Source organism: Microbacterium sp. KU4F, from assembly GCF_056868075.1.
In genome coordinates this window covers 1,851,560-1,908,085 of sequence record NZ_CP200324.1, presented here as the reverse complement: position 1 = coordinate 1,908,085, position 56,526 = coordinate 1,851,560, and the positions used below count along the sequence as shown (strand labels likewise).

Sequence of the window (56,526 nt, the reverse complement as noted above, 5' to 3'; positions counted from 1 at the left end):
CGCAGAGAATGCGTGCGTCGCGTGACGAGCACGACCCGCCCGACGCCGCCGGAGTCGGGCAGACTCGAGGGATGACCGCGTCCCTCACCGAGCTCGCCCGCGCCGCCGGGGACGATGCGGATGCGCTGTACGACGCATTCGGAGACTGGACCGTCGGTCGGGGCATCGAGCTGTACCCCGCGCAGGACGAGGCGGTCATCGAGCTCGTTTCCGGCCAGAACGTGATCCTGTCGACACCGACCGGCACGGGCAAGTCGCTCGTCGCCGTCGCCGCGCACGCCGTGAGCATCGCACGGGGAGGCCGGAGCTACTACACCGCGCCCATCAAAGCCCTCGTCAGCGAGAAGTTCTTCGCCCTCGTGGATATCTTCGGGGCGGAGAACGTCGGAATGGTCACGGGCGACTCCTCGGTCAACCCGGATGCGCCGATCGTCTGCTGCACGGCCGAGATCCTGGCGAACCTGGCACTGCGGCACGGAGCGGATGCGTCGGTCGACCAGGTCGTGATGGACGAGTTCCACTTCTACGGCGAGCCCGACCGGGGCTGGGCGTGGCAGGTTCCGCTCCTGCTCCTGCCGCGGGCGCAGTTCCTGCTCATGTCGGCGACCCTCGGCGACGTGACCGGGATCGCCGCCGACCTCACCCGTCGCACGCAGCGCCCGACCGTCGAGGTGACGGGTGTTGAGCGCCCCGTGCCGCTGCACTTCTCCTACGCCCGCATCCCGATCCAGGAGCAGGTCGAGAAGCTGCTGGAGGAGAACGAGGCGCCGGTGTACATCGTGCACTTCTCGCAGGCTCAGGCCATGGAGCGCGCGCAGGCGCTCGCGAGCGTGAAGGTGGCCACGCGCGCCCAGCGCGACGAGATCGCGGAGGCCATCGGCGGCTTCCGCTTCACGACGGCGTTCGGCAAGACCCTCTCGCGTCTCGTGCGCGCAGGGATCGGTGTGCACCACGCCGGCATGCTGCCGCGTTACCGGCGTCTCGTCGAGACGCTCGCGCAGCGGGGCCTCCTGCGCGTGATCTGCGGCACCGACACCCTCGGTGTGGGCATCAACGTGCCGATCCGCACCGTGCTGCTGACGGCGCTCACCAAGTTCGACGGCATCCGGATGCGGCAGATCACCGCGCGCGAGTTCCATCAGATCGCGGGCCGCGCCGGCCGTGCGGGCTACGACACGGCCGGAACGGTCGTCGTCATGGCCCCCGAGTGGGAGATCGAGAACGAGCAGGCGCTGCGCAAAGCGGCGGGCGACGCCGCCAAGCGCAAGAAGATCGTGCGCAAGAAGGCGCCGGCAGGTGCCGTGAACTGGGGCGAAGGCTCGTTCGAGCGGCTCGTCCAGGCGGTGCCCGAACCCCTGGTGCCGCAGATGCAGCTGACGGCGGCCATGCTCATCAACGTCATCGCCCGCGGCGGCGACGTCTTCGCGCACGTGCGCTCACTCGTCTTCGACAACCACGAGCCCCGCGCGCGCCGCTACGAGCTCGCGCGCCGCGCGCTCGCGATCTTCCGCACGCTCGTCGCCGCCGACGTCGTCGAGGTGGCGGACGGCCGCATCCGGCTGACGGTCGATCTGCAGCCGAACTTCGCGCTCAACCAGCCGCTCTCGCCCTTCGCGCTCGCCGCCATCGAGCTGCTCGATCCGGATGCGGGGCCGCCCGCATCCGCCGCCGCTCCCGTCGGAGAAAGCGACGAAGGTCGGAGGATCGACGGTGAAACCTCCGACATCGGGCCGGATCTCCGACCGGCGCGCACCGCGGGATCGGGTCACTACGCGCTGGATGTGGTCAGCGTGATCGAGGCGACCCTCGACGACCCGCGTCCGGTGCTCGCGCAGCAGGAGTTCAAGGCGCGCGGCGAGGCGGTCGCGGCGATGAAGCGCGACGGGCTCGACTACGACGAGCGGATGGCGGCGCTCGAGGAGATCACCTACCCGAAGCCCCTCGCCACGCTGCTCGGCGAGGCGTTCGAGGTGTTCGCGTCGAGTCAGCCGTGGGTGCGCGACTTCGAGCTGCGACCCAAATCCGTCGTCCGCGACATGTTCGAGCAGGCGTTCTCCTTCGCGGAGTTCGTCTCCTGGTACCAGCTCGGCCGCAGCGAGGGCCTCGTGCTGCGCTACCTGAGCGACGCGTACCGCGCGATCCGGCAGACCGTGCCCGCCGAAGCGCGAACCGAGGAACTGCTGGACGTGATCGCCTGGCTCGGCGAACTCGTGCGGCAGGTGGACTCGAGCCTCGTCGACGAGTGGGAGCGGCTCGTGAACCCGGCGGAGGAGGCGGGCGAGCCCGTCGTTCCCCCCGCACCTCCCTCGGTCGTGGCGAACCGTCGCGCCTTCGTGGTGCTCGTGCGCAACGAGATGTTCCGGCGCGTGCAGCTCGCGGCTCTCCAGCGCGACGACGACCTCGTCGCGTTGGACCCGGATGCGGGCTGGCCCGACGCCCTCGACGCCTACTACGACGAGCACGACGCCGTCCTCACCGACGCCGGTGCGCGCTCGCCCGCGCTCTGCACGATCGACGAGTCGGACGCGGCCGGCGGGCTCTGGCGCGTCGAGCAGGTCATCCACGATCCGGAGGGCGACCACGACTGGCGCATCCGCGCGGTCGTCGACCTCGCCGCATCCGCGGACGAGGGTGCCGCGCACGTCAGCGTGACGGAGGTCGTGCGCCTGTAACCGGACGCAACCCCGGACTCATCCAGGCGGTTTCGGCCACACTGGAATGATGCGCAAGACGATCACGGTTCGCGCGCTTGCCGTTCTCGCCGCGGTGGCGGCGCTCGCGGGATGCTCCACCACGCAGGCCACTCCGACGCCCGCGCCCTCGACCCAAAGCCCCACGCCCACACCGACTCCGACGCCCGACCCGGTCGATGGGCTCACGCTGGAGCAGCGCGTCGGGCAGTTGTTCATGGTCGGAACCCCCGCCGACGCCCCCGACCCCACGGCGCTCGCCGCGATGGCCGACCCGGGCGTGGGCGGGCTCTTCCTGCGCGGACGTTCCTCCGCGGGCGCGGCGGCCACGGCATCGCTCGTCGCGCAGTTCACGGCGGCCGAGCCGGCGACCGGCCCCCGCACCTGGATCGCGACGGACCAGGAGGGCGGGGACGTGCAGGTGCTCTCGGGAGACGGCTTCGAGCCCATGCCGACGGCGCTCACGAGTGCGCAACGCGACGACGCGACGCTGCGCGCGGATGCCGAGCGATGGGGCGCCCAGCTGCGCGCGGCGGGCGTCGACATGAATCTCGCGCCCGTGGCCGACATCGTCACGAGCGCCGACACCGCGCGGCTGAACCAGCCGATCGGCATCTACAACCGCCACTACGGCTACGACGAGGCGACCGTCGCCGACAAGGCGGGCGTCTTCGCCCAGGGGATGCGGGAAGCTGGCGTCCTGCCGACGATCAAGCACTTCCCGGGGCTCGGCCGGGTGACCGGCAATACCGACTACGCGGCCGATGTCGTCGACACCGTGGTCGGCGCGGATTCGCCGGACGTGAACGTCTACCGCACCCTTCTCGACGAGGGGCCGGCCGCGGTCATGATGGCCACCGCCGTCTATCAGCGCATCGACCCCTCGATGCCCGCGGCGTTCTCCGAACCCGTCGTGACGGGCTTGTTGCGCGACGAGCTCGGATTCGACGGCGTCGTGATGACCGACGACATCTCGGCCACGGCGCAGGTGGAGCGCTGGGCGCCCGCGGACCGGGCGGTGCTCGCCGTCGACGCCGGTGTCGATCTGCTGCTGCTGTCCGCCGACACGTCGGTGTTCCCCGAGATGTACCAGGCCGTGCTGCAGCGGGCCAAGACCGACCCCGCGTTCGCCGAGAAGGTGGATGCGGCGGCCGGCCGCATCCTGGAGCTGAAGGAGACGTTCCCCGGCGAGTGACGGGGGATGCGGGATCGGGCGCGGCGGGCCACAATGGGCCGGGTGCCGACGTATCTCGGGTTTCTCCGCGCCATCAACCTCGGAGCGAAGCGGGTCTTTCCGAAGGGCGACATCTGCCGGGTGGTGTCTGAACTCGGCTTCGAGGACGTCACCACGCACCTCAACACCGGCAACGTGAGGTTCTCGACGCGGATGCGTTCGCGCGCCCGGATCGAGGAGGCGCTGGAGCGCGCGTTCCACGCCGACCGTGGCTTCGACGTGCCCACGATCGTCTTCTCGACCGACGAGTTCGCGCGGATCGCCGGCGACGCGCCGGCGCTGAGCGATGCCCGGCCGAACCTCGCGCGTCACTACGTGTACCTGCTCAAGGACGAACTCGCCCCCGAGCAGGCGGCCCTCGTGGAGGCGACCAGCGGCGACAAGGGCGAGATGATCGTGTCCGGCCGGGCCGCGCACGCCCTGCTGGGCCCCGGGTACAACGACGGCACGGTCGACCCGCTCTCCGCCGCGAAGATGCTCGGCTCGGCATCGCCACGAACCGCAACCTCAACGTCGTCGGTTCCCTCGCCGATCGCTGGTGCTGACCGCGGCGAGTCTCCGGTGTGCCGGGCGCGACGCCTGGGCACCCGCGCCCGCCCGCTCGCCTTTGGGCGCTGCCCGCCTTGCCCGCCTGCCCCGCCCGCCTGCCCGCCCGCCTTGGGGTGTTGCGTGTCTCAGTTGTGCACGTCTCGGGGGTTTCGGGCGTGAACGTTTGCGACACGGATGCGCGAGGGGTGTGTGCGGGGCGTTGCGTGTCTCACTTGTGCACGTTGTTGGGGCATTGCGGGTGAACGTTTGGGACACGCATAGGTGTGCGCGGTGTCGGGGTGCTGCGTGTCTCAGTTGTGCACGTTTCGGGGGCTTCGGGCGTGAACGTTTGAGACACGGATGCGCGAGGGGGCTGGGCGGGGTGTTGCGTGTCTCAGTTGTGCACGTTTCGGGGGTCTCGGGCGTGAACGTTTGGGACACGCAGGGCAGGGGAGAGGCGGAGACCGAGGGCGGCGGGAGCCGGCGGGGTGAGGGCGGCGGGAGCCAGCGGGGTGAGCGCGGGGTAAGCGCGCGGGGAGGATGCGGGGCGGCGAGTCTGTCGGCGGGGCTGGTTACCCTGGAAGGGTGAGTTCGCCGCATCCGTCCTCGTGGGACGCCCCACCGGACGACTGGGCGCCTCCGGAGGACGAGCCGCCGTACGATCCGTACGGCGAGAGCGGGTGGGTGCCGCCCGACGACGGCTGGGTTCCACCCGAGGATGCGCCCGCGGCAGCGCCGCGCCGCGACTTCACCGGGCAGGACCCCCGTGCCGTGCTGCACGAGGTCTACGGCTACGACGCCTTCCGGGGCGACCAGGCCGACATCGTCGATCACGTCGTCGGCGGCGGGGACGCGATCGTGCTCATGCCGACCGGCGGTGGCAAGAGCGTCACCTACCAGGTGCCCGCGCTCGTGCGGCCGGGGACCGGGCTGGTCGTGAGCCCCCTCATCGCCCTCATGCACGACCAGGTCGAAGCGCTGCTGGCCAACGGCGTGCGCGCCGCCTACCTCAACTCCACGCAGCTGCCCGGCGAGCGGCAGAGCGTCGAACGCGCGTACGTGGCTGGCGAGATCGACCTGCTCTACGTCGCCCCCGAGCGACTCAACCTCCCCGCCACCACGGCGCTGCTGAAGCGCGGCAGACTGAGCGTGATCGCGATCGACGAAGCGCACTGCGTGTCGCAGTGGGGTCACGACTTCCGCCCCGACTATCTCGCCCTCGGCGAGCTGGGCGTCCTCTTCCCGGGCGTGCCGCGGATGGCGCTGACCGCCACGGCGACGCGCGCGACCCATCAGGAGATCACTCAGCGGCTGGCGCTCGGTGACGCCCGTCACTTCGTCGCGAGCTTCGACCGGCCCAACATCCAGTACCGCATCGAGCCCAAGGTCGATCCGCGCCGCCAGCTCGTCGCCTTCATCCGGTCACAGCCGGAGGGCTCCGCCGGCATCGTGTACGCGCTGAGCCGCAAGAGCGTCGAGCAGACGGCCGACTATCTGCGTGCGCAGGGGATCGATGCCCTGCCGTACCACGCGGGCCTTCCGGCGGAGACCCGCGCGGCGAACCAGTCGCGGTTCCTGCGCGACGACGGCGTCGTGATGGTGGCCACGATCGCCTTCGGCATGGGCATCGACAAGCCGGATGTGCGCTTCGTCGCCCATATCGATCTGCCGAAGTCCGTCGAGGGCTACTACCAGGAGACCGGCCGCGCCGGCCGCGACGGCGACCCTTCCGTCGTCTGGATGGCGTACGGGCTCGGCGACGTCGTGCAGCAGCGGCGACTCATCGACCAGAGCCCCGGCGACCGCACGTTCAAGATCCGGATGGGGCAGCATCTCGACGCCATGCTGGCTCTCTGCGAGACCGTCGAGTGCCGCCGGCAGAACCTGCTCAACTACTTCGGCGAGCAGGCCGAGCCTTGCGGCAACTGCGACACGTGTCTCACCCCGCCCGAGATCTTCGACGGCCTCGTGCCGGCGCAGAAGCTCCTGTCGACGGTCGTGCGCCTGCAACGCGAGCGCAACCAGTCCTTCGGTGCCGGCCAGATCATCGACATCCTGCGCGGTGCCGACACCGACCGCATCCGTCAGCAACGGCACAACGAGCTGGCGACGTACGGCATCGGCGCCGACCTCAGCGATCAGGACTGGCGCAGCGTCATTCGCCAGCTCCTCGCGCGGGGCGTGCTCGTCGCACGAGGCGAGTACGGCACCCTCGCGCTCGGCGACGAGGCCGGCGGAGTCCTGCGCGGCGAGACCGCCGTGCGCCTGCGGCGTGACGTCATCGGCCGCCCCGCGGCGGCCCCCCGAGCGCGGCGGGCCGCCGCATCCGACGCCGTGGCCGAGGGTGATCGCGCACTGTTCGAGGCCCTGCGCGAATGGCGCGCCCAAACCGCGCGCGAGCAGGGCGTCCCCGCATACATCGTGTTCGGCGACGCGACGTTGCGCGCGCTCGCCGAGCATCGTCCCGGCTCGCTCGCCGACCTCGACGGCATCACCGGCATCGGCGCCAAGAAGCGCGACGCGTACGGCGAGGCCGTGCTCGAGGTCATCGCCGGCACCTGATACGTCCTGCCGGCCGGGTCCGCATCCCTTCCACGGGAGAAATCCCCCCATCAGGACGATTCGCCGAGAATCGTCCTGCACAGCGGAGATCTCCTGCGGAGCGTGCGCGTCGCGCGGTGCGGTGCCGGAAGGCCGGCTCAGACCGTCGGGAAGCTGCGCACCCGCTCCACCCGCATCCGGAACGGGTAGCTCGACTCCTCACGCGGTGCGAGCGGCAGGTCGTAGACGTCGAGCATGAGCTGCACGGGGTAGTCGATCGACTGGTTGACGGTCTTGACCCAGCGTCCGTCGATGAAGAATCGGATGCGGTCGGGCGACCACTCCACGGCATAGTCGTGGGGCTGGGTGAGATCTCCCTCGACGCGGATCTTCTCGACATCGTCGCGGAGCCCCGGGTCGTGCTGCGCCTTGACGCCGACTCCCACCCATCCACCGGCGTCGTCGAGATCGTGGCCGAAGATCTCGCACACGCAGATCTCCCCCGAGCGATCGGGACTGTCTTCGACGCCGATCGGCCAGAACGCCACCATCGCGCGCGCGTCGCGCACCGCCGTCAGCCGCGCCTCGATCACGCCGCACCGCACGAGCCAGAGCCCGGCATCGGGCTGTTCCTCGCGCACGACGAGCCCGTCGCGGAAGCGATGCTGCCCGATCGATGAGCCCACTGGGCCCGAGTGCTGCCCTGTCTGCAGATGCGACACCCGCACCTCGCCGTCGATGTCGGGCGCCCACGGTGCCGTGTCATCGTCGATGCGCAGTTCGAGCCCCTCGGGCCCGGTGCGCCACCTGGCGCTCGTCGTCGCACGCGACGCCCAATGCGGCAGGTAGTACGGCCACCACCGCTCCCGGTCGAGGGCGCCGGAGAACCGCTCGTCGAGATCGGCGACACGATCGCCGATCTCGAGCGGCGACATGTCGAGGGTCCACGTCGTGACCATTAGCGAGCCGCCTCGCCAGGGTTCGGTGAACGTGGCGCCACGGGTGAAGCCCACGGCGCGGCACACCGCTTGCGATGCGGGGTTGTCGACGCCGGGGTAGGCGACGAGAAGTGCGCGGTCGCCGCGTTCGCGCACCCGCGCGATGAGCCGGCGCAACGCCGTGGAGGCGATGCCTCGCCCCTGCCACGCGGGTTCCACACTCCAGCCGGCCTCGTACGCCGGGACGCCGTCATGCTCCATCTGCCAGAAGCCGATCGCCCCCACGGCTTCCCCGTCGACGTCGATACGGTACATCTCCGCTTCGCCGCTCTCATTCAGACGCAGGTAGCGCTCATGTCGGGCGGCCACCTCAGCATCGGTCTCCGGGCCGCCGAGGAACCGCGTCATCTCGGGGCTGTTCGCGCGCTGGAGCACGGGAAGGTCCGCGGTGGACCAGGGCTTCAGGGTCAGCGTCATGGGCGAACCTCCCGCATCCAGTGTGTCCGAGGCGGCCGACATCGTGTCTCAGGGGGTGTGGATCGCGTGGAGGATGTCGAGCTGCCCGGTGTTCCACGCGAGCTCGCTCAGCACGTGCGTGAACAGGCTCATGACTGTGCGGCGACCACGTCCCGACACCACGTCATCGAGGCCGAGCGCGGCCAGGTTGTCGCGAGAATGCTGGTGGATACGGCGACAGTCGGCAGAGACAGACTCGATTGTGTCGAGCTTCCGGGTCTTCCACGAGTTCGCCGTGGAGACGGGGAGGCCGAGCTCCGATCGGGGACGGCCCGTGACCGCTTCGCCGAACCACACACCCTCCACGAAGGCGGTATGGCGTACGACGCCGAGCACCGATGGCCTGCCGGCGACGGTGGTCGCGCGGGCCTGTTCGTCGGTCAGCCCGTCGAGGCTCTGCAGGATGAGCCGGCGATACTGCTCGATCCGTGCGTCGAGGTCGCCGCGCGTCGTCCACCCGGAATCCACGTCGTGGTGCGGCATGCGATCTCCCTCGTTCGGCGTGCTCGGCTCCGGCCCGAGCATCGATCGGCGGCGTTCTCACGATCGTCGCGAGGAGGTCCGTCACCACGCAAACTTCGTGCCGAATCGGCAAGCGCCTCGCGCTCCCGATGTCGCCAGCACACAACCGGATGCGGCGACGTGCCCGCATCCGGTTGTAGAGGATCTGCAACCGACTTGGGGTGTGGTTGTGGTGCTCCTACCGTCGACATCGTCTTCCTCTGTCCCACCGAAGGGTGATGCCATGACCGACGCCGTCGTCCGTCCCGCCAAGCCTGCGACCAGCCGTCGCACTCCCGCCGGGGGTGCGCCTGCCGCGGCGCGCTCCGCGGCAGAGGCCGCCGAGCCGCGCATCGACCTGCCCGCCGTGACCGACATGCTGCTCGGCACGTGGGGCAAGACGCGCCGGGAGGCGCGCGAGATGATCAAGGATCCGGCCTTCTGGCGGATCGACGGGCAGACCGTCGCCGAGCACCGCGACCGCGTCTTCGGCCAGCTCGGTCTCATCGTCGAGCAGGGCGTGTCCGCGCGCGCGTACCCCGTCGAGTACGGCGGCCTCGGTGACAACGGCGCGAACATCGCCGGCTTCGAGGAGCTCGTGCTCGCCGACCCCAGCCTGCAGATCAAGGCCGGCGTGCAATGGGGGCTCTTCGGCGCCGCCATCCAGCAGCTGGGCACCAAGAAGCACCACGACAAGTGGCTCGCCGACGTCGTCACGCTGAAGCTGCCCGGCGCCTTCGCGATGACCGAGACCGGCCACGGCTCGGATGTGGCCGCGATCGGCACGACCGCGACGTACGACGCCGACACGGAGGAGTTCGTCATCCACACGCCGTTCCGCGGTGCGTGGAAGGACTACCTCGGCAACGCGGCGGTGCACGGGCGTGCGGCCACCGTCTTCGCCCAGCTGATCACGGGCGGCGTCAACTACGGCGTGCACTGCTTCTTCGTTCCGATCCGCGACGAGGCCGGCGATTTCCTGCCGGGTGTCGGCGGTGAGGACGACGGCGTCAAGGGCGGTCTCAACGGCATCGACAACGGCCGCCTGCACTTCGACCACGTCCGCGTCCCCCGCGAGAACCTGCTCAACCGCTACGGCGACGTCGCCGCCGACGGCACGTACTCGAGCGAGATCGCGAGCCCCGGCCGCCGTTTCTTCACGATGCTCGGCGCGCTCGTGCAGGGCCGCGTCTCGCTCGACGGCGCGGCCACCACGGCTGCCGCCCTCGGACTGAAGATCGCCGTCACCTACGCCAACCAGCGCCGGCAGTTCGACTCCGGATCGGGGACGCCCGAGGTGACTCTGCTCGACTACGGCAAGCACCAGCGCCGCCTCCTGCCGCGGCTGGCCACGGTGTACGCGCAGGCGTTCGCGCACGACGAGTTCTTGAAGAAGTTCGACGGCGTGTTCTCCGGTCGCACCGACACCTCCGAAGAGCGCGAGGATCTCGAGACGCTCGCGGCGGCTCTCAAGCCCCTGTCGACGTGGAACGCGCTCGACATCCTGCAGGAGTGCCGCGAGGCGAGCGGCGGCGCCGGCTTCCTCGCCGAGAACCGGCTCGTCGGTCTGCGCAGCGACCTCGACGTGTACGTGACGTTCGAGGGCGACAACAACGTGCTCCTCCAGCTCGTCGGCAAGCGTCTGCTCTCGGACTACGCCTCGCAGTTCAAGGGCAAGGACGCGGCCGCGCTCGCGCGCTTCGCCGTCGGCAGCACCGCGGGCAAGGTGTTCCACGGTGCGGGCCTTCGTCAGCTCGGACAGTCGCTCGCCGACTTCGGCTCGACCGCTCGCTCGGTGGAGCTCGGGCTGCGCGAGGACCAGCAGTTCGAGCTGCTGGCGGGACGCGTCCAGCAGATGGTCGCCGACGTCGCGGGGCGACTGCGTCCCGCGGCGAAGCTGCCCGCCGCCGAGGCCGCCGCACTGTTCAACGAGTGCCAGTTCGACCTCATCGAGGCGGCGCGTGCGCACGGCGAGCTGCTGCAGTGGGAAGCCTTCACCGATGCCGTCCACCGCGTCGGCGACGACGGCACGCTGCGGGTGCTGACCTGGCTGCGCGATCTCTTCGGGATGAGCCTCATCGAGAAGCACCTGTCGTGGTACCTCATCAACGGGCGCCTTTCTGCCCAGCGCGCCGGTTCCGTGTCGCGCTACATCGGTCGCCTCTCGGCCCGGCTCCGCCCGCACGCGCAGGACCTCGTCGACGCGTGGGGCTTCGAGCCCGAGCACATCCGTGCACACATCGCGTCGGGCGCGGAGCAGCAGCGACAGGATGAGGCGCACTCGTACTACGCCCAGCTCGCCGCATCCGGTGAGGCGCCGGTCTCGGAGAAGTCGCTGCAGAAGAAGCGCTGAGCGGTGTCGGCGCCCGCCGATAGCGTGGGCGGATGACCGACATCATCGTGGGAGAGGACGGCCGTGCGCGTTGCGCGTGGGCCGGAGTCGATACCGAGTACCTGCGCTACCACGACGAGGAGTGGGGCACCCCGCTTCACGGTGATCGGCCGCTGTTCGAGAAGATGAGCCTCGAGGGGTTCCAGGCCGGGCTCAGCTGGATCACCATCCTGCGCAAGCGCCCGCGCTTCCGCGAGGTGTTCGCCGGGTTCGAGCCGGATGCGGTCGCCGCCTTCGACGAGGTCGACATCGAGCTGCTGATGGGCGACGCGGGCATCGTGCGCAACCGGGCCAAGATCGAGGCCGTCATCGGCAACGCGCGTCTGGTCACGGCCATGTCGCCGGGCGAGCTCGACACGCTGATCTGGTCGTTCTCGCCGGAAGGGCACGTGCCGCCCGCGTCCTTCGCTGCGGTCCCGGCCACGACGGCCGAATCGACCGCGCTCAGCAAGGAGCTGCGCCGGCGGGGCTTCCGTTTCGTCGGCCCCACGACGATGTACGCGCTGATGCAGTCCGCCGGACTCGTCGACGACCACGTCGTCGGATGCTGGCGCGCTGCTCGCTGAGCGAGCCGCGATCACTGGTCGTTGAGCAAGCCACGGGCATCGGTCGTTGCGCGAGCCGCGGGCGAGACGAAACGCGCGCGGCGTCAGCGGCCGGTGTCGAACAGGTGGCGGCCCGAGTGGCCCAGCACCTTCACCATCACGCCGCGTCGGCGAAGCTCCGCGACCGTGCGGGTCTCCTCGTCGATGTTGCGACCCAGCGCATGAACGCTCGCCACCACGAGGACGTCGCCGCGGGTGAGGCGCCCGAAGAGGCGACCCAGGCGCTCCTCCCACGACTCGAGGATGTCGGGGGCCGGGTGTCGGAAGCCGTCGATGGGCACCCCGAAGCGCGTCAGCTCGGCGCGCTGTTCGACCACCGAGGGCATGTCGTCGCGGTTCACCACGAGGCCCACCAGGCGCGCACCGGTCGGCCGCGCACGCCACCAGTTGCGGTCGGACTGCAGCTCCGTGAAGCACTTGGGGCAGTCGGCCGCGGTGTGGGGCAGGTGCAGCGGCGCGGTCGCGGGATCGGCACCCGCACCAGCGTCGTCGCCCGTCCCCTCGCTGATCATGCGTCCATTCTCTCCCGGATCGAGTGACGTGTCACTCGTCGCCCGTCTCGTCCGCCAGGCGCAGTTCGAGGCTGATCTGGTCGGCGTCGAGCTCCGCGAGGGCGTGGCGCAGCGCGGCCGTGCTGAACGACCCCGACGACCCCGCCTCGAGCAGGCGCTCGCGCATGGCGTCGATCATCTCGAGGCGCAGTTCCAGCACCTCGCGCGCGGCTGCCGTCATCTCGTCGTCCGGCGGGTCCACGAGTCGCGCTCCCACCCGGGTGAGGATGCGTTCGCTGAACGCCGTCCCGTCGCGCCGGCGCAGATCCTCATCCTGCAGTCGCTCGGATGCGGCCTCGCGCAGCACGTCGTCCAGGCGCCGCTGCTCCTCCCGCGTCGGTCCCGCGGACTCCGACGGGATCCGGAGCAGGCGCACCAGCGCAGGCAGGGTGAAACCCTGCAGGAGCAGGCTGATGATCGCGACCATGAACGCGACGAAGATGAGCAGAGGTCGGTGGTCGGTGTCCCGCGGGAGGGTCTGCGCCGCGGCGAGGGTCACGACGCCCCGCATCCCGGCCCAGACGATGATCGTGCCGTGCTTCCACCCGAGCGGTGAGGAGCGGTAGTAGTCCAGGTCGGCGCCGAGGCGCGCGAGTCGCTTCCGGATCGACGGGATGCGGCGCATCGCCCGCTCCGGGTTCGATCTCTCGATCGGCACCGTGCCGTCGGCCATCCCCTGCAGTCTGTTGTCGACGCGCTCGATGTCGAAGCCGGCGAACCGCCGCGCTCGTCGTCCCTGCTGCCAGATGAGGAAGGCCACGTACACGCCGCGCACGGCGACGATGATGCCGATGGCGGACAGGGCGAGCCACGTGCCGTGCCAGAGGCCGTCGTGCTCGGTCAGGTTCTTGTTGACGACGTCGGTGAGCTCCAGCCCCATGACGAGGAAGACGCCGCCTTCGAGCACGAGCTCGATCGTGCGCCAGTTGGCCTCTTCCGACAGTCGTTGCTCGGGGAGAAGCGTCTGGCCGCGCCCTGCCCGGTGACGATGCCCGCGACCACGGCGGCCACGAGTCCCGAGCCGTTGAGCTCTTCCGTGGGCAGGTACGCGATGAAGGGGATTGCGAAGCTGATGGCGGTGTTCGCCGCCGAGTGGCCGACCCATGTGCGCACGCGCAGGTTGACCCAGCCGACGAGTCCGCCGATCACGAGGGCGATCAGCACCGCCCACAGGAACGACAGGATGGCATCGCCGAACGAGAACCCGGCGGCGATCGCGGCGGTCGAGGTGCGCAGCAGCACCAGGGCGGTTGCATCGTTGAGCAGACTCTCGCCCTCGAGCATCGTCGTGACGCGTGTGGAGATGCCCATCCGTTTCACGATCGAGGTGGCGACCGCATCCGTCGGCGAGAGGATCGCGCCCAGGGCGATGCCGAGGCCGAGGTCGAGGCCCGGGATCACCCAGGTGAAGAAGAATCCGAGCAGGACGGCGCTTCCCACCACCAGCACGACCGACAACCCGGCGATCGGGGTGAAGTCGCGGCGGAACTCGATCGCCGGAAGCTGCACGGCCGACGAGTACAGCAGGGGCGGGAGCACGCCCACGAGGATCCATTCGGGATCGACCTCGGGGATGTCGGGGACGAACGGCAGGGCGGCCAGCACAAGGCCGATGGCGACGAGGACGAGGGGGCCGGCGATGTTGAGCCGTCGGCCCAGGGCCGTCACGATGGCGACGACGATGATGCCGCCGACGATGACGGCCAGATGCTCCACGTCAGATCACCCCCAGCGCACGTACGGCCTCGCGCTCGTCGGCGAGCTCGGCGACCGAGGCGTCCAGACGGCGGCGGATGCGAGCGGAAACCTCCAGCCCCTCGACGATGCGGTAGCCGCTGCCGTCCGAGCGCACCGGGAAGGAGCTGAAGAGACCCTCCGGCACGCCGTACTCGCCGTGCGAGACGACCGCGGCAGAGGTCCACCCCATTCGGGTGCCCTCGACGTCGTCGCGGATGTGGGAGATCGCTGCGTTCGCCGCAGAGGCGACGGAGGAGGAGCCGCGCACCTCGATGATCTCCGCCCCGCGCTTCGCCACCCGCGGGGTGAACTCGTCGTCGAGCCAGCGGATCGCCGCATCCTCGTCGCCGAAGCGCGCGGTGAGCACGTCGAGGGCGGGTGCGCCGTCGATCGTCGCGTGGGTGACGTCGGGAACCTGGGTGGCGGAGTGGTTGCCCCAGATCGTCACGTCGCGCACGGCGCTCACGCCGACGCCGACCGCCTCCGCGAGCAGACCGACGGCACGGTTGTGGTCGAGGCGCGTGAGTGCGGCGAAGCGTTCGGCGGGCACGTCGGGTGCCGCAGCCGAGGCGATCAGCGCATTCGTGTTCGCGGGGTTGCCCACCACGACGGCGCGGACGTCGGATGCGGCGTGCGCCGCGATCGCGGCGCCCTGCGGGCCGAAGATTCCCGCGTTCGCGGCGAGGAGGTCGGCGCGCTCCATGCCGGGACCGCGCGGGCGCGCGCCGACGAGCAGGGCGATGTTGCAGCCGTCGAACGCCACGGCCGGATCCTCCGTGACCTCGACGTCGCGCAGCAGCTCGAACGCGCCGTCCTGCAGCTCCAGGGCCGCGCCCTCTGCGGCACGCAGCCCTTGGCGGATCTCCAGCAGACGCAGCCTGACCGGCCGGTCGGGGCCCAACATGTCGCCTGCCGCGATGCGGAACAGCAGCGCGTAGCCGATCTGTCCCCCGGCGCCGGTGATGGTGATCGTGGTGGGCGCAGCTGTGCTCATGCGATGAGCATACGAGCAGGCTCACAACGGACACATCCCGATGAGCCCTATAGCGCATCCGCGGGCACGATGGGGTGGCAAGGTACCGTGAGGACATGACGGTCTCCGAGCTCGACGACATCCTGTACCCGCCGATCGAGCCCTACGAGAGCGGAGAACTGCTGGTCGGCGACGGGCAGCGGATCTACTGGGAGCAGTCCGGCAACCCGGAGGGCAAGCCGGTCGTCTTCCTGCACGGCGGGCCCGGCGGAGGCACCTCGCCCTGGCATCGGCGTTTCTTCGATCCGGAGCGCTACCGGATCGTCCTGCTGGATCAGCGCGGATGCGGCAAGTCGACCCCGCACGCGAGCGACCCCGCAGCCGATCTGCGGTTCAACACGACCTGGCACCTGGTCGCCGACCTCGAACTCCTGCGTCGCAATCTCGGAATCGAGCGCTGGCAGGTGTTCGGCGGCTCCTGGGGGTCCACCCTCGCGCTCTCCTACGCGCAGGCGCACCCCGAGGCCGTCACCGAGCTCGTGCTGCGCGGCATCTTCACGCTCCGCCGGCACGAGCTGGAGTGGTTCTACGAGGGCGGCGCCTCCGCGATCTTCCCCGACCTGTGGGAGGGCTACGTCGCCGAGATCCCGGTGCTCGAGCGCAGTCGGATGATCGAGGCCTACCACCGCCGCCTGTTCGACGCGGACCCGGCCGTGCACCGGCCCGCCGCGCTCGCGTGGACCCGGTGGGAGGCATCGACGCTCACGCTGCGTCCCGACCCGGAGCTGGTGGCATCGATGACGGATCCGGACGCGGCCACCGCGTTCGCGCGCATCGAGAACCACTATTTCGTGAACCACGGATGGCTGCGCGAGGGCCAGTTGATCGAGGAGGTGGACCGCATCCGCCACATCCCCGCGGTCATCGTCCAGGGACGTTACGACGTCTGCACGCCGATCATGACGGCGTGGGACCTGCACCGTGCGTGGCCCGAGTCGGAGCTGGTGGTCGTGGACGACGCCTCGCACTCCGCATCCGAGCCCGGGATCGCGGCGGCCCTGCGGGCGGCTACCGACCGGTTCGCGTGAGGGTCAGGCTCCCATCGCCCGGATGAGGGTGAGGGCGAGACCGAGCGGATTGCGGTCGACCCGGTAGCGGGTGAGGCCCTCGCTCACGGCCGCCGCCGTGCGTGCGGAGACGAACCACGGTGGAGTGGGCAGCACCGAGAAGCGTCCCGGGCCGAGCGAGCGCGGGAACGGGCGGAAGGGGCCTCGCAGCACCGAGCGTTCGACGTCGGCCAGCAGCGAGGTGTTGTGGACCACGCCGATCCCCGATCCGACCTCCCGCACGTCCGAGCCCGGAAAGGCACCCCAACTGAGCACGGGCGTCGCGAACAGCACGCCGGTCCACGCGTTGATCGCGATGCCGCCGTAGCGGAGCTCGGCGATCGCCCGCTCGAAGCCGGCGCCCATCGCGTCCTCCGTGTCGGGGTCGACGATGACGTTGGCGCCGAGCGTGCCCGCGAGCGACTCGTTCGCGTGCGCGACGGCGGCGTCGAGGAACTCCTGACCCGTGCCGGCGAGCTCCACGACACCCAGCACGGGGGCGAAGTACTCCGTGGTCTCCAGTTCGATGGGATCCTCGCCCGACGCCACCTGAACGAGCGCACGGCTGTGCCCGGCCGACCACTCGGCACTCGGATACGTCACCGTGAGCGCGTGCAGGCGCTCGTCGGCGCGCGGGTACCAGACCGGCCGAGCCGGAGCATCGCGGTAGGCCTCGTGCAGCGCCCGCAGGAACTGCTCCCGCTGCGGCCAGTCCGCGCTCATCAGCACGACCTGACCGGCGATGCAGTTGTGACCGCTGTTGTGCAGCCGCATCGTCGCGATGTGGGCCGCCTGGAAGCGGAGGTCGGCGTCGGTCCACTCGCCCGGCACCACGATGATCGGAGACACGCCCCCGAGCTCGGCCGAGATGGGGGCCTTCAGCTGCGGTTCGTCGGTCGAGCGATCGCGGTCGCCCCAGACGATCGCGTCGAAGGTCGCGGCGGAGCCCGTGATGTGCACGTGCTCGATCCCCTCGTGCGCGGTGAGGTAGGCACCGACATCGCCGCCGCCGCGCACGATCCGCACGAGGCCCCGACCGATCAGCGGCGCGAGCGCACGCTCGAAGACCGGCACGAGGGAGTCCTGGGTGGGGTTGACCTTGAGCAGGCTCACGCGGTCGAAGGCGAGCAGTTCGTACAGCACGTCCAGGACCGGGATCGCGGAGATGTTGCCCGCGCCGAGGACGAGTCCCACGCCCGCAGCGCCGGGGGTGACCTGCGCGAGCCCGGCGCGGCGGATGGCTGTGGAGGCGTCGGTACCGGGGCGCAGCCAGATCTCGCCCGTGAATCCCGACAGCAGGAGGTTGTCGATGGGTTCGCGAGGGAAGACGTGCGCGCGGATGCGGTCGCCCGGCGCCCGGTCGAGCCGCACCCCGTCGAGCGGGCTGCCGCCGGCAGCGATCCGGCGCAGCGTCGCGAGGTAGCCGTCGAGTGCGCCGAGCACGGCGTAAGGGCCGGAGAGCCACTCCTCGCCGCGGAGCGGGTGGTCGGGCGCGAGCCCCTTCGCGCGCGCGGCGATGCCCGCCCAGTCCGCGGCCGCGGTGCCGACCGCATCCCTCGTGGCCGAGAGTGCGCGGATGCGCTCGACGATGCTCGAGCGCGACCAGAGCGCGGCGCCCTGGCGGAGCGCGACGAGGTCGTCGTCGATCGCGGCGCGCAGCCGCGGATCGAGCTCGGGCGTGGACACAGGCGCGGGCGTTGCAGAGGACTCGGACGCGGGCACGGCGGTCTCCTTCGGGTGGGCCACCAGGCCAGTGTGCCGCCCGCGGCGTTCCGGATGCTGTGAACCGGGCCTGGAGCACAACGCGCCGGTCCTCGGGGGTCGCCCGTTTTGTTCGCCTGTCACAGATCGAGCCCGCCGGCTCGATCTGTGACAGGCGAACCGGGTGCGGAGGGCGGCCGGGGCGGCGGTCGGGCGCGGCGAAGGGGCAGTTGTCACGGCGGCGGCCGGTGGGCGCCGACGGGGGCGCACCTAGACTTGGGCGCGACACCAGGGGAGGGGACCGTGGCCGACATCGAGGCGCGACTGCGCAGCCTGCTCTCGCTCAACCAGGCGATCGTCGGCCACATCCATCTGCACTCCGTTCTGCGCGAGATCGTCGAGTCGGCCGTCGACCTCGTCGGCGCGCGATACGGCGCGATCGGCGTGCTGGGTGCCGACGGCGCGATCGTCGATTTCGTGCACGTCGGGATCGATGAGAAGACCGCGGCGCGGATGGGGCACCCGCCGCGTGGGCGCGGCCTGCTGGGAGCCATCGTGTCCGAGAGCGTGCGGGTCGACCATGTCGCCGCCGATCCGCGATTCACCGGATTCCCCGCGCACCATCCCCACATGGACAGCTTCGTCGGCGTCCCGATCCGCGTCCGCGAGGAGATGTTCGGCAACCTCTACCTGGCCGAGCATCCGGACGGCCATTTCACCGAGGAAGACACGGAGCTCCTGCGCTCGCTCGCCGTGACGGCGGGTATCGCGATCGAGAAGGCGCGGCTGTACGAGGCCGCCCGGCTGCGGGAGCGCTGGGCCGCGGCGACCGCTGAGGTGCGCGCGGCCTTCCTCGAAGTCGACGACGAGCGGCCCTACCGACTGCTCGCGGAGCAGCTGCCGATGCTGACGGGCGCGGCGCTCGTGGCGATCATCACGTCCACCGAACGTGGCACCGTGCGGCTGCAGATCGTTCGCGGCGACGCCATGGCGCGCCAGCTGGAGAGTGTGGAGCTGCCCGGTCACGATCGGGTCGCCCGCGCCCTGCTCGCGACGGGGGCCACGGTGCTCCCCGAGGTGGCGCTGCCGACATTCGAGGGCGAGACCGTGCGGTTCGGCGATGCGTTCGTGGTGAGCCTCGGCGGCCAGGACGGCGCGGATGTGGGAGTGCTGCTGGCGCGGCACCTGCGTGAACGGCCGTTCAGCGACGACGACATCCGTCGCACGACCGCGCTGGCATCCGTCGCGGATCTCGCCGGGGAACTCAGCCGCGCGCGTGCCGACCGTCACCGGCTCGCCCTGCTGGAGGATCGCGGCCGCATCGCCCGCGACCTGCATGACAACGTGATCCAGCGCCTTTTCGCCGCTGGGATGCAGCTGCAGGTCGTCTCGGCCGGTGTCGACGACCCGCGCCTGGGCGACCGCCTCTCGGCGCAGATCGACGCCCTCGACGAGGCGATCGCCGAGATCCGCACCGCGATCTTCGCGCTGCAGCACGACGACGTGGGCGGCGTCACGCTGCGCGATCGCATCGTCGACGTCGTCGGAGAGTATCGCGCCCTTCTCGCGGAGCCGCCGCGGCTCGTCTTCCGCGGTCCCGTCGACCACGACGTCCCCGCCGAACTCGCACCGGAGGCCGCCGCGGTCGTGCGCGAGGCGCTCTCGAACGTCGTCCGGCACGCACGCGCCTCGCACGCCGAGGTGCGGGTGGAGGTGCGCGACGGCCGCATCGTCATCGAGGTCGGCGACGACGGTCGTGGGCTCGATCCTGCCCGGGAACGGCGCAGCGGCCTCAGCAACCTGCAGGCGCGGGCCGAGGCCCGCGGCGGCACCTTCGCACTCGCGCCGCGCCCCGGCAGCGGCACCCTCGCCGCGTGGAGCGTGCCGCTGGCCGCTCCGGCGGCCGCATCCGATGACGAGAGCTCACGGCAGGAGGCCGACCTATGATCCGCGTCTTCGTTCTCGATGACCACGAACTCGTGCGCCGCGGGGTCGTCGACCTCATCGACGCCGCCCCCGACATGGAGGTCGTCGGCGAAGCGTCGACGGCGGCCCAGACGCTGCCGCGTGTGGATGCGGTGCGCCCGGACGTCGCGGTGCTCGACATGCGCCTGCCTGACGGCGACGGCATCGATGTCTGCCGTGACGTGCGCTCCGCGCATCCGGAGATCGCGTGCCTGATCCTCACCGCGTTCGACGACGACCGCGCGAGTGAGGCCGCGGTGCTCGCCGGCGCTGCGGGCTACGTTCTCAAGGACATCCGCGCGAACGGGCTGCTCGACAGCATCCGCCAGGTCGCCGCGGGTAAGACTCTCACCGGAACGCGCGCCGCCGAGCTCGTCCGCTCGCGCGCGGATGCGGATGCCGCCCCCGAGGTCGACCTGACCCTGCGCGAGCGGCAGATCCTGGACCTGATCGCCGATGGGCTGACCAATCGCCAGATCGGCGAGAAGCTGAACCTGGTCGAGAAGACGGTCAAGAACTACGTGTCGGGGCTGCTGCGCAAGCTCGGCATGGAGCGGCGCACCCAGGCCGCCGTCTATCGCGCCGAGCAGCGCCGCTCCTGATCCCCGCCCGCGCCCTCGCTCGCTCCCTCCCCTCGCTCGCTCCCTCTTGTTCGAGGGACGCGCGTTTTGTTCGAGGGACGCGCGTTGTCGTCACGGGGCCGCGGACGCGACGTCTCGGGTCCCTTGAACGCCGCTCGCACGTGTTCGAGGGACGCATGATGCGGTCCCGGGGCCGTAAGAGCGACGTTTCGGGTCCCTCGAACATGCAGAGGCCCCGGGTCCGAGAGCGGACCGCGGGGCTCGCGGGCTCGGAGGCGGAGAGGCGTGGACGTGCAGACGTGACGATGCGGCGCTCCCCGGGCGAGGAAGCGCCGCACCGTCACGCGGCCAGCAGGTCGGCTAGATGAGCCAGTGGTTCTTCTGCACGATGGGCAGCTTGCGCCACTGGGCGCCGAGGCCCCACGTTTCGCCGGCCGCAAGTGCGACGAAAACGATGAGCATGAGGGCGTAGATGATGTGGTAGTCGACGACCGGGTTGGTGGAACCGCTGCCCCAGATCATCGGGAACTCCGCCATCCACATGAAGAGCATGATCGCGCTGCCGGCGACGGCGGCGACCCGCATCCCGATGCCGAGCATGACGGCCAGTCCCACGCCGAGCATGCCGGCCATGAACAGGACATCGGTCAGCGGCGTCGCGATCGCCTGGAAGATCCCCTTGAACGGGCCGCTCACGGCCTCGCTGTTGAGGAAGCCCTGGGCGGGGGTGCCACCGTTGATCCAGGCCCGCTCGACCGGAGTGGAGAAGCCCAGGCCGAAGGTCTTGTCGAGGAAGGCCCACAGGAAGATGAAGCCGGTCGCGAAGCGTGCGATGGCGACGGTGCGTCGGGCCGCGAGGCTCGTGACGACGCTCGCCTCTGCCGTGATCGGCTTGGCAGCGACCTGCGTCCGGACATTTGCGGTGATGGTGGCCATGAGAGGTGTGCTCCTTTCGATCCCTCGGAGCGGCGGTGTGGGGCCGGAACCTGGGGGCTGTGTGTGTTTGGTGGTTCCACCCTCCTCCGCTCACGCAGGTGCCGATAGGGACCTAGGTCCCGCCGTCACCGTCGTCTTCAGACAAGCCCCGCGGTCGCGAGCATCGACCGCAGGATCGGGGCGATGTGCTCCGCGAACGGCACGGTGAGGTGGGTCTGGTCGTACTTCACCGGCAGCGTCCCCGCGAACGCGGGGCACACGCCCTCCCAGCAGCCGAACGGCAGGGAGTTGATCGCGTGATCACCGGATGCGGCGGCCGCACGCTCGGCCAACGCCTCCATCTGCTGCCAGGTCGGCGACACGGCGCTCGCGCAGTCGTAGGGCGATGTCAGCGGCGAGTAGCAGCGAGCGAGGTCGGCGCCCTCCGGCGGAGGCGCGAGATGGACGATCCGCCCCGGCACGTCGTAGCCGGCGGCCTCCGCCTGCTGCGACGCGATGAGCGTCTCGGCGCTGAGGTCCTGCCCGTCCGGGGTGTGGCCCAGCGTGTAGGCGTTGCTCATCACGACGACATTCGGGGCATCGGCGAGAACCATGGCGCGCACGTCGGCCTTGCGCTGCTCGCAGGCCGCCATGACGCCGGCGCCGTCGTTCTGCACGGCCACCTCGGTGAACCGGCAGCCGTAGAGCCCGACGGTCGTCACACGGATGGCGCCGCCGCTGTCCTCCGCCATCTTCTTGAATGCGGGGGCGTAGGCCATGGCGGTCGAGTCGCCGACGAGGTAGATGCGGGTGGCGGCCTGCTCGGATCCCCAGCTGCACCGGCCCGCATCCGGGGCCACGTCGGGCGCGAAGCAGTCCCGTGCCGGGTTGTCCGCCGAGCCGCGGGCGATCACGGCGTCCAGGGACGGCGACAGTGCCGGCCATGCGGTGGCGGATGCGGCGGCCGCCAGCTCGTTCTGCACGGCGGCGATCGGATCGTCGCCGCCATCCGCCTGCGCCTCGGCGGGCGGCGTGAGCGGTCCGATCACCGGTGCGCCGAAGATGCTCTGCGCCACGAGCACGGCGGCCAGGACGGCGATGCCGAGGCCCGATGAGGCGAGGGCGATCTGCGCTCCGAAGCGGGCCCGCCAGGCCTTCCAGGGGGACCGTTCGTCGTTCTCCTGTTCGTCGGGCGAGACGTCGGCTGCGACGATCGGCACGATCACGGGTTCGGGATCGGGATCGGCGAGTGCCGGCTCGAGAACAGGGCCGGCGGCGAGCGGGAGCGGCCGAGGCGAGCCGGGGTAGTACCGGGTGCCGGGCGTCCATCCCGCGGGGCGTGTGGCCACGACGCGCGGTCGCGGCGCGGCGGGGGTCGCCGGGATGGGCGCGGGCTGAGGGGTGAGCGGCTCCGGCGCGGCGGGCTCGGCCGCATCCGCTCGCGGCACGAGCGGCGCGTACCGCAGCGGCTGCTCGACGATCAGGTAGGTCGCCAGCGACAGGACGGTGATCGCTCCCAGCGTGAGCCAGAGCGCCCCGTCGCGTCCGGCGAGCACGACCGAGGCGAGCACGATCACCGGGAAGTGCCACAGGTACAGCGAGTACGACATATCGCCGACGAAGACGCTGACGGGATTCGTCAGAGGGAACAGGTGTCGGTGGCGCGGGTCACCGCCCACGCCACCCGCCAGCACGAGGGCCGTGGCCGCGACGGGGAGCGCGGCCCAGGGGGCAGAAAAGCCGCCTGCGGCCGGATCGATCACCGCGAAGGCGGTGACGATGCCTGCGAGGCCGACCCAGCCCATGACCCCGCCTGCGGCTCTCGGGATGCGGGAGAGGAGCGGTGCCGCGGCGGCCAGCACCGCTCCCGCTCCGAGCTCCCATGCGCGAGTGAGCGTGGAGAAATAGGCGACGGTCGGCTCGGACGCCGTCTGGGATGCGGCCCACGCGGCCGAGGCGAGCACGATCACCGTCGCGATCGCCCCGACGGTGAGACGTCCGCGCCGTCCACGCCGCGCCGCGGCGGGCAGCGCCAGGAGGCTCAGCGCGACGACCCCCGGCCACACGAGGTAGAACTGCTCCTCGACCGAGAGCGACCAGAAGTGCTGCAGCGCGGATGCCGCATCCGTCGCGTGGAAGTAGTCGGTGCCGTCCGCCGCGAAGTGCCAGTTCGCCGCGAAGAGCGCGGACCACACCGCGTCGTGAAGTGTGCGCTCTGCGACGACGGCGTTGAACACGACGAAGCCGGCGCCGACCGTGAGGGCGAGGACGACGGCGGCGGCCGGCAGCAGTCGCCGCGCTCGCCGTCCGTAGAAGCGGGCGAGGCGCACGCGCCCCGTCGTCTCGACCTCGCGCAGCAGCAGGCCGGTGATCAGGAAGCCGGAGATGACGAAGAACACGTCGACGCCCACGAACCCGCCGCGGGGCCAACCCGCGGCGTGGGCGCCGACGACGCCGAGCACAGCGAGGGCGCGCAGGCCCTGGATGTCTCGGCGGGATGCGGGGGATGGAGTGCGGTTCACGTGCTGATTCCGGCGGAAGCCGGAATCAGTGTACGGGGAGCGGTCCCACGCTCCGACGGGTCGGCATCCGGCTCAGATGATCGACAGCTCGCGCAGCTTCGCATCGACGTCCGCGTTGGACGGCTCGACGTGGTGGGTCGCGTCGGGATAGACCACAACGGGGATGTTGGTGCGGCCGGAGATCTCGCGGGCGACCTCCGCTGCGGCGGGGTCGGCCTCGAGGTCGACGTAGGTGTACTCCACGCCCAGCTCATCGAGCTGAGCCTTCGTGCGGCGGCAGTCGCGGCACCACTCGGCGCCGAACATCGTGATGCCGGATCCCGTTTCGCTCATGGATTCCAGCGTACGGGTAAACAGCCCGTGATCGGGTGGTTACGAGTTGGCTAGCGGATTCCTATGCGGATGCTCAACCCCAGGGAATTGACATCACGAGCGTGCCAGGATGAGCAGTGTCGTCCGCATTCGGGCGTTCACAGCTTCCATCAGGCGGTGCACATGCAGGTCACGGTCATCGTCCCCACGTTCAACGAGGCGCCCAATGTGGCAGAACTCGTGCGTCGGGTCGCCGCAACCGCGAAGGGCTTCAGCGTCGACATCCTCTTCGTCGACGACAGCACGGACGAGACGCCCGACGTCATCCGGCGCGTGGCGGCGACCGCCAGCATCCCCGTCCGGCTCATCCATCGCGACGACCCGGCGGGCGGTCTGAGCGGAGCCGTCGTCGCGGGACTGGATGCGGCGCCCAGTGACGTCTGCATCGTCATGGACGGCGACCTGCAGCATCCGCCGGAGGATATCGCGCGCCTGGTCGCGCGCTACCTCCACGGCGACGTGGACGTCGTGGTGGCCTCGCGCTACACCGCCGACGGCACCGCGGGTGGTCTCGCCGACCGGTCGCGTGTCATCGTGTCGCGCGGATCGACCGTGGTGACGAAGGCCATGTTCCCGATCCGCCTGCGCGAGGTCACCGACCCGATGACGGGGTTCTTCCTCGTCGACCGGCGCGCCATCGATCTCGATCAGCTGCGCCCCCGCGGGTTCAAGATCCTGCTCGAGATCCTCGCGCGTCGTTCGCTGCGTGTCGCCGAGATCCCGTTCGCGTTCGCGGACCGGTTCGCGGGTGCCTCGAAGGCCTCGTTCTCGCAGGGGATCTCGTTCTTGGCGCAGCTGGCCATGCTCCGCTTCGGCAAGATGTCCGCCTTCGCGCTCATCGGCGCGCTGGGAGCGGTGGCCAATGTCGCGATCGTCTGGCTGCTCTCGCACGCCGGCATCACGGACCTCGCTGCGATGATCATCGCGGCGGAGACGACGATCATCGCCAACTTCCTGCTGCAGGAACGGTTCGTCTTCCAGGACATGCGAGAGCAGGCGTCCGGCATCGGCAGCAGGTTCGCGAAGTCGTTCTCGTTTAACAACATCGAGCTGCTGATCCGCATCCCGATCACGACGCTGATGATCTCGACGTGGCACATCTCGGTGGTCATCGCCACCGCGGTCACCCTCGTGGCGGCCTTCGTGGTGCGCTTCCTCTTCCACTCGCTGGTGGTCTACGCACCCCGCAGCGCCTCGTCGCCGCGCCCGGCGCCCTCGCGCGCCCGGTACTTCGTCGAGGAGATCGACCGTCAGGCGATCTCGCCCGGGGAGATCTGACCGGCGGGTATCAGCCGATCAGGTTGATGAGATCCTGCAGGCCCATCCCGTAGTTGATGCGGACGGTGGGAAGCGCGAGCTTGTCGGTCCCGGCATGCACGTAGCCGGGTTCGATGGTGCGAGCCATCTCGTAGCCGGCCTGGCGCAGCCCCTCTTTGGCCGTGTCGTTGTAGTGGCCGTAGGGGTAGGCCATGACCTCCTTCGCGCCGAGGATCTCGGCGGAGGTGTTCATGTCGGCGACGATCTGGTCGACCGAATAGTTGACCATCCGGCCCTTGCCGTTCTCGCCCGCCGTATGCATGTCGTGCGTGTGGGAACGCTGGAGCACATGCAGTCCCGGTGACGGCGCCTGCCGCGCAGCGGTGATCACGAACGACGTCGTCAGCACGCCGTACTTCTCGACCACCGGGACGGCGAGTTCCAGCCAGGTCTGGTCGGCGTCGTCGTCGGTGACGATCACGGACTGGTGAGGCAGATACAGCTGGCCGTCGATGAAGGCGCTGAGCTCGTCCCAGGTCGGCAGGTAGAACTGCTTCTCGGCGATGTAGGCCAGGTGGGCGTCGAAGTCGTTGATGTAGGCGTAGTTGCCCTTCAACCAGCCGTCCTCGCCCTCGGGACGGGTCGTGAACTGGTGGTACATGAGGATCGGGACGCCGACGTCCTCGCTCGCCACCTCGTCGGGAGACTTCCACGCGCCGTAGAGCGTGATCTCATCGTCGGTGCACGTGACGACGTCGGCACCGTTCACGCGCGCGGCGATCGTGAAGGCCTGCGCATCGGCGGGAGTGGCATACCAGCCCGCGAAGACGGCGCCCTCGCGGCGCGGAATCGGCAGGTAGGCGTAGAGCTTGCCCTGCGACTGCAGCTGCGGCTGCTCGGTGATCGCGTCGCCGGCGAAGCTCACGGCGCACGCCGCCGGGTCGTCGCTGTCGGCGAGAAGCTGCTGGCTCGCGGTGAGGGGCGTGGGCGTCGGGGTGGGCGTCGGCGTCGGGGTGGACGGACCGGCGGCCTGAGCCGACGGCGTCGGTGCCGCGGATACCGCGCGCACGACGGCCACGACGCCGACGGCGATCAGGGCCACGGCGAGGACGCCGATGGCCGCGGTCAGCGCCCTGCGTCGGCGCAGTACCGAGCGGCGTCCGCGTTGCGCTCTTCTGGTCATCTCCATGAATCCCCCGGTGTCGTGTGGTCGGATCCCCCTGTCGGCGACGACCGCACCGATGCTATCGGGCGTCGCCTGCGAGAGGATGCCGCGGCCCGCACATACGCCGTCCTAGACTGACCGGACGGTGCCAGAGCCCGCTCGTGCGCGCCGCATCCTCTCCCCGTCGAGAACGAAGACACGATGCTCCACTCCGCCGCCGGCCGCGCGTTCCGCGAGGCCAGGGACTTCCTGCTCGCCCACTCCCACGACATCGAGGCCGCGCGCGCCGGGTTCGTCTGGCCCGATGTCGGTGACCACTTCAACTGGGCCGTCGACTGGTTCGACGAGATCGCTCTGGGCAACGACCGCCTCGCGCTGCGGGTGCTCGAGGAAGACGGCACTGAGGCCTCGCGCACGTACGACGAGATGCGCGTACGCTCCGACCGCGTCGCGAACTGGCTGCGCGAGCAGGGCGTGCGCCGCGGCGACGCCGTCATGCTGATGCTCGACAACCGGGTCGAGCTCTGGGAGGCGATGCTCGCCATCATGAAGTTGGGCGCCGTCATCCTGCCGACCTCCGTCGTGCTCGGCCCCGACGATCTTGCCGAGCGCATCGAGCGTGCGGGTGTCCGTGTCGTGATCGCGGATGCGGCGGATGCGGAGAAGTTCGACGGGCTCGATCCCGAGCTCGTGCGGGTCGTCGTGGGCGGCGACCGAGAGGGCTGGGCCTCGTTCACGGATGCGGACACCGCATCCGACGAGCGTCCCGGGGTCGTCGTGGACTCCACCGACACCGCGATCGTCTACTTCACCTCCGGGACGACCTCGCGCCCGAAGATGGTCGAGCACACCCACGTCTCGTACCCGGTGGGTCATCTCAGCACGATGTACTGGATCGGCGTGCGCCCCGGCGACGTGCACATGACCATCAGTGCACCCGGCTGGGGCAAGCACGCCTGGAGCCTGTTCTTCTCGCCGTGGATCGCTGAAGCGACCGTCTTCGTCTACAACTACCGCCGCTTCGACGCGGTGGCGCTCGCCGGCGAGCTCGATCGCGCGGGCGTCAACACGTTCTGCGCACCGCCGACCGTGTGGCGCATGCTCATCCAGGCCGACCTCGAGCACAAGCCGCGGGCGCTTCGCGAGCTGCTGTCGGCCGGGGAACCGCTCAACCCCGAGGTGATTGCCACGATCGAGCGCTGGTGGGGCATCCAGATCCGCGACGGTTACGGCCAGACCGAGCTGACGGCCGTCATCGGCAACACCCCCGGTGTGGCGCTCAAGCCCGGATCCATGGGGCGCGCGCTTCCCGGCGTCGAGATCGTGCTGCTGGATCCGCTCACCGGCGAGGTCGCCGACGAGGGGGAGATCTGTCTGCCCACGGCTCCCGTGCGACCGCTGAACCTCACGCCCGGCTACATCGGAGAGCCCGAGCGCACCGCCAAGGTCGAGCACGACGGCTACTACCACACGAGCGATGTCGCCGTCCGGGACGCCGAAGGATTCCTGACCTTCGTCGGGCGCACCGACGACGTGTTCAAGGCCAGCGACTTCAAGGTGTCGCCGTTCGAGGTCGAGTCGATCCTGCTCGAGCACGCGGCCGTCGCCGAGGCCGGTGTGGTCGGTGCCCCGGATGCGGTGCGGCTGAACGTCGTGAAGGCCTACGTCGCGCTCGCTGCGGGCGTGGAACCGGACGCGGCGACCGCGCGCAGCATCCTCGCGCACGCGCGCGAGCACATGCCCCCGTACATGCGGGTGCGGCGGGTGGAGTTCTTCGAGCTGCCCAAGACGATCTCCGGCAAGATCCGCCGCGTCGAGCTGCGCGAGCGCGAGGAGGCGGCCGGATCCGAGCGCATCGGCTCCGAGTTCCGCGAGAGCGACTTTCCCGACCTCAAGGGCTGAGCTTCGGGCGGGCCACGCACACACGGGTGGACCGGGGCCGGCGCGCTCACGCGTGGGTAGCGTGAGAGCGTGAGCGAGATCGAGCACTGGACCGCCTTCTCCGACGACCCGGCCGGCGGCAACCCGGCAGGCGTTGTGCGCCGAGCCGAGGGCTGGAGCGACGAGCGGATGCAGCGCACCGCCGCCGAGCTCGGGTACGCCGAGTCCGCCTTCGCGACCACGGATGAGGACGGCATCCGCCGTATCCGCTACTTCTCCCCGATCGCCGAGGTGCCCTTCTGCGGTCACGCGACGGTCGCCACGGCCGCGGCGCTCGCGGAGCGGGAGGGCGACGGCCGCTTCGTGTTCGAGACCGCGGTGGGTGGGATCGAGATCAGGACGCGATCGGACGAGCGCGGGCGCATCGTGTCGTTCACGAGTGTGGAACCGGATGCCGCCGAGTTGGCGCTTCAGACCCTGGACGAGCTGGTCGCTCTGCTGGGGATCGATCGCGACGCGCTGCATCCGTCGTATCCGCCCGCTCTCGCGTACGGCGGCAACTGGCATCCGCTGCTCGTGCTCGCCGAGCGTTCGGTGTTCGACGCGTTCGCCTTCGACCCCGCCGCCGCGCGCCGCCTGCTCGACGAGAACGGATGGCCCGCCACGATCATCGTGCTCTGGCCCGAGAGCGACACTCTCTGGCACGCGCGCAACATCTTCCCCGTCGGCACGGTCGCCGAGGATCCCGCTACGGGTGCTGCCGCCGCGGCCACGGGCGGATACCTGCGCAGCCGCGGCCTCGCGCCGCGGCGCATCCGGATCCGTCAGGGCGCACACGTGGGGCGGTCGAGCGTGCTCGATGTGGACGTGACCGAGACGGGCGGAATCGTGGTCTCCGGGAGGGCCGTGCGCATCCGCTAGAAATTCTTCCCATCCGTTTCAGCGAGCACGCCGAACAGAGCATGTACGCCGCAAGAGTGCGGCTGCCTCGCTCCCGGCACCGGGGCGTGTTCTGAACGAGTCGGCACACAGCGACTCTCTGATTCGGAGGACATCATGCGCACCAACAAGAAGCACCTGTTCGGCGGCCTCACCCTTCTCGCCGTCGCCGGGTTCGCACTCGCAGGTTGTGCGGGCGGATCGGCCGGCACGTCCGAGAGCACCATGGCTCCGGAGACCTCGACGGCAGCACCGATGCCCAGCAAGACGATGGATGCGGCATCCGACCTCGTCGGCGCCGGCTGCGCCGACTACGCCGCGATGGTTCCGAGCGGTGCGGGTTCGGTCGAGGGCATGTCGCTCGACCCGGTCGCGACGGCCGCGTCCAACAACCCGCTGCTGACGACCCTCGTGTCGGCCGTTAGCGGCAAGCTGAACCCCGACGTGAACCTCGTCGACACGCTCAACGGCAGCGAGTTCACGGTCTTCGCTCCCGTCGACGACGCCTTCGCGAAGATCGACGCCGCGACCATCGACTCGCTGAAGACCGACAGCGCGGCTCTGACCAAGATCCTCACCTACCACGTGGTCCCCGGCCAGATCGCGCCGAGCGCCATCGACGGCACGCACACCACGGTCGAGGGTCAGGACGTGACGGTGACCGGCAGCGGTGACAACATCATGGTCAACGGCGCCAAGGTCATCTGCGGTGGCGTGAAGACGAAGAACGCGACCGTGTACCTCATCGACTCGGTGCTGATGCCCCCCATGTGATCCCTGAAAACTGACGACACCCCGGCGTGAATCGCCGGACCGGCGAGCGGAGACCGACCATGACACGACTGCGGATGCGCACGACGTGGGGTTGGGCTTCGCTCGCCGGTGTCGTTGCGGCAGCGGCCTTCCTCGCGGTCAGCGAGGCGGTCGCCGCCCTCGTCTCGCGCGGCACCAGCCCCCTGATCGCGGTTGGTTCGTTCGTCATCGACATCGTGCCGCGCCCGCTCAAGGAGTTCGCAATCTCGACGTTCGGCACCGCCGACAAGGCGGTGCTGCTCGCCTCGCTCGCGGTGGCGGTCGTGATCGCTGCCGCCGTCATCGGGATCGTCGAGACCCTCCGGCCGCTTTGGGGCGTCGTGCTCTTCGCGCTCGCCGCTGCCCTCGCGACCGCCGCGGTCGTCACCCGTGCGGATGCGGGCGCCCTCGCCGGCGTCGCCTGCATCGCGGGGGCCGCCGTCGGCATCTGGATGCTGATGCTGCTCGCCCGCCGCCTGCGTCGGTGGAAGCTCGCTGCCGCTCCGGCGCCCGCGGCCACAAGCCCTGTTGAAGGGGCCCGTGATGGGGCCTCCGTGGGCTCGGTGCCGCGTCCCCCGTCCCCCGAACGACGCCCGAAGTCCGCGCCGCCGTCCGACGTGCAGATGGACCGCCGCGGGTTCTTCATCCTGACCGGCATCGTCGCCGCATCCGCTGTCGTGGTGGGCCTCGGCGCCCGCGCGCTCAACGCGACGACCGCATCCATCCGGCAGATCCGTGATGCGCTCCGGCTGCCCTCGCCCAAGACCACGGTTCCCGTTCCTCAGGGCGCGGAGCTCGACATCGATGGGATCTCCCCCTCTTCACCCCCAACGCGGACTTCTACCGCGTCGACACCGCGCTGACCGTCCCCTCGGTCGATCCGAACACGTGGCGCCTCGTCATCGACGGCATGGTCGACAAGCGCGTCGAGCTGAGCTTCGACGATCTGATCGCCCTCGGTCTCGACGAGTACGTGATCACGCTCACGTGCGTCTCGAACGAGGTCGGCGGCGACCTGGTCGGCAACGCGCGGTGGCTGGGCGTTCCGGTGCGCACCGTGCTGGCTGCGGCCGGCGTGCAGTCCGGCGCCGACATGGTGCTCTCGCGCAGCGTCGACGGCTTCACCGCATCCACTCCGCTCGAATCGCTCACGGATCCGGGCGTCGACGCCATCTTCGCGGTCGCCATGAACGGCGAGCCGCTGCCGCTCGAGCACGGCTTCCCCGTGCGGATGGTGGTTCCCGGCCTCTACGGATACGTGTCGGCGACGAAGTGGGTGGAGGAGTTGAAGGTCACGACCTTCGCCGCCGACACCGCCTACTGGACGCCCCGCGGTTACAGCGAACGCGCACCCATCAAGTTCTCGTCCCGCGTCGACACCCCGAAGATCGGCAAGCCGGTCGCAGCGGGAAAGGTGCCGATCGCCGGCATGGCGTGGGCGCAGGGCGTCGGCATCTCGGCGGTCGAAGTGAGCATCGACAACGGCGAGTGGCAGCGCGCCACCCTCTCCTCGCCCGTCAACAAGGACACCTGGGTGCAGTGGGTGCTCGAGTGGGACGCGACACCCGGCTCGCACTACATCGCGGTGCGTGCGATCAACGCCGCGGGCGAACTGCAGATCGAGGAGTCCGCACCGATCGCCCCCGACGGCTCGTCCGGTTGGCAGCGCACCCTCGTGACGGTGAACTGAGGCGCTCCGGCTGCTTTACTACCTCCGCGAGACTGCATTTCCATCACGAGATCACGGGTATTACCCCTGATCTCGTGACGAGGATGCAGTCTCGCGGGAAGAACAGGGGGCGAGGGGTGGGCGCGGATAGCACGGGGCGCGCCGGTGCGCCATCGGGTGCGCGGCCCGCATCCGTCGCCGTAGCGTCGCGGGCGCGAGGAGGTGGCATGGGCTCGAGCGGGCGCGAGGTACGCGTGGGGATCTCGGGGTGGAACTACCCGTCGTGGCGGGGCGACTTCTACCCGAAGGGACTCGTGCACGCACGGGAGCTCGCCTACGTCGGCGAGCGGATGCGGAGCCTCGAGCTCAACGGATCGTTCTACTCGCTGCAGCGGCCCACAAGCTATCAGCGCTGGCGGGATGCGGTGCCGGATGACTTCGTCTTCGCCGTCAAAGGCTCGCGCTACATCACCCACATGCTCCGCCTGCGCGAGGTCGATCAGGCATTGGCGAACTTCTTCGCGTCGGGGGTGCTGGCTCTCGGATCCAAACTCGGCCCCGTGCTGTGGCAGCTTCCGGAGCGCGAGGAGTTCGACGCCGACGTGCTCGAGGATTTCATCTGGCGCCTGCCGGCGTCGACGGGCGCCGCTCTCGAGCTGGCCCGGCGGCATGATGCGCGCGTCGAGGGACGCGCGTGGCTCGAGATCGATGAGGACAGGCCCCTTCGCCACGCTCTGGAGCCGCGTGCGCGCTCGTTCGAGTCCCCGTCGCTCGCGCCCCTCCTACGGGAGCACGGCGTGGCGCTGGTCGCCGCTGACTCGGCGGAAACCTGGCCCGGATTCGGCGAGCAGACCGCATCCTTCGCGTACGCACGCCTGCACGGCTCGACCGATCTGTACGCGAGCGGATACACGGATGCGGAGCTCGACGCCTGGGCGGAGCGCATCGCCGGGTGGTCGGGCGATGTGTACGTGTACTTCGACAACGACGCGCGCGGCCGCGCACCGCACGACGCCCTCGCGCTCGCCGCGCGGGTGTGACGCTCCGCCACCACGCGAGACTGCACTTCCGTCACGAGATCACTGTCATTACCCGTGATCTCGTGGACGCGAAGCAGCCTCGCGAGCGAAGGCGGGGCTCAGGCCAGCGAGTAGCCGGCCTCGTCGATCGCCGCAGCGATCGCCTGCGCGTCGACGGGGGATGCGGCGCGGAAGGTGACACGCGAGGCGCCACCGACCTGAAGGTCGACGGACACGTCGGTCACGCCGTCGATCGCGGTGAGTTCTTGGGTGACGGCCGACACACAGTGCGCGCACGTCATGCCGGTGACGAGGATCTCTTGGGCGTCGGCGGCTGCCGGCGCGGATGCGTGATGGTCGCCGTGACCGCCGCAGGCGCATGCCGCCTTGGGCTCGGTGCGGCCGAACTCGATGCGCTGAATCATGTGGGCTCCGTTCCGTCATCAGCATACCCCGAGGGGGTATGGGTGAGCGAGGGTTGGGGCTCACTCTACGGTGATGTGGATAACGCTCCGGCCGTTCGGCGCCGTCTGTAAGCTCCCTCCGTGCCGACCTCTCGCCCGCTCACCCGACTCCTGGCTGCGCTCGCACTCGGATGCGGCGCTGCGCTGCTTGCATCCTGCGCCGCCGCAGCTCCGGCCCCCGCCGAGGGCGACCCCGATTCCAGTGCGGCGCCGGCGAGCGAGGAGCCCTCCTCGCCGCAGGGTGGCGGGGGAGGCGGCTCCTTCACGGTCGACGGCGTGCTGTCGCGCTTCCCCTCGTGCGAGGCGATCGGTGCGGTGGTCTCCGCTCAGATCGCGGGTCTCGATGTTTCAGAGGAAACCATCGAGGACGGCTCCGTGAGGTGCTATTGGGGCTCGCCCATCGGAGCGGAACCGGTCGTCTTCGGCGTGACCGTCGACCCGAACAACGGTGTCGGCGACGTGCCGGACACGGACACGATCGCGCTGTCCGGGCTGGAGTACGTTCCGGATGCGGGCCTTGAGGCGGCGGGCGGCATCGCAAGTCTCCTGCGTGCCGTGGGTGATCGCGCCAGCCTGACGACCACGACGACCGTGCCCGGTGTCTACATCTCCTTCTCGCAGGTCAAGGTGGAGCTGATCCCGACTTCGGTGGCACCGCGGCCGTCGCCGCCGCGAAGCAGCTGCTCGGCATCGACGGCTGACCTCGCCACGACCCTCGCGCCCTCGAGCAGTTCTACGCTCGAGAGGTGACCTCTCGACAGCCCCCGTGGGTGTGCCCCACCTGTGGCGACGCGCTGCGCTTCGAGATCCTCGACGACGCGGCGTTCCTGGTCGCGTGGTCGTGCCTGAACTGCGGCCTCGTCCGCGTCACCGAACCTGCTTGAGCTCTCCCGTCCGGTCGCCGACCAGGCGCTCCTCGCCCCGGCCGTTGAGCGAGCGCAGCGAGACGAAACGCGCCCCCGCGCATCAGAGACGCGGGCATCCGGTCAGCGCGCCATCCGCTCCGATACGGGTCGGCGGCGGAGCGCGCTGTCGCCCACCTCCGGTCCGCGGTAGACCATGTCCATCGCGCCGATGCTCTCCCCGGGGGCGACGATGGCGTCGATGCGGTCGAGCACCTCGTCCGACAGGGCGACCTCCGCGCCGGCGAGCGTGGATTCCAGCTGCTCCATCGTGCGGGGTCCGATGATCGCCGAGGTCACCCCGGGGTGGGCGAGTGTGAACGCCATCGCCAGGTGCGAGAGAGGGATGCCGACCTCATCCGCCAGGGCGACGAGTTCTTCGATCGTGGCGAGTCGGCGCTCGTCGCGGAAGTGCTGCATTCCGGTGCCGGCGCGGAAGTTGTCGTTGGTCTGACCCGCCCGGTACTTGCCGGAGAGCGCGCCGCCCGCGAGTGGGCTGTAGACGAGCGTGCCCATCCCGTAGCGCTGCGCGACGGGGAGGATCTCACGCTCGATCTCCCTGTCGAGGATCGAGTAGTTCGGCTGCTCGGTGCGGAATCGCTCGAAGCCGCGCCGCTCCGAGACCCACTGCGCCTCGACGATCTCGGAGCCGCGCATCGAGGAGGACCCGATGGCGCGCACCTTGCCCTGGCGCACCAGGTCGGTCAGGGCGGAGAGGGTCTCGTCGATGTCCGTGTCGGGGTCGGGGCGGTGGAGCTGATAGAGGTCGATGTAGTCGGTGTCGAGGTTGCGGAGCGAGCGCTCGACCGCATCCATGATCCAGCGGCGTGACGCGCCTCGGTGGTTGATGTCGTCGTCGACCGGACCATAGAACTTGGTGGCGAGCACGACCTGGTCGCGGCGGCCGCGGAGGGCTTCGCCGACGACCTCCTCGGAGTCGCCGTAGCGATCGGCGGTGTCGACGAAGTTGATGCCTGCGTCGAGGGCGCGGTGGATGATCCGGATGCCCTCCTGTCGATCCGGGTTGCCGTACGAGCCGAGCATCATGGCGCCGAGGGCGTAGGGGGTCACTTTGATGCCGGTGCGGCCGAGAGTGCGGTATTGCATGGGATCCTCCGCTAGTCTGTGGGATGCGGAACATTGTTCCGCTCTCGCTCACAATACGGAACGCTGTTCCGTTTGGCAAGGAGGTGTCGCCGACGTGTCTGTGGAACCGACTGCCGTAGCGCCTCGTCGCCCGCGTTCGGACGCGGCCCACAACTCCGCCGCGCTCCTCGCCGCCGCACGGGTCGTGTTCGCTCGCTCGGGCGTCGATGCTCCCGCCCGTGAGATCGCCGCGGAGGCCGGCGTGGGGGTCGGAACGCTCTATCGTCACTTCCCGAACCGCGCCGAACTCGTCGCGGCCGTGTTCACGACCGAGATCGACGCGACGGCCGTGGCTGCCACCGAGCTGCTGAACGAGCTCCCGCCGGGCGAGGCCCTCGACCGGTGGGTGGAGCGGTTCACCCGGTTCGTGGCCACGAAGCAGGGCCTCTCAGCGGCGCTGATCTCCGGGGATCCCGCGTTCGAGTCTTTGCCGGCCCACCTCATCGCGAAGCTGGGCCCGGCCATCCGGATGCTCCTGGATGCCGCCGTGGATGCGGGTGAGGTGCGACCCGGCGTCGACCCGATTCAGCTGCTGCAGGCCATCGGCGATCTCAGTCACCGTGCGCCGTCGGCCGACGGTTCTCCGAACGCGATGGTCCGCCTCCTGCTCGACGGGCTGCGGCTGCGCTAGTTGTACTCGGTCACTTCGTTGGTGACGTTCGGCTGATGGGTGCCTGGCCTGCGCAAGCGGTGTGGGGTCGAGCGTAGTTGTAGTGCTCGAGCCAGGGCGCGAGCGCGCTGGCTCGATCTTCGTTGGAGGTGAACGGATGCCGGTAGGCCCAGTTCTCCTGCAGGGTCCGATTGAAGCGTTCGGCCTTACCGTTCTGCCAAGGCGAGTGCGGACGGGTGAGGATGTGCGTGGCGCCAAGGGTGTTCAGTGTGGTCTGGAAGGCGTGGGAGCGTCGGTAGTTCAGTGCGTTGTCGGTCATCACGCTGCGGACGGTGATGCCGTGATCGAGGAAGAACGCGGCTGCCTCAGCGAGGAAGGCGGCGCAGGTGGGCCCCTTCTCGTCGGGCAGGATCCGAGCGAACGCGAGCCGCGAGTGGTCATCGACGGCGACATGGACATAGTCGAACCCGACCCGTCGTGGTCGGGAGCTGTGGTGATCGATGACGTCCGGGCCATCGAGTCGCCAGCCACCGCCAGCGGGGATGCGGCCCAGCTTCTTCACGTCGATATGCACCAGGTCGCCTGGCTGCTCACGTTCGTAACGCAGCTGTGTGCGACGCGAGGCGCGGATCCGGATCCCGGTGACCGGATCGAGTTCGTGCAGGGCGGGTAGCCCCGCTCTGACGATGAGTCGAGATGCGGTCGAGGGGCTGACACCAACCAGGCGCGCCAATTCATCACGGCCCAGCCGTTCGGCCTGACGCAGCTCGAGCAACCGCGCGATCACCGCCGGCGATGTGGTGGCGGGGTGCGTGCGGTGTCGGGACGAGCGATCTCGCAAGCCCGCCCGTCCGAGAAGACGGAACCGGGTAACCCAGCGATGCGCGCACTGCCGTGACACCCCGAGTTCCTTGGCGACATGCGAGACCGGGCGCCCCGCCAACACCCGCTGAACCAGGATCAGGCGACCAGCTTCCGCCAATCGCGCGTTACGGTGAACCAAGAGAAGGCCTTCCTTCGAGTGACGTTAGACACCACTCAGGATGAAGGCCTTCTCCCTATCTCCGCGTCACCAACGATCAGACCGAGTACAGCTAGTCGAGTCGTCAGTGGCGCATCACTGTGCCGTCTGAGCAGAGAGCGTCCGCGCATGCGCGATGGCTTTTATGAGGACGGGGTGATCCTGACTGACGTCGAATCGCTCGCAGAACGTGCCCACGAGGGTCATGCCCTTATCGAGGTCCCCGACAGCGATGTGCAGGAGTCCGCGGGTGAGGTCCGTCTGGACATAGTTGTGTGGTCCGAATCTCCGGAAGGTCATGGTGGCTCGGGCGTTCATGACATCGAGCAGGTCTGCAACAGCGACCACGCCGGAGAAGTCTTGAGAAGCCTTCGACCAGACGTCTCGAGCCACTGCGTCGACGTGTCGCCCAGAGTCGGTAGCGACGATGGAGCACCACCGCGGGACACTGCCCGCGTCATCGATCGGATCGATGGTGACATCGAAGTCGGCGCTCTTGGTGGTCCTCTTCCACGAGGGGCGGCCGCCGCGGACCTTCGGTACGAAGTCGACGCCGAACCCCCACCTCGCTGAGTACTGCGCCCCCTTGATCGCCTGGAACTCGAGGATTCGCCTGATCTCGTTTCGTGGCTCGCTCACCCAGCGCCGGTCGGACGTACGCTCGAATCCCTCTGGCGCTGCCCTGTGAAGGGCATCCAAGATCGATTGTGGCAACCCGTAGGCCAAGACGTTTCTGCTCACGGTGGCCAAAGCTACTGCGGCCGTGTGCCATCGCGCGCGATCTTGACCGCCAAACACACCGGAGATGCGTTCGTTCGAGAACGGGATGCGTCGTGTGAGCCGGGCGCGTTTCGATTCGCTGCGCTCGCGAGGCGACCGGGGCAAAGGCCGGTCTCACCAGGGCAAAGCAAAACCCCCGCCATGTAGAAGCTAGGCGAGGGTTTCTGGGACCGTTGTAACGACGGTCCGTGTGGCTCCGACGGGCGTCGATCCCGTGACCTCACGATTTTCAGTCGTGCGCTCTACCAACTGAGCTACAGAGCCCCGCGGCATCCGTATCGCGCGAGGCGACGCGATGTCGCGTCCTAAACGAAAGGCCCTTCGAGAAGGGCCCGTCGCTCAGAGCGACCCTGACGGGACTTGAACCCGCGACCTCCGCCGTGACAGGGCGGCACGCTAACCAACTGCGCTACAGGGCCATGCTTGTTTAATTGTATTCGGTTGTGTGACCCCAACGGGATTCGAACCCGTGCTACCGCCGTGAAAGGGCGGCGTCCTAGGCCGCTAAACGATGGGGCCGGATGAACCCTTCGGGCTCACGCTTACCGAAGAGCAAGCATAGGCGAGGTTCTACCAAATGCGAAATCGGGTCCGACCGCCCGCGCGCGTCGCTGCCCGACGGGGCGTCGATCAGGGGAGAGGATGGCGCGGGGCCGCCCGCATCCTGCTCTCAAAGAACCCGTTGCGGATGTGACTGATGTTGTTAGTGTTGTCGGTGTTGCGCCGGTGAATGAGGGGCTGTTGTGTCTGCCGAAGATCTGCCCGGAGCGGAAGAGGACTGCGGCTGCGGTCCCACCGCCCAAGAGAAGCGCGCCCTCTGGCCCACGATGACTCGCCGCGTCGCTCTCGGCGCCGGTGCTCTCGGCGTCGTCGGGCTCGCCGCGTTGGCCGGCCCGCTCCAGCCCCAAGCGTTCGCGATCGAGGGCTACCCCTCGTGGGACGACGTGCAGAGAGCGAAGAACAACGAGGCCGCCAAGGGCGCCGAGATCCAGCGCATCCAGAACCTCATCGCGCAGCTGCAGGCCGATGTCGTCGCGAAGCAGGCGGTCGCCGACCAGAAGTCGCAGGAGTACTTCACCGCCCAGCAGGCGTACTTCGATGCCGCCGCGCGTGCCGACAATCTGCAGTCGCAGGCCGACGCCCAGGCGGCCGCTGCGACTGAGGCGGCCAACAAGGCCGGTCGCGTCGCCAGCCAGCTCTACAAGGCCGGTGGCGATGACACGTCGCTGCAGCTCTTCTTCGCGGGCTCCGCAGCCGGCGCCGACGACCTGCTCGCCCGCCTCGGCACGATGGACAAACTCCTCGAGCGCAACCAGGACGTCTACGCCTCCGCCGTCTCCGCGCGTAACGCCGCCCAGTCACTGACCGATCAGGCCAAGTCGGCTCGCGATGAGCGCGACAAGTTGCAGCAGGCTGCCGAGCAGGCGATGCAGGAGGCGCAGGCTGCAGCCCAGGCGGCGCAGGCCGCCCTCGACGAGCAGAACCAGTACCTCGGCACGCTCCAGGCGCAGCTCGCGGCCCTGCAGGACACCACCGCCAAGACAGTCGCCGACTACCAGGCCGGTGTGGCGGAGCAGAAGCGTCGCGAGGAAGAAGCGCGGAAGGCAGCCGAAGAGGCTGCGCGGCGTGCGGCGGAGGAAGCGGCGAAGAACAACCCCGGCGGCGGTAGCGGCGGCGGCGGTGGTGGCGGGGGCGGCGGCTCAGGATGGGTGCGCCCCGCCGGCGGCGGAGTCTCCTCCGAGTACGGGCCCCGTTACTCCCAGTGCGGGCCGAGCTACTGCGCGAGCGGTTACCACTACGGCATCGACCTGGCGGCCGGATGCTGGGGCAACATCTACGCGGCAACCGGAGGCACCGTCACGTTCGCGGGTCGCAACGGCGGATACGGCAACTACATCCGCCTCGACCACGGCGGCGGATACGGCACCGGCTACGCCCACATCTCCGACGGCGGCATCTACGTATCGCGCGGACAGTGGGTCAACGCCGGCCAGGTCATTGCGGGCGTCGGCAACACCGGCAACTCCTTCGGCTGCCACCTACACTTCGAGTGCTACACCCCCAGCGGCACCGTCAATCCGCGCAACTTCATGGCGGCTCGCGGCATCTACTTCTGAGCAGCCCCAAGACAGAAAGAGAGCGGATGCGGCCGGTGCCGCATCCGCTCTCTTCGTCTGAGTGGTCTCAGAGGGAGTTGGGTGCCTGGCCCTCACCCTGCGTCTTGGTCTGGCCCTCGTGCTCCTCGAAGCGCTCGAACGCCTCGGCGACGAGACGCTCGGCCTCGGCGGCGCCGGCCCACTCGTCGACCTTGACCCACTTGCCCGGCTCGAGGTCCTTGTAGTGCTCGAAGAAGTGGCCGATCTCGCCCTTGGTCCACTCGTCGATGTCGTCGACGTCCTGGATGTGGGCCCAGCGCGGGTCCTTCGCCAGCACGGCCACGACCTTGTCGTCGCCGCCGGCCTCGTCGCTCATCTTCAGCACGGCGACCGGGCGTACCTTCGCGAGCACGCCGGGGTAGATGTCGCGGTCGAGCAGCACGAGCACGTCGAGCGGGTCGCCGTCCTCACCGAGCGTGTTCTCGAAGAAGCCGTAGTTGCTGGGGTAGCCCATGGGCGTGAACAGAACGCGGTCCAGGAAGACCCGGCCCGTGCCGTGGTCGACCTCGTACTTCACGCGGCTGCCGCGCGGGATCTCGATGACGGCGTCGTATGCGCCCATTCCTGTGCTCCTTCGGAAGTTCAGCGGATTCGCCACACAGCCTAGTCGGCCCGTCTCGGGCCTTCCGCGGGCAGGGCTCAGCCAGAACCCGCGGAAAGCGGCGCCGAGCGGATGTGGACGCGCCTTCCGGCTGAGCGGTGTCGGACGAACCGCCGCCACCGCCGCCAGTAGCGTGGTGTCATGCGTCCCGGACTCGACCCCGCCACCGCCGAGGTGCGCCGCGCCGTTCGCGCGGTGCTCGAACACCGGCGCGGACAGGCCGTTGTCGTCGGACTCTCGGGCGGTGCGGACTCCCTGGCGCTCACCGCCGCCGTCGCCTTCGAAGCCGCTGCGTTCGACGTGCGCGCGATCACGGTGACGGTCGATCACGGACTCCAGGACGGATCGGATGCGGTCGCCGCGCGCGCCGCCGACCTCGCGCGTGGCCTCGGGCTCGCCGCCGAGGTCGTACGCGTCGAGGTGTCGGCGGCGGGCGACGGGCTGGAAGCCGCTGCCCGCACCGCCCGTCGCGCGGCACTCGCGGAGGCCGCCGCACGCCTCGGCGCGTCTGCGGTGCTGCTCGCGCACACGCTCGACGACCAGGCCGAGACCGTGCTGCTCGGGCTCGCCCGGGGTTCGGGAGCGACGAGCCTCGGCGGGATGGCCCCGGAGCGTGAGGACGACGCCGGTCTCACGTGGCTCCGTCCGCTGCTGGGCGTTTCTCGTGCCACGACGCTCGCCGCGTGCGGCGCCGCGGAGCTCGAGGCGTGGCACGACCCGCACAACGACGACCCCGCCTTCACCCGCGTGCGGGTGCGTCAGCGGGTGCTCCCGGTGCTCGAGCGGGAGCTCGGACCCGGCATCGCCGAAGCCCTCGCCCGCACTGCCGAGCAGCTGCGAGCGGATGCAGCCGCTTTCGCCGAGATGATCGATGAGACCATCGAAGACATCGTCGAGCCCGCCGAGGCCGGGATCGCCGTCTCGGTCGCCGCCCTGGCCGCCAACCCGGCGGCGCTGCGCACCCGCATCCTGCGCCACGTCGTGGCCAGTGAGTTCCACGTCTCCCTCACGCACCGCCAGACGCAGGAGGTCGAGCGGCTGGTCACCGACTGGCGCGGCCAGGGCCCCATCGACCTGCCCGCGTGCCGCGCGGCCCGCGTGGGCGGCCGGATCGTCTTCAGCGCATCGACCTGACCCGGCCCGCGCACAGGGCGCCGGCGGTGCCGCCGCCTAGACTCGACGCATGCGCGCAGCGGACATCGCAGACGACCTCACGACCGTTCTTGCCACCGAGGAGCAGATCCTCGCCAAGCTCGAGGAGATCGCGGCCCAGGTGGCCGCCGACTACGAGGGCAAGGACCTCGTGCTCGTGGGCGTACTCAAGGGCGCGATCATGGTCATGGCCGACTTCTCCCGCGCACTGCCGAGCCTCGTGCCGATGGACTGGATGGCCGTCTCCTCCTACGGAACCGGTACGCGATCGAGCGGTGTCGTGCAGATCCGCAAAGACCTCGACACCGACATCCACGACAAGCACGTGCTCATCGTCGAGGACATCATCGACTCGGGGCTGACCCTCAGCTGGCTGCTGGAGAACTTCGCCGCCCGCGGCGCCGCATCCGTCGAGGTCTTCGCGCTGTTCCGCAAGCCCGAGGCCGCCAAGGTGCAGGTCGACTGCCGCTACGTCGGCTTCGAGATCCCCAACGAGTTCGTCGTCGGCTACGGCCTCGACTACGCCGAGCGCTACCGCAACCTGCGCGACGTCGCAGTGCTCGCCCCCCACGTCTACAGCTGATCACGGGGGATGCGCGCCCTGTACGCCGTGGGCGAATGCACAGACCCGGCATAGTGAGCCCGCGCTACCCTGAAACGACCGCCGGGAGGCGGTCTGTCGACGAAAGGGCCGGGGTCTCCCCGCGAAATGGACTTCAAGAAGATCACGCGCAACCCGCTCCTGTACGTTCTGGTGATCGGGCTGTTCCTCATCGTTGGTTTCTCGCTCATCTCGAGCCTGGGGGCGGCGAAGCAGATCACGACCCAGCAGGGCCTCGAACTACTCCAGGGCTCCACCGTCACCGAGGTGACCAACACCGACGGCGACCAGCGCGTCGACCTGAAGCTCTCGGCGCCCTACCAGGGCGCGAACGACGTGCAGTTCTACTACGTCGGTGCCCGCGCCGATGAGGTGGTGCAGGCGATCGATGCCGCCAAGCCCTCCGACGGCTACAACGACGTCGTTCCCCGTGCGACCTGGTTCGACGGGCTCATTTCACTCCTGCTGCCGATCCTGCTGCTCGGCGTCATCTTCTGGTTCCTCATCTCCTCCGCCCAGGGTGGCGGCAGCAAGGTCATGCAGTTCGGCAAGTCTCGCGCGAAGCTCGTGACCAAGGAGTCCCCGACTGTCACCTTCCAGGATGTGGCGGGCTCCGACGAGGCCATCGAAGAGATGCAGGAGATCAAGGACTTCCTGAAGGACCCCACCAAGTTCCAGGCGCTGGGTGCCCGCATCCCGAAGGGCGTGCTGCTGTACGGCCCTCCCGGAACCGGTAAGACCCTGCTCGCGCGCGCCGTCGCCGGCGAGGCCGGGGTGCCCTTCTACTCGATCTCGGGTTCCGACTTCGTCGAGATGTTCGTCGGCGTCGGCGCCAGCCGCGTGCGCGACCTGTTCAACCAGGCCAAGGAAAGCGCCCCGGCGATCATCTTCATCGACGAGATCGACGCCGTCGGTCGTCACCGCGGTGCCGGTCTCGGCGGCGGTCATGACGAGCGCGAGCAGACCCTGAACCAGATGCTCGTCGAGATGGACGGCTTCGACCCCAAGGCCAACGTCATCGTCATCGCCGCGACGAACCGTCCCGACATCCTCGACCCGGCGCTGCTGCGCCCGGGCCGCTTCGACCGCCAGATCGGCGTCGACGCCCCCGACCTCAAGGGCCGCAAGCAGATCCTCGAGGTGCACGGCCGCGGCAAGCCGCTGGCCGACTCGGTCGACCTCGAGGTCGTCGCACGAAAGACCCCCGGCTTCACCGGTGCCGACCTCGCCAACGTGCTCAACGAGGCCGCGCTGCTCACGGCGCGCTCCGACGCCCAGCTCATCGACAACCGTGCCCTCGACGAGGCGATCGACCGCGTGATCGCCGGTCCGCAGCGTCGCACGCGTGTGATGAAGGACAAGGAGAAGCTCATCACGGCCTACCACGAGGGCGGACACGCGCTCGCGGCGGCGGCGATGAACCACACCGACCCGGTCACGAAGGTCACGATCCTGCCGCGCGGCAAGGCGCTCGGCTACACGATGGTGCTGCCGGTCGACGACAAGTACTCCGTCACCCGCAACGAGCTGCAGGACCAGCTGACCTACGCGATGGGCGGTCGCGTGGCCGAGGAGATCGTCTTCCACGACCCCACCACCGGTGCCTCGAACGACATCGAGAAGGCCACCAACATCGCCCGCAAGATGGTCACCGAGTACGGCATGACCACGGATGTGGGCCCGGTCAAGCTCGGCGGATCCTCGGGTGAGGTCTTCATGGGTCGCGACATGGGTCATGGTCGTGACTTCAGCGAGCGGGTGGCCGAGCGAGTCGACGTGCAGGTGCGGGCGCTCATCGAGCAGGCGCACAACGAGGCGTACCAGGTCATCAACGACAACCGCGACATCCTCGACAAGCTCGCGCTGGCGCTGCTGGAGAAGGAGACGCTGGATCACATCGAGCTCGCCGAGATCTTCTCGGACGTGAAGCGGCTGCCCCCGCGTCCGCAGTGGCTGTCCAGCTCCGAGCGCCCGGTCTCGCCGCTGCCTCCCGTCGACGTGCCGGCGCGTGCGCCGCAGGTCGGTGTGGCCGCGGCCCAGGAGGCGGATGCGGCGGCTGTCCCCGCGACGCCGCGTCAGCGTCCGTCGGGTCAGGCTCGCCCCGCGACCGCGTAAGGCCGTCGTGGCCGTCGACCGCCCTCGCGTCGCGGACCTCGTCCGCCAGCTGCTCGAGGCGATCGGGGAGGATCCCGACCGCCCCGGGTTGAAGCAGACCCCGCACCGCGTGGCAGAGCTGTACGCCGACTTCTTCGCCGGCGTCGGTGAGGACGCAGCCGAGCCGCTCTCGCACACCATCTCGGTGGCGCAGGGGCCGGCGCCGGAGACGCTCCCCTCGGGGCCGATCGTGCTGCGCGACGTGCGCTTCCGCTCGGTGTGCGAGCACCACCTCCTGCCCTTCGCGGGCAAGGCGCACCTCGCCTACCTTCCCGCCGAGCGCGTGGTCGGGCTCGGGGCGCTGCCGCGGGTCGTCGACGTCCTCGCCTCCCGCCCGCAGGTGCAGGAGCGTCTGGGCGAGCAGATCGCGGACGCGATCGCCCACGGGCTGGATGCGCGCGGAGTGCTCGTCGTGCTGGATGCGTCGCATGAGTGCGTCACGATGCGCGGCGGACGCCAGGTCGACGCGACCACGGTGACCATCGCCGCCCGCGGCGAGTTCGCCGAGCCCGCGGCCCGTGCCGAACTCATCGCGCTGATCGCAGGAGGAGCCTCGTGAGCTGTCTCATCATGGGGATCGTCAACGTGACGCCCGACTCCTTCAGCGACGGAGGCCGTTTCCTCGCGCACGAGGAGGCGGTGCGCCACGCGCTGCGCCTGGTCGGCGAGGGCGCCCAGATCATCGACGTGGGCGGCGAGTCCACCCGGCCCGGCGCGGAGCGCGTCGGCGTCGAGGTCGAGCAGGAGCGCATCCTGCCGGTCGTCCACGCTCTCACCGAGGCCGGTGTCGCGGTCAGCGTCGACACGATGAACGCCGCGACCGCCGCCGCCGCGGTGGCCGCGGGCGCTCGCGTCATCAACGACGTGTCCGGTGGACTGTCCGATCCCTCGATCCTGGATGTGGCTGCCGACGCGAACGTCGACATCGTGCTCGGCCATTGGCGAGGGCACTCCGACGACATGTACGCCCCGGCGCAGTATCGCGACCTGGCCCGCGAGGTGACGGGAGAGCTCATCGCACGGATGGAGGCCGCCGCATCCGCCGGCATCCCGCCCTCTCGTCTGGTGCTCGATCCCGGCGTCGGTTTCGCCAAGCGCGGCGCGCAGAACTGGGAGATGCTGCGGGCGCTGCCGCAGGTGGTCGGGATCGGTCCGCGCGTGCTCGTGGGCACGAGCCGCAAGCGATTCCTCGGCGAGACGCTCGGCACGGACGACCTCGCGCGCCGCGACCGCGCCACCGCCGTGACCAGCGCGCTGGCCGCTCACGCCGGGGTATGGGGAGTGCGCGTGCACGATGTGCAGGCCACCGCCGACGCCCTCGCGATCGCGGAGGCGTGGCGTTCGGGAGGAGCAGGATGAGCCGCGACATGATCACCCTCACAGGCCTGCGTGCCCTCGGCTTCCACGGCGTCTACCCCGACGAGAAGCGCGACGGGCAGGAGTTCATCGTCGATGTCACGATGCGCCTCGACCTCGCCCCGGCCGCCGTGAGCGATGATGTCGCCGACACGGTGCACTACGGCGAGATCGCCGAAGAGGTCGTGGCCGTCGTCACGGGCGATCCGGTCGATCTCATCGAGACGCTCGCCGCCCGCATCGCCGCCGTCGTGCTGTCGCGCCCGCTCGTCGACGAGGTCACGGTCACGGTGCACAAGCCGCAGGCGCCCATCACGGTCCCCTTCGCCGATGCAGCCGTGACGATCGTGCGCGCCCGGGGCGAGCGATGAACCGGCGGCTCGCACAGGGATTCGAGGGGTCCTCGGCGCCGGCGGAGGCCGCATCCGTCACCGCCGTGATCGCGCTGGGCTCCAACCTCGGTGACCGCGGCGCGCTGCTCGACGAGGCAGCGGCCGATCTCGCGCGGCTGCCGCTGACGGCGAACGTGCGCGTCGCCCCCGTCATGGAGACCGTCGCGATCCGCCCCGACGGCCCCGACCCCGACGCACCCCGCTACCTGAACACCGTCGCCCTGGTGGACACCCGGCTCGCCCCGTCCGTGCTGCTGGAGTTCCTCCACCGCATCGAGGCCGACCACGGCAGGCGTCGCCGCGAGCGATGGGGCGATCGCACGCTCGATCTCGACCTCATCGCCTACGGCGACGTGCGCTCGACGACGCCGACGCTCGCGCTGCCGCATCCGCGGGCCGCCGAGCGCGACTTCGTCCTGCGGCCCTGGCTCGCCCTCGACGCCGCTGCGGTGCTCCCAGGCGTCGGCCGCGTCGCCGACCTTCTCGAGGCCCTCTCATGAAGCGCACCTCGCCCGCATCCCTCGCGATCGCCGTCGTGCTCGGCGCCGGCGTCGGATTCCTCATCGACCAGGTGCTGACCGCATCCGGTCAGGCGACGTTCACCCCCGTTCTCACGCTGCCGATCCTGTTGGCGCTGCTCGGTGCCCTCGTGTTGGTGCTGGGCATCGGGGTGCGGCGCGCGACGCGCGGACGCTCGGCCGGCCCGGTCGATCCGTTCCGCGCCGTGCGCATCGCGATGCTCGCCAAAGCCGCGAGCATCGTCGGGGCGGCCATGGGCGGCATCGCGATCGGGCTCTCCGTCTTCCTGCTGACGCGGCCCGTGATCCCCTCGGTAGGCTCGTTCAGCACCCTGATCGCGACGATCGTGGCCTGCGTCTTCCTCGTCGCGGCCGCTTTGGTGGCCGAGAGTCTGTGCACGATCCGGAAGGACGACGATGACGAACCCGACGCCGGGAGCCCCGGAGGCGACACCCTCTCCCACCTCTGACGAGGCCGTGCTGGATGCGGGGACTTTCGACGAGCTGCTCGAGTCCCGTCGTGAGGGACTCTTCGTGCGCGACGGCTCCTGGCACCAGCTCGCCCGCGCCTACCGGACCGTGCAGCTGATCTCGCTCACGGCGGCGGTCGTGCTCGTGGCGGTGGCGGCGCCGATCATCGCGGCGGTGACGGGCACCGGCTGGGTGTGGATCCCCGCGGGCGTGCTGCTGGTCGTGCTGGCCGTCACCCTCATCCTGACTCCGCGTCAGATCCGCTCGTTCGGCTACCGGCTGCGCGAGAACGACCTCGTGCTGCGCCGCGGCATCCTCTTCCAGCGCGTCGTCGCCGTCCCCTACGGCCGTATGCAGCTCGTCGACATCACGCACGGCCCGCTCGACCGGGCGTTCGGCATCGCGCAGCTCAAGCTCGTGACCGCGGCCGCTGCGTCCGCCGTCGTGATCCCAGGGCTCACCCAGGACGCCGCCGAGAAGCTGCGCGACGTGCTCATCGCCGTCGCGGAATCTCGGCGGACGGGACTGTGACCGAACCGGATGCGGGCCGTTCCGCGCTGAGCGACGGCGAGTGGCATCGGCTGCACCCGCTGACCCCCCTGCTGCGCGGCGGACTGTTCCTCGTCGTCGTGCTCGGTTTCGTCGTGGCCAACCTGCGCGACCGGCTGATCGAGATCTTCGCTCCCTGGCTGGCCCCCGGGTTCTCGGGCCCCGTTCCCGGCGACCCGGTGGACTACGTGCTCGGGCACGACCTGGTGCTGCTCGCGCTGGGCGTCGTGCTGCTCGTGGTCGTCGCCCTCATCCTCGTGTTCTGGATGTCGTGGCGCTTCCACACCTTCCGCATCACGGGCGACGACGTCGAGGTGCGCTCCGGTGTCGTCTTCCGCACCAACCGGCGGGCGCCGCTCGACCGCGTGCAGGGCGTGAACCTCACGCGTCCTCTGGTCGCGCGCCTGCTCGGTCTCGCGAAGCTCGAGGTCGTCGGCGCGGGCCTCGACGCCAACGTGCGCCTCGAGTACCTCTCGACCTCCAACGCGGAACAGGTGCGCGCCGACATCCTGCGCCTCGCTTCCGGCCGCGCCCTCGGTGAGAGCCGACCGAGCGGTGCCGGCGCCGCGACGTCGTGGCGCTCGGCGGCCGTGCAAACCGCCTCGCAGGCGATGGACTCGCTCGTCGCGGGAACCGACGAGCCTGAGGTGGAGCCCGCATCCGTCGTCCGCATCCCGCCCGGCCGGGTCATCGGCTCCATGCTCCTGCGCGACTCGACCGTGGTGGTGTTGGCGATCATGATCGCGCTCGTCGTCTGGGCGGTGACGGGGCCCGGGTGGCTCGTGTTCGCCATCCTCCCCACGATGATCGGGTTCGCGACCTACGTCGGCCGGGGAACGGTGAGGGCCCTCCGCTACGCGATCGCGCCGACCGACCACGGCGTGCGCATCGTGTTCGGCATCCTCACGACCGTCACCGAGATCCTCCCTCCGGGCCGCGTGCACGCCGTGCGGGTGCACCAGCCGATCCTCTGGCGCCCCGCGGGATGGTGGACGATCACGGTCAACCGGCTGTCCGGCTCGCGCGCGGGCCAGGAGGCGGCGGAGGCGTTCACCCGCGTGCTGCCGGTCGGCACCCGGGAGGATGCGGAGCGGGTCGTCGCGTTGTTGCTGCCCTGGCTCGGCGACGCCGAACGCGCGCTCCTGTTCGACCGCGGTCTGCTCGGCGCCGACGGCGACGCCGCCTTCACGACCACGCCGCGCCGTGCCCGCATCCTGCGCCCCGTGTCGTGGCGACGCAACGGCTTCGCGCTCACGGATGCGGCGCTGTTCCTGCGGCGCGGCAGATTCTGGCGTTCGCTCGTCGTGATACCGCTCGCCAGGCTGCAGTCCATCGCGCTGCAGCAGGGGCCCATCGACCGCGCGTTGCGCGTGGCCTCGGCTCGTGCGCACACCGTGGCCGGAGCGGTCGACACCAGCCTCGGCGGCATCGATGTCGAGGCCGCGCGCCGGATGTTCGAAGATGTGGCGCGCCGAGCGGTGACGGCGGCCCGCAGCGACAGATCGCACCGGTGGTTCGTCGAGGACACCGCGACCCTCGCGCGCGGCGAGGAACGAGACGAGGAGGAGAACGGATGAGGCGTGACGGCCGTCTGGGCGTCGGAGTGATCGGAGCGGGCCGGGTGGGGCCCATCATGGCGGCCGCTCTCGGCGGGGCGGGGCATGCGCTCATCGGCATCACCGCGGGCAGCGATCAGGACCGCGTGGAGGCGATCCTGCACGGAGTGCCGGTGCTGGATGCGGCCGAGATCCTTCGGCGCAGCGAGCTCGTGGTGCTCGCCGTCCCGCACGACGAGCTCCCCTCCCTCGTCGCAGGGCTTGCCGAGCTCGGTGGCTGGCAGCCGGGGCAGGCGTGCTGCACACCGACCCGGGGTACGGCACCGAGGTGCTGGCGCCTGCCCAGCGACTGGGCGCGATCGGCCTGGCCGTGCATCCGGCCATCACCTTCACGGGCACCACGATCGACCTGCGCCAGCTCGCCGCCTCCTACGCCGCCGTCACGGCGCCCGCGGCGGTGCTGCCGATCGCGCAGGCACTCGCCGTCGAGATCGGCTGCGAGCCCGTGGTCATCGCCGAGGCCGACCGTCCCGCCTACGCGGAGGCGATCGCGACCGCGACGGAGTTCTCCCGCGTGATCGTGCAGCAGGCGACGGGGCTGCTCGCGGGTATCGGCGTCGAGAACCCGGGCGGGTACCTCTCGGCCCTCGTGCGCTCGACGGTCGACCATGCCCTGACACGCGCGGATCCGCGCGGACCCGTGGGCGATACGATCGACGGATGATCCGCACCATCGCGGAGCTGCGCACCCGACTGGCAGACGCCAGAGCCGCGGCTCCCCAGGGCACGCGTGTCGCACTCGTCTCGACGATCGGTGCGCTGCACGACGGCCACACAGACCTCATCCGCACCGCACGCGAGAGCGCCGGAATCGTGGTCGTCTCCTCCTTCGTGAACCCGCTGCGCTTCGCCACGCACGCCGAGTACGAGGCCTATCCGCGCACCCCCGACGCGGATGCCGCCCTGCTCGAGCGCCTCGGCGTCGACCTCGTGTTCGCTCCGGATGCGGACGAGCTCGCTGCCCGCGGGCAAGGCCACGACCAAGGTGAGCGCGGGCGATCTGGGCCTGCGCTACGAGGGTCGGGTGCGCCCGTTCTACTTCGACGGACTGCTGACGGTCGAGGCGCAGCTGCTGAACCTGGTGCGGCCCGACGTCGCCGTCTACGGCGAGCGCGACCGCCAGCGCGTGTTCCTGGTGCGCCGGATGGTGCGCGATCTCTTCTTCGAGGTCGAGATCGTCGAGGCGGAGACGGTGCGCAGCGACGACGGTGTGCCGGTCTCGACGCGGCTCGCGACCCTCGACGCCGCCGACCGCGCTGCGGCGGCGCTGCTGCCGCGAGCGCTCGAGGCCGCGGCATCCAACGCCGACCGCGACGTCGACGCGTGCATCGCGGCTGCGCAGAGCGCGCTCATGGGCGAGTCCCGCATCCGGCTCGAGTACCTCAACGTCGTCGATCCGGCCACCTTCCTGCCCGTCGACGAGGGTCACCAGGGGCCCGCGCTGGCCCTGATCGCGGCGACCGTCGGCGGTCACCGCTTCGTCGACAACGCCGAGATCTTCGTGCGCTGAGCCCTCCGGGGGCAGCCGGGCACCGCAGACGCCCCGGATAGACTTGACGGCGACTTCCGAGGAGCCCCCACGATGACCTCTCAGCCCGAGAACGCCGCGCCCGCCGAGACCCCCGAAGAGGACGTCTTCGAGCAGAAGGCGGTGCGACTGGCCAAGCGCGAGCGACTCATCGCGGAGCGGACGGATGCGGCCGGCGGGGCCTATCCTGTCTCGGTCGCGGTGACCGACACGATCCCCGCGCTGCGCGAGCGCTTCGCCGCCCTCGAGGCGGGCGAGGAGACCGGCGTCATCGCCGGCGTCGCCGGTCGCGTCGTCTTCAGCCGCAACACCGGCAAGCTCTGCTTCGCGTCGTTGCAGTCGGGCGACGGCAGCCGCATCCAGGCCATGGTCTCGCTCGCCGCCGTCGGCGAGGAGTCGCTCCAGCGCTGGAAGGAGCTCGTCGACCTCGGTGACCACGTGTTCGTGCGCGGCCAGGTCATCTCCAGCCGCCGCGGCGAGCTGTCCATCATGGTGGAGGACTGGCAGATCGCCTCGAAGGCGCTGCTGCCGCTGCCGAACCTCCACTCCGAGCTGAACGAGGAGACGCGCGTACGCTCGCGCTTCCTCGATCTCATCGTGCGCGACCAGGCGCGGACGACCGTGCGCACCCGCGCCGCGGTCAACGCGAGCCTGCGCGAGACCTTCGCCGGCCACGACTTCATCGAGGTCGAGACGCCGATGCTGCAGGTGCAGCACGGTGGCGCGTCGGCGCGTCCGTTCGTCACGCACTCGAACGCCTTCGACACCGAGCTCTACCTGCGCATCGCCCCCGAGCTGTTCCTCAAGCGTGCCGTCGTCGGCGGGCTCGACCGGGTGTTCGAGATCAACCGCAACTTCCGCAATGAGGGCGCGGACTCGACCCACAGCCCCGAGTTCGCGATGCTCGAGGCCTACGAGTCGTACAGCGACTACAACGGCATCGCCGATCTCACGCAGGAGCTCATCCAGAACGCGGCCGCGGCCACGAACCGCCTCGCCGGACGTCCGGAGGCGGGCCACGTCGTGACCTGGGCCGACGGCACAGAGTACGACCTCGGCGGCAATTGGGACCGCATCTCGATGTACGACTCGCTCAACGAGGCGCTCGCCGCATCCGAGATCGACGCCGAGCCCATCACCCCGCAGACGCCCGTCGCCGAGCTCGCCCGTATCGCCGAGGCCGCCGGCGTCGACGAGCCGCCGCACGCGACCCACGGCAAGTACGTCGAAGAGCTGTGGGAGCACTTCGTCAAGACGCACCTGGTGCGCCCGACGTTCGTCATGGACTTCCCGCTCGACACCAGCCCGCTCGTGCGCGAGCACCGCTCGATCCCCGGCGTCGTGGAGAAGTGGGACCTCTACGTGCGCGGCTTCGAGCTCGCCACCGGGTACTCCGAGCTCATCGACCCGGTCATCCAGCGCGAGCGGTTCGTCGAGCAGGCGAAGCTCGCCGCGCGCGGCGACGACGAGGCCATGCGCATCGACGAGGAGTTCCTGCGGGCGATGGAGCACGGCATGCCGCCCATGGGCGGCATGGGCATGGGCATCGACCGACTGCTGATGGCCGTCACCGGCCTCGGTATCCGCGAGACCATCCTCTTCCCGCTCGTCAAGTGAGTCAGCCGGGCTGAGCCCGGAACGCCCAATCGGGCAGATGGCCCGCGTCGACCATCGACAGCACGATGAGCGACAGGCCGTGCTCCGCGTCGATCGCGAGTGCCTGTTCGCAGTAGCGCGCGGCGTGGGTGGAGCGCCCGAGCGCCCAGGAGAGCCAGGCGCTCGCCGCCAGGATCCCGGGCCGATACGCGGCGGGAGCGGATGCGGCCGCGAGCCGGCAGACCTCGAGGGCGCCCGTGAGGCGATCGACGTCGGGGCGGGGACCCTCGCCCATCATCCACGCGCCCAGCTCGTCCGGGTACGCGACACCGGCGTCCCACTCCTGCTGGGCGGTGAGGGCGGCGTCCCCGCCGTCGACTCCGCGCACCCATGTCGCCAGCGCGATGTCGCGGAGCGCGGGACGCGCGAGGCACCAGATCAGCAGCGCGAGATCCTGCACGTCGACGTGCTCTGCGTCCGTCCCGTCGCCCGGCGGCGGCACCGCGCCGCGCGACGGAATCCAGGACTCGAAGAAGGCGGGCAGATCCTCCAGAGCGAGCGATGCGACGAGAGCATCGGGATGGATGCGGGCGTCCGCAGGGCGCGACCCGTTCAGCACCCACTCCAGCGCGCGAGCGCATTCCGTCAGCGCCCGACCGACCCTCTCGCTCCGCGCGAAGTCGACGTGCGGCAGCGAGGCTCCGGCGCCCTGGTCGGCGGCGGGGCGGTTCGTGCCCGCATCCGGATCTCCCGCGATCGTCCCGCCGAGTGCGGGATCCAGGTAAGAACGCCAGCGCCCGGACGAGATGTGCAGCGCGTCGATGCGTCGCAGCCCGCACGCCTGCGCCCTGACCTCCAAGGCTGCGACGAGCTCCGCGTGCGTCACGGTATCGGCGTCGTCGTACACGAGCACGGCGTAGGCGTCGGTGTGCTCGACACGGCAGGCGAAGCCGATGAGGGTCGAGGCCACCGCATCCGTGTCGGCCGCCGCGGGCGGCAGATCGACGCGCAGTCCGCCGCCGGTGCGCCCCGCGCTGAAGGGGATCAGCACCACGCTGCGTCGCGGCTCGTAGCCGAGCAGCCGTGGAACGAGAGAGAGGAAGTCGGCCGCATCCCGGGCCTTGATGATCGTGGTCATGGGTCGAGGCTGCGCTCTCGCGGCCGGCCGGAGCCGAACACACAGGCCGCCGCGCCGGGACCCGGCCGGTGTGGAGAAGCCGTCGCGTACGATGGAGGCGTGGAGAACATCTGGGTCGCGGCGCTGTGGTCGATTCTGCCGACCATCGTCGTGACGGCGACGTTCTTCTTCATCGTGCGTTCGATCCTGCGCATGGACCGCACCGAGCGTCGCGTGTATTCGCAGATCGAGGCCGAGGAGCGCGCGAAGCGCGGTCTGCCCCCGGTCGCCTCCGACCACTGAGCGTCCACCACGCGGCCATCCTGCGCCCTGCCACTACGCTGAGCAGGATGCGGGCGGGGGAGACGGCATGATCAACATCGACATCGATCTCGGATCGTGGTGGCTGATCGCGGTCTTCGTCTTCGATGTCGTGATCCGCATCGCCGCGATCATCATCGTCCCCCGCAACCGACGCCCCACGGCGGCCATGGCCTGGTTGCTGGCGATCTATTTCATCCCCGTGATCGGGGTCGTGCTGTTCCTGGTGATCGGCACGCCGCGGCTGCCGCGCAAGCGCCGGCGGAAGCAGCGCGCGATCAACGAGTACATCCAGCAGGCCACGGCGGGACTCGATCACGGCACGCTGCGTCCCGGCGCGCCGGGCTGGTTCACCTCGCTCGTGCGGCTGAACACCAACCTCGGGGCTATGCCGCTCTCCGGCGACAACGAGGCGCACCTGATCGCCGACTATCAGGAGAGCCTCGACGCGATGGCCGACGCCATCCGCAGTGCCCGGCGTTACGTGCACGTCGAGTTCTACATCCTTCAATCGGATGCCTCGACCGACAACTTCTTCCGCGCGCTCGAGGAGGTCCGCGAGCGGGGCGTCACCGTACGCGTGCTGCTGGATCACTGGGCCAACCGGGGCAAGCCGTTCTACCGGCGCACGCTGAAGCGCCTCGACGCGATGGGGGCCCAATGGCATCTGATGCTGCCCGTGCAGCCGCTGCGCGGCAAGTATCAGCGTCCCGACCTGCGCAATCACCGCAAGCTCCTCGTCATCGACGGCGACATCGCCTTCATGGGTTCGCAGAACGTCACCGACTCGACGTACAACCTGCGCAAGAACATCCGCCGTGGTCTGCACTGGGTCGACCTGATGGTTCGCCTCGAGGGGCCCGTCGTCGGCAGCGTCAACGCCGTCTTCCTCTCCGACTGGTACAGCGAGACCGACGAACTGCTGACGGAGGAGGTCGACGAGTTCGACCTGCGCCAGGCCACCGGTGATCTCGATTGTCAGATCGTGCCGAGCGGTCCGGGGTTCGAGTTCGAGAACAACCTGCGCCTCTTCCTCGGGCTCATGTACGCCGCGAAGGAGCGGATCATCCTCGTCAGCCCGTACTTCGTGCCGGACGAGTCCATCCTCAACGCCATCACGACCGCCTGCCACCGTGGTGTCGAGGTCGAGCTCTTCGTCTCCGAGGAGGGCGACCAGGCGATGGTCTACCACGCTCAGCGCAGCTACTACGAGGTGCTGCTGCGCGCGGGCGTGCGCATCTGGATGTACCGCAAGCCCTACATCCTGCACACCAAGGCCATGACGATCGACGACGAGGTCGCGGTCATCGGATCGAGCAACATGGACATGCGCTCGTTCGGTCTGAACATGGAGATCTCGATGCTCGTGCGTGGCGAGGAGTTCGTGGACGAGATGCGACAGGTCGAGGACCACTACCGCAACCTCAGCACCGAGCTCACCCTCGAGGAGTGGCTGCGCCAGCCCCTGCGCTCGACGGTGCTCGACAACCTCGCCCGGCTGACGTCCGCCCTGCAGTAGCGGCGATCGTGACCGGGCCGTTATCGGTCTTTCCGGTGATGCGCAGGCCACTCGGACAGGATGAGAGCCAGGAGGCCGCGTCGCGGCCGCATCCGCAGATCTCTGAGGGAGCCGTCATGCGCCGCACCACGACCCTGATCACCGTCACCGGCTCGTTGCTCATCGCCGCCGGCATGCTCACCGGATGCGTCGGCGAACCCGCGCCCGGCGAGTCGGCCGTCGCCGACCTGCAGCTGGATGCGGGGTGGGTCGACGGTGGCCGGATGATCGCGCTCGTGACCGAGGGCAGCTCGACCTGCGTGCCGGTCGCCGAGGAGGCCGTTCTCGCCGACGGTGTCGTCTCGGTGACGTTGGCCGACCCTGCCACCGACGCCGCTCGCCCCTGCACCAAGGACCTCGCGCCGCGCGTCACGCTCGTGGGAGTGCCTGAGGGCGTCGATCCCGCGCAGGCGACGCGTGTGGACGTGGCCTTCGGCAACGCATCCGGCAGTATCGAGCTGCCCGGTGCGGAGGGGCTGGCGGGGCCTGGATCGCAGACCGACTTCATGCCGAGCGCGGGCTGGCTCACCTCGGGCGGATTCGCGCTCGTGACCTGGGGTTCCTCCTCCTGCGCTCCCGTCGTGGACACGATCGAGAAGACGGCGGACACCGAGATCACCGTGACCTTCCAGACGCCGCCCGCGGATCGCGCCTGCACGATGGACATGGCCCCCCGCGCGCTGATCGGCGTCGCCGAGGGTGTGGCCGAAGGCCCCGGCATCGAGCTCGTGCTCGTCGGCGACACGTTCGACAACACCCGCGTCCCCGTCCTCTGACCTCGCGCGGCCCAGGCTCCGGGCCGGGGCACCCGCGTTGTTCGAGGGACT

General features: G+C 70.0%; 50 protein-coding genes, 3 tRNA genes and 3 pseudogenes. 36 read left to right on the top strand and 20 right to left on the bottom strand.

Features of this window, described 5'->3' with window-relative positions; translation table 11 throughout:
* Positions 1-71 precede the first annotated feature (71 nt).
* From AC1VNH_RS09720 to recQ, 4 genes are all read left to right on the top strand, one after another.
* Positions 72-2,672 carry a DEAD/DEAH box helicase gene (locus AC1VNH_RS09720; protein WP_483111113.1) on the top strand — a complete coding sequence of 867 codons (2,601 nt, stop codon included), beginning with the start codon at positions 72-74 and terminating at the stop codon, positions 2,670-2,672.
* Positions 2,673-2,721: 49 nt separating this feature from the next.
* Positions 2,722-3,885: a glycoside hydrolase family 3 N-terminal domain-containing protein gene (locus tag AC1VNH_RS09715; RefSeq protein WP_483111111.1), complete on the top strand. Its 1,164-nt coding sequence runs from the start codon at positions 2,722-2,724 to the stop codon at positions 3,883-3,885.
* 33 nt (positions 3,886-3,918) lie between these two features.
* Positions 3,919-4,632 (top strand): DUF1697 domain-containing protein, encoded by a 714-nt coding sequence (locus tag AC1VNH_RS09710; protein ID WP_483111110.1) that lies wholly within the window; start codon positions 3,919-3,921, stop codon positions 4,630-4,632.
* 360 nt (positions 4,633-4,992) lie between these two features.
* On the top strand, positions 4,993-7,014 hold the full coding sequence (gene recQ, locus AC1VNH_RS09705) for a DNA helicase RecQ (RefSeq protein ID WP_483111109.1): 2,022 nt from the start codon (positions 4,993-4,995) through the stop codon (positions 7,012-7,014).
* A gap of 137 nt (positions 7,015-7,151) precedes the next feature.
* On the opposite strand, the gene AC1VNH_RS09700 is transcribed toward recQ, so the two are convergent.
* Positions 7,152-8,408: a GNAT family N-acetyltransferase gene (locus AC1VNH_RS09700; protein ID WP_483111108.1), complete on the bottom strand. Its 1,257-nt coding sequence runs from the start codon at positions 8,406-8,408 to the stop codon at positions 7,152-7,154.
* Positions 8,409-8,456: 48 nt separating this feature from the next.
* The gene (locus AC1VNH_RS09695) at positions 8,457-8,930 is read right to left on the bottom strand and encodes a mycothiol transferase (RefSeq protein ID WP_483111107.1); all 474 of its coding nucleotides are present in this window, start codon (positions 8,928-8,930) and stop codon (positions 8,457-8,459) included.
* A gap of 262 nt (positions 8,931-9,192) precedes the next feature.
* Between AC1VNH_RS09695 and AC1VNH_RS09690 the strand changes: the two genes are divergently transcribed.
* Positions 9,193-11,301 carry an acyl-CoA dehydrogenase family protein gene (locus AC1VNH_RS09690; RefSeq protein WP_483111105.1) on the top strand — a complete coding sequence of 703 codons (2,109 nt, stop codon included), beginning with the start codon at positions 9,193-9,195 and terminating at the stop codon, positions 11,299-11,301.
* Between the two features lie 32 nt (positions 11,302-11,333).
* Positions 11,334-11,906, top strand: coding sequence for a DNA-3-methyladenine glycosylase I (locus AC1VNH_RS09685; protein ID WP_483111104.1), 573 nt, complete (start codon positions 11,334-11,336; stop codon positions 11,904-11,906).
* A gap of 83 nt (positions 11,907-11,989) precedes the next feature.
* Here AC1VNH_RS09685 and AC1VNH_RS09680 read toward each other — a convergent pair whose 3' ends face one another.
* Genes AC1VNH_RS09680 through AC1VNH_RS09665 form a run of 4 tightly spaced genes read right to left on the bottom strand, consistent with a single transcriptional unit; the run spans position 11,990 to position 15,227 of the window.
* Positions 11,990-12,457 (bottom strand): recombinase family protein, encoded by a 468-nt coding sequence (locus AC1VNH_RS09680; protein ID WP_483111103.1) that lies wholly within the window; start codon positions 12,455-12,457, stop codon positions 11,990-11,992.
* 31 nt (positions 12,458-12,488) lie between these two features.
* Positions 12,489-13,403: a cation:proton antiporter domain-containing protein gene (locus tag AC1VNH_RS09675; RefSeq protein WP_483111102.1), complete on the bottom strand. Its 915-nt coding sequence runs from the start codon at positions 13,401-13,403 to the stop codon at positions 12,489-12,491.
* Positions 13,337-14,212, bottom strand: coding sequence for a cation:proton antiporter (locus AC1VNH_RS09670; RefSeq protein ID WP_483111101.1), 876 nt, complete (start codon positions 14,210-14,212; stop codon positions 13,337-13,339). The genes AC1VNH_RS09675 and AC1VNH_RS09670 overlap by 67 nt, the downstream gene beginning before the upstream one ends.
* 1 nt (position 14,213) lies before the next feature.
* Positions 14,214-15,227 (bottom strand): malate dehydrogenase, encoded by a 1,014-nt coding sequence (locus AC1VNH_RS09665; RefSeq protein ID WP_483111100.1) that lies wholly within the window; start codon positions 15,225-15,227, stop codon positions 14,214-14,216.
* 95 nt (positions 15,228-15,322) lie between these two features.
* On the opposite strand from AC1VNH_RS09665, the gene pip reads away from it, so the two are divergent.
* Complete coding sequence (gene pip / locus AC1VNH_RS09660) at positions 15,323-16,294, top strand: prolyl aminopeptidase (RefSeq protein ID WP_483111099.1); 972 nt, start codon at positions 15,323-15,325, stop codon at positions 16,292-16,294.
* A 3-nt stretch (positions 16,295-16,297) separates the two neighbouring features.
* Here the strand turns inward: pip and AC1VNH_RS09655 are convergent, their stop codons facing one another.
* The gene (locus AC1VNH_RS09655) at positions 16,298-18,058 is read right to left on the bottom strand and encodes an aldehyde dehydrogenase family protein (RefSeq protein WP_483111098.1); all 1,761 of its coding nucleotides are present in this window, start codon (positions 18,056-18,058) and stop codon (positions 16,298-16,300) included.
* 258 nt (positions 18,059-18,316) lie between these two features.
* On the opposite strand from AC1VNH_RS09655, the gene AC1VNH_RS09650 reads away from it, so the two are divergent.
* Together AC1VNH_RS09650 and AC1VNH_RS09645 are read left to right on the top strand one after the other, a co-directional pair.
* A complete protein-coding gene (locus AC1VNH_RS09650; RefSeq protein ID WP_483111097.1) occupies positions 18,317-19,960 on the top strand; it encodes a GAF domain-containing sensor histidine kinase in 1,644 nt (547 codons plus the stop codon).
* Positions 19,957-20,580, top strand: coding sequence for a response regulator (locus AC1VNH_RS09645; RefSeq protein WP_274286546.1), 624 nt, complete (start codon positions 19,957-19,959; stop codon positions 20,578-20,580). Before AC1VNH_RS09650 ends, AC1VNH_RS09645 begins: the two co-directional genes overlap by 4 nt.
* Before the next feature lie 339 nt (positions 20,581-20,919).
* On the opposite strand, the gene AC1VNH_RS09640 is transcribed toward AC1VNH_RS09645, so the two are convergent.
* The 3 genes from AC1VNH_RS09640 to AC1VNH_RS09630 form a co-directional block, all read right to left on the bottom strand.
* Positions 20,920-21,495, bottom strand: a complete 576-nt coding sequence (locus tag AC1VNH_RS09640) for a DoxX family protein (RefSeq protein ID WP_483111096.1) — start codon at positions 21,493-21,495, stop codon at positions 20,920-20,922.
* Between the two features lie 137 nt (positions 21,496-21,632).
* Positions 21,633-23,996, bottom strand: coding sequence for an acyltransferase family protein (locus AC1VNH_RS09635; RefSeq protein ID WP_483111095.1), 2,364 nt, complete (start codon positions 23,994-23,996; stop codon positions 21,633-21,635).
* A 72-nt stretch (positions 23,997-24,068) separates the two neighbouring features.
* Positions 24,069-24,329, bottom strand: coding sequence for a glutaredoxin family protein (locus AC1VNH_RS09630; protein ID WP_137418288.1), 261 nt, complete (start codon positions 24,327-24,329; stop codon positions 24,069-24,071).
* Between the two features lie 162 nt (positions 24,330-24,491).
* Between AC1VNH_RS09630 and AC1VNH_RS09625 the strand changes: the two genes are divergently transcribed.
* Positions 24,492-25,646, top strand: a complete 1,155-nt coding sequence (locus tag AC1VNH_RS09625; RefSeq protein WP_483111094.1) for a glycosyltransferase — start codon at positions 24,492-24,494, stop codon at positions 25,644-25,646.
* Between the two features lie 10 nt (positions 25,647-25,656).
* On the opposite strand, the gene AC1VNH_RS09620 is transcribed toward AC1VNH_RS09625, so the two are convergent.
* Positions 25,657-26,808, bottom strand: a complete 1,152-nt coding sequence (locus tag AC1VNH_RS09620; protein WP_483111093.1) for a polysaccharide deacetylase family protein — start codon at positions 26,806-26,808, stop codon at positions 25,657-25,659.
* A gap of 183 nt (positions 26,809-26,991) precedes the next feature.
* Between AC1VNH_RS09620 and AC1VNH_RS09615 the strand changes: the two genes are divergently transcribed.
* From AC1VNH_RS09615 to AC1VNH_RS09595, 5 genes and pseudogenes are all read left to right on the top strand, one after another.
* A complete protein-coding gene (locus AC1VNH_RS09615; protein WP_483111092.1) occupies positions 26,992-28,692 on the top strand; it encodes an AMP-binding protein in 1,701 nt (566 codons plus the stop codon).
* A 69-nt stretch (positions 28,693-28,761) separates the two neighbouring features.
* Positions 28,762-29,592, top strand: a complete 831-nt coding sequence (locus AC1VNH_RS09610; protein WP_483111091.1) for a PhzF family phenazine biosynthesis protein — start codon at positions 28,762-28,764, stop codon at positions 29,590-29,592.
* Positions 29,593-29,727: 135 nt separating this feature from the next.
* The gene (locus tag AC1VNH_RS09605; RefSeq protein ID WP_274286537.1) at positions 29,728-30,384 is read left to right on the top strand and encodes a fasciclin domain-containing protein; all 657 of its coding nucleotides are present in this window, start codon (positions 29,728-29,730) and stop codon (positions 30,382-30,384) included.
* A gap of 59 nt (positions 30,385-30,443) precedes the next feature.
* Positions 30,444-32,092 (top strand): annotated as a pseudogene (locus AC1VNH_RS09600) (molybdopterin-dependent oxidoreductase).
* Positions 32,093-32,298: 206 nt separating this feature from the next.
* Positions 32,299-33,111 (top strand): DUF72 domain-containing protein, encoded by an 813-nt coding sequence (locus AC1VNH_RS09595; protein WP_483111090.1) that lies wholly within the window; start codon positions 32,299-32,301, stop codon positions 33,109-33,111.
* Positions 33,112-33,209: 98 nt separating this feature from the next.
* Here the strand turns inward: AC1VNH_RS09595 and AC1VNH_RS09590 are convergent, their stop codons facing one another.
* Entirely contained in the window at positions 33,210-33,515 is a 306-nt protein-coding gene (locus AC1VNH_RS09590) for a heavy-metal-associated domain-containing protein (protein ID WP_483111089.1), read from the bottom strand.
* A 120-nt stretch (positions 33,516-33,635) separates the two neighbouring features.
* Between AC1VNH_RS09590 and AC1VNH_RS09585 the strand changes: the two genes are divergently transcribed.
* Together AC1VNH_RS09585 and AC1VNH_RS09580 are read left to right on the top strand one after the other, a co-directional pair.
* Complete coding sequence (locus tag AC1VNH_RS09585; RefSeq protein WP_483111088.1) at positions 33,636-34,304, top strand: hypothetical protein; 669 nt, start codon at positions 33,636-33,638, stop codon at positions 34,302-34,304.
* A complete protein-coding gene (locus AC1VNH_RS09580; RefSeq protein WP_460738798.1) occupies positions 34,301-34,438 on the top strand; it encodes a hypothetical protein in 138 nt (45 codons plus the stop codon). Before AC1VNH_RS09585 ends, AC1VNH_RS09580 begins: the two co-directional genes overlap by 4 nt.
* 102 nt (positions 34,439-34,540) lie before the next feature.
* Here AC1VNH_RS09580 and AC1VNH_RS09575 read toward each other — a convergent pair whose 3' ends face one another.
* Positions 34,541-35,563, bottom strand: a complete 1,023-nt coding sequence (locus tag AC1VNH_RS09575) for an aldo/keto reductase (RefSeq protein WP_483111087.1) — start codon at positions 35,561-35,563, stop codon at positions 34,541-34,543.
* Positions 35,564-35,657: 94 nt separating this feature from the next.
* Between AC1VNH_RS09575 and AC1VNH_RS09570 the strand changes: the two genes are divergently transcribed.
* The gene (locus AC1VNH_RS09570; protein WP_483111086.1) at positions 35,658-36,233 is read left to right on the top strand and encodes a TetR/AcrR family transcriptional regulator; all 576 of its coding nucleotides are present in this window, start codon (positions 35,658-35,660) and stop codon (positions 36,231-36,233) included.
* A 10-nt stretch (positions 36,234-36,243) separates the two neighbouring features.
* On the opposite strand, the gene AC1VNH_RS09565 is transcribed toward AC1VNH_RS09570, so the two are convergent.
* From AC1VNH_RS09565 to AC1VNH_RS09545, 5 genes are all read right to left on the bottom strand, one after another.
* Positions 36,244-37,215 carry an IS481 family transposase gene (locus tag AC1VNH_RS09565; protein ID WP_483110661.1) on the bottom strand — a complete coding sequence of 324 codons (972 nt, stop codon included), beginning with the start codon at positions 37,213-37,215 and terminating at the stop codon, positions 36,244-36,246.
* 114 nt (positions 37,216-37,329) lie between these two features.
* On the bottom strand, positions 37,330-37,974 hold the full coding sequence (locus tag AC1VNH_RS09560; protein ID WP_483111085.1) for a hypothetical protein: 645 nt from the start codon (positions 37,972-37,974) through the stop codon (positions 37,330-37,332).
* A gap of 230 nt (positions 37,975-38,204) precedes the next feature.
* Positions 38,205-38,277: transfer RNA gene (locus tag AC1VNH_RS09555), tRNA-Phe, on the bottom strand.
* Between the two features lie 81 nt (positions 38,278-38,358).
* Positions 38,359-38,432 (bottom strand) — tRNA-Asp (locus tag AC1VNH_RS09550).
* Positions 38,433-38,459: 27 nt separating this feature from the next.
* Positions 38,460-38,532: transfer RNA gene (locus AC1VNH_RS09545), tRNA-Glu, on the bottom strand.
* Positions 38,533-38,756: 224 nt separating this feature from the next.
* Between AC1VNH_RS09545 and AC1VNH_RS09540 the strand changes: the two genes are divergently transcribed.
* Entirely contained in the window at positions 38,757-40,130 is a 1,374-nt protein-coding gene (locus AC1VNH_RS09540; RefSeq protein ID WP_483111084.1) for a peptidoglycan DD-metalloendopeptidase family protein, read from the top strand.
* 67 nt (positions 40,131-40,197) lie between these two features.
* Here the strand turns inward: AC1VNH_RS09540 and AC1VNH_RS09535 are convergent, their stop codons facing one another.
* On the bottom strand, positions 40,198-40,731 hold the full coding sequence (locus AC1VNH_RS09535; protein ID WP_483111083.1) for an inorganic diphosphatase: 534 nt from the start codon (positions 40,729-40,731) through the stop codon (positions 40,198-40,200).
* Positions 40,732-40,911: 180 nt separating this feature from the next.
* On the opposite strand from AC1VNH_RS09535, the gene tilS reads away from it, so the two are divergent.
* From tilS to lysS, 14 genes and pseudogenes are all read left to right on the top strand, one after another.
* On the top strand, positions 40,912-41,904 hold the full coding sequence (tilS, locus tag AC1VNH_RS09530) for a tRNA lysidine(34) synthetase TilS (protein WP_483111081.1): 993 nt from the start codon (positions 40,912-40,914) through the stop codon (positions 41,902-41,904).
* A gap of 49 nt (positions 41,905-41,953) precedes the next feature.
* Positions 41,954-42,505: a hypoxanthine phosphoribosyltransferase gene (gene hpt / locus AC1VNH_RS09525; RefSeq protein ID WP_243230918.1), complete on the top strand. Its 552-nt coding sequence runs from the start codon at positions 41,954-41,956 to the stop codon at positions 42,503-42,505.
* Between the two features lie 126 nt (positions 42,506-42,631).
* Positions 42,632-44,638, top strand: a complete 2,007-nt coding sequence (gene ftsH / locus AC1VNH_RS09520) for an ATP-dependent zinc metalloprotease FtsH (protein WP_483111079.1) — start codon at positions 42,632-42,634, stop codon at positions 44,636-44,638.
* 7 nt (positions 44,639-44,645) lie between these two features.
* Complete coding sequence (gene folE / locus AC1VNH_RS09515) at positions 44,646-45,236, top strand: GTP cyclohydrolase I (protein ID WP_483111078.1); 591 nt, start codon at positions 44,646-44,648, stop codon at positions 45,234-45,236.
* 11 nt (positions 45,237-45,247) lie between these two features.
* Positions 45,248-46,036, top strand: a complete 789-nt coding sequence (gene folP / locus AC1VNH_RS09510; RefSeq protein ID WP_483112715.1) for a dihydropteroate synthase — start codon at positions 45,248-45,250, stop codon at positions 46,034-46,036.
* 8 nt (positions 46,037-46,044) lie between these two features.
* A complete protein-coding gene (folB, locus tag AC1VNH_RS09505; protein ID WP_483111076.1) occupies positions 46,045-46,404 on the top strand; it encodes a dihydroneopterin aldolase in 360 nt (119 codons plus the stop codon).
* Complete coding sequence (gene folK / locus AC1VNH_RS09500) at positions 46,401-46,925, top strand: 2-amino-4-hydroxy-6-hydroxymethyldihydropteridine diphosphokinase (protein ID WP_483111075.1); 525 nt, start codon at positions 46,401-46,403, stop codon at positions 46,923-46,925. Before folB ends, folK begins: the two co-directional genes overlap by 4 nt.
* Positions 46,922-47,413: a DUF3180 domain-containing protein gene (locus tag AC1VNH_RS09495; protein WP_483111074.1), complete on the top strand. Its 492-nt coding sequence runs from the start codon at positions 46,922-46,924 to the stop codon at positions 47,411-47,413. The genes folK and AC1VNH_RS09495 overlap by 4 nt, the downstream gene beginning before the upstream one ends.
* Entirely contained in the window at positions 47,361-47,945 is a 585-nt protein-coding gene (locus tag AC1VNH_RS09490) for a PH domain-containing protein (protein WP_483111073.1), read from the top strand. Before AC1VNH_RS09495 ends, AC1VNH_RS09490 begins: the two co-directional genes overlap by 53 nt.
* Complete coding sequence (locus AC1VNH_RS09485; protein WP_483111072.1) at positions 47,942-49,540, top strand: PH domain-containing protein; 1,599 nt, start codon at positions 47,942-47,944, stop codon at positions 49,538-49,540. Before AC1VNH_RS09490 ends, AC1VNH_RS09485 begins: the two co-directional genes overlap by 4 nt.
* Positions 49,537-50,243, top strand: a pseudogene (locus tag AC1VNH_RS09480) (DUF2520 domain-containing protein). The gene AC1VNH_RS09485 and the pseudogene AC1VNH_RS09480 overlap by 4 nt, the downstream one beginning before the upstream one ends.
* A pseudogene (locus AC1VNH_RS09475) lies at positions 50,240-50,479 on the top strand (pantoate--beta-alanine ligase); the annotation flags it as partial. The pseudogenes AC1VNH_RS09480 and AC1VNH_RS09475, both read left to right, overlap by 4 nt.
* A 43-nt stretch (positions 50,480-50,522) precedes the next feature.
* Positions 50,523-51,089, top strand: a complete 567-nt coding sequence (locus AC1VNH_RS09470) for a pantoate--beta-alanine ligase (protein WP_483111070.1) — start codon at positions 50,523-50,525, stop codon at positions 51,087-51,089.
* A 72-nt stretch (positions 51,090-51,161) separates the two neighbouring features.
* Complete coding sequence (gene lysS, locus AC1VNH_RS09465) at positions 51,162-52,724, top strand: lysine--tRNA ligase (protein WP_483111069.1); 1,563 nt, start codon at positions 51,162-51,164, stop codon at positions 52,722-52,724.
* A gap of 1 nt (position 52,725) precedes the next feature.
* Here the strand turns inward: lysS and AC1VNH_RS09460 are convergent, their stop codons facing one another.
* Positions 52,726-53,841, bottom strand: a complete 1,116-nt coding sequence (locus AC1VNH_RS09460; protein ID WP_483111068.1) for a DUF4192 family protein — start codon at positions 53,839-53,841, stop codon at positions 52,726-52,728.
* A gap of 99 nt (positions 53,842-53,940) precedes the next feature.
* Between AC1VNH_RS09460 and AC1VNH_RS09455 the strand changes: the two genes are divergently transcribed.
* From AC1VNH_RS09455 to AC1VNH_RS09445, 3 genes are all read left to right on the top strand, one after another.
* Positions 53,941-54,123, top strand: coding sequence for a hypothetical protein (locus AC1VNH_RS09455; RefSeq protein WP_243230952.1), 183 nt, complete (start codon positions 53,941-53,943; stop codon positions 54,121-54,123).
* 67 nt (positions 54,124-54,190) lie between these two features.
* On the top strand, positions 54,191-55,660 hold the full coding sequence (gene cls / locus AC1VNH_RS09450; protein ID WP_460738721.1) for a cardiolipin synthase: 1,470 nt from the start codon (positions 54,191-54,193) through the stop codon (positions 55,658-55,660).
* A 116-nt stretch (positions 55,661-55,776) separates the two neighbouring features.
* Entirely contained in the window at positions 55,777-56,475 is a 699-nt protein-coding gene (locus AC1VNH_RS09445) for a hypothetical protein (protein ID WP_483111067.1), read from the top strand.
* Positions 56,476-56,526: the final 51 nt, after the last annotated feature.

Excerpts from the sequence above, each read along its gene's own strand:
- AC1VNH_RS09720 (WP_483111113.1), top strand. The coding sequence starts at position 72 with ATGACCGCGTCCCTCACCGAGCTCGCCCGCGCCGCCGGGGACGATGCG.
- AC1VNH_RS09715 (WP_483111111.1), top strand. The coding sequence starts at position 2,722 with ATGCGCAAGACGATCACGGTTCGCGCGCTTGCCGTTCTCGCCGCGGTG.
- AC1VNH_RS09710 (WP_483111110.1), top strand. The coding sequence starts at position 3,919 with ATGGGCCGGGTGCCGACGTATCTCGGGTTTCTCCGCGCCATCAACCTC.
- recQ (WP_483111109.1), top strand. The coding sequence starts at position 4,993 with ATGCGGGGCGGCGAGTCTGTCGGCGGGGCTGGTTACCCTGGAAGGGTG.
- AC1VNH_RS09700 (WP_483111108.1), bottom strand. The coding sequence starts at position 8,408 with ATGACGCTGACCCTGAAGCCCTGGTCCACCGCGGACCTTCCCGTGCTC.
- AC1VNH_RS09695 (WP_483111107.1), bottom strand. The coding sequence starts at position 8,930 with ATGCCGCACCACGACGTGGATTCCGGGTGGACGACGCGCGGCGACCTC.
- AC1VNH_RS09690 (WP_483111105.1), top strand. The coding sequence starts at position 9,193 with ATGACCGACGCCGTCGTCCGTCCCGCCAAGCCTGCGACCAGCCGTCGC.
- AC1VNH_RS09685 (WP_483111104.1), top strand. The coding sequence starts at position 11,334 with ATGACCGACATCATCGTGGGAGAGGACGGCCGTGCGCGTTGCGCGTGG.
- AC1VNH_RS09680 (WP_483111103.1), bottom strand. The coding sequence starts at position 12,457 with ATGATCAGCGAGGGGACGGGCGACGACGCTGGTGCGGGTGCCGATCCC.
- AC1VNH_RS09665 (WP_483111100.1), bottom strand. The coding sequence starts at position 15,227 with ATGAGCACAGCTGCGCCCACCACGATCACCATCACCGGCGCCGGGGGA.
- pip (WP_483111099.1), top strand. The coding sequence starts at position 15,323 with ATGACGGTCTCCGAGCTCGACGACATCCTGTACCCGCCGATCGAGCCC.
- AC1VNH_RS09645 (WP_274286546.1), top strand. The coding sequence starts at position 19,957 with ATGATCCGCGTCTTCGTTCTCGATGACCACGAACTCGTGCGCCGCGGG.
- AC1VNH_RS09640 (WP_483111096.1), bottom strand. The coding sequence starts at position 21,495 with ATGGCCACCATCACCGCAAATGTCCGGACGCAGGTCGCTGCCAAGCCG.
- AC1VNH_RS09630 (WP_137418288.1), bottom strand. The coding sequence starts at position 24,329 with ATGAGCGAAACGGGATCCGGCATCACGATGTTCGGCGCCGAGTGGTGC.
- AC1VNH_RS09625 (WP_483111094.1), top strand. The coding sequence starts at position 24,492 with ATGCAGGTCACGGTCATCGTCCCCACGTTCAACGAGGCGCCCAATGTG.
- AC1VNH_RS09620 (WP_483111093.1), bottom strand. The coding sequence starts at position 26,808 with ATGACCAGAAGAGCGCAACGCGGACGCCGCTCGGTACTGCGCCGACGC.
- AC1VNH_RS09615 (WP_483111092.1), top strand. The coding sequence starts at position 26,992 with ATGCTCCACTCCGCCGCCGGCCGCGCGTTCCGCGAGGCCAGGGACTTC.
- AC1VNH_RS09605 (WP_274286537.1), top strand. The coding sequence starts at position 29,728 with ATGCGCACCAACAAGAAGCACCTGTTCGGCGGCCTCACCCTTCTCGCC.
- AC1VNH_RS09595 (WP_483111090.1), top strand. The coding sequence starts at position 32,299 with ATGGGCTCGAGCGGGCGCGAGGTACGCGTGGGGATCTCGGGGTGGAAC.
- AC1VNH_RS09590 (WP_483111089.1), bottom strand. The coding sequence starts at position 33,515 with ATGATTCAGCGCATCGAGTTCGGCCGCACCGAGCCCAAGGCGGCATGC.
- AC1VNH_RS09575 (WP_483111087.1), bottom strand. The coding sequence starts at position 35,563 with ATGCAATACCGCACTCTCGGCCGCACCGGCATCAAAGTGACCCCCTAC.
- AC1VNH_RS09535 (WP_483111083.1), bottom strand. The coding sequence starts at position 40,731 with ATGGGCGCATACGACGCCGTCATCGAGATCCCGCGCGGCAGCCGCGTG.
- tilS (WP_483111081.1), top strand. The coding sequence starts at position 40,912 with ATGCGTCCCGGACTCGACCCCGCCACCGCCGAGGTGCGCCGCGCCGTT.
- hpt (WP_243230918.1), top strand. The coding sequence starts at position 41,954 with ATGCGCGCAGCGGACATCGCAGACGACCTCACGACCGTTCTTGCCACC.
- ftsH (WP_483111079.1), top strand. The coding sequence starts at position 42,632 with ATGGACTTCAAGAAGATCACGCGCAACCCGCTCCTGTACGTTCTGGTG.
- folP (WP_483112715.1), top strand. The coding sequence starts at position 45,248 with ATGGGGATCGTCAACGTGACGCCCGACTCCTTCAGCGACGGAGGCCGT.
- folB (WP_483111076.1), top strand. The coding sequence starts at position 46,045 with ATGATCACCCTCACAGGCCTGCGTGCCCTCGGCTTCCACGGCGTCTAC.
- folK (WP_483111075.1), top strand. The coding sequence starts at position 46,401 with ATGAACCGGCGGCTCGCACAGGGATTCGAGGGGTCCTCGGCGCCGGCG.
- AC1VNH_RS09495 (WP_483111074.1), top strand. The coding sequence starts at position 46,922 with ATGAAGCGCACCTCGCCCGCATCCCTCGCGATCGCCGTCGTGCTCGGC.
- AC1VNH_RS09490 (WP_483111073.1), top strand. The coding sequence starts at position 47,361 with ATGACGAACCCGACGCCGGGAGCCCCGGAGGCGACACCCTCTCCCACC.
- AC1VNH_RS09470 (WP_483111070.1), top strand. The coding sequence starts at position 50,523 with ATGCGGACGAGCTCGCTGCCCGCGGGCAAGGCCACGACCAAGGTGAGC.
- lysS (WP_483111069.1), top strand. The coding sequence starts at position 51,162 with ATGACCTCTCAGCCCGAGAACGCCGCGCCCGCCGAGACCCCCGAAGAG.
- AC1VNH_RS09460 (WP_483111068.1), bottom strand. The coding sequence starts at position 53,841 with ATGACCACGATCATCAAGGCCCGGGATGCGGCCGACTTCCTCTCTCTC.
- cls (WP_460738721.1), top strand. The coding sequence starts at position 54,191 with ATGATCAACATCGACATCGATCTCGGATCGTGGTGGCTGATCGCGGTC.
- AC1VNH_RS09445 (WP_483111067.1), top strand. The coding sequence starts at position 55,777 with ATGCGCCGCACCACGACCCTGATCACCGTCACCGGCTCGTTGCTCATC.